Source organism: Micromonospora sp. MH33, assembly GCF_003013775.1.
Taxonomy (GTDB): domain Bacteria; phylum Actinomycetota; class Actinomycetes; order Mycobacteriales; family Micromonosporaceae; genus Micromonospora; species Micromonospora fulviviridis.
The window spans coordinates 1-56,417 of record NZ_MUYZ01000006.1 but is presented as its reverse complement, the minus strand read 5'-3'; the positions used below and the strand labels follow the sequence as shown (position 1 = coordinate 56,417).

The following is a 56,417-nucleotide window of genomic DNA, read 5'->3' as shown; positions in this document are numbered from 1 at the left end:
CGGCAGCGCGGCGTCGATGGCCGGGTCGGCGGGCAGCCGGGCGACGCACTCCCGTACGCCGCGCCCAACGGCGGTGCGGGCGACGGCGCCGAACAGGGCGCGCAGGGCCTCCGGCCGGTCGGGGCGCGCCGCCACCTCGACCACTCGCACGCACCCGGGCGCCCACTGCGCGGCCAGGTAGCCGGCCGTCCGGCCCTGGTGCCGGGCGACCAGCAGCTGGGTGGGTGGGGCGTACCACACCGGCACCCGCAGCCGCCAGTCGTCGGCGTCCCGCACGGTGCTGAGCGGGCGGCGGGCGTTGAACGCCTCGTGCAACGGGGCGAGCTGCGCCCGGTCCACTCCGGCTTCGGCCTGGACGATCCAGTCCGGCGGCAAGGGAGCGACGGCCGCCGCCGGTCGACCGCTCGGGTAGTGCAGGGCGAACGGGCGGTAGCCGCTGGACAGGTACACGCCGGGGGTGCCGGTGAACAGCAACGACCAGGCGCAGCCGTCGGCGGCCATCGCCGTGACGGCCAGGTCGAGCAGGCGGCGGATGTGACCCCGGCCGCGCGCCCGGACCCGGGTGGCCACGTTGGCGACGCCTCCGACCAGGTCGACGCCGCCGGCGGCGTTGCGTACCCGCCGTGGCAGGTAGTAGACGGCGGCGACGACCGTCCCGGCCTCCACCGCGACGAAGGTGCGCGCGAGGCGGCCGGGGTCGTGGGCGTAGAGCTGGGTCACGTGCGCGCTGGTGAACGCCTCGGCCCAGGTGGCCTGGAGCGACGGTACGTCCGCCGGCGTGGCCGGGCGGTAGTCGACGGGGGTGGTCACGCCGGCGCGAGCACGGTGCGCTGGCGGCCGAGCCCGTCAATCTCCATCTCCATCACGTCGCCTGCCGCCAGGTAGGGGAACCGGCCGGAGAGCGCCACCCCCTGCGGGGTGCCGGTGTTGAGGAGGTCGCCCGGTTCCAGCACGGTGAACTGGGACAGATGCCAGATCAGGTACGCCACGTCGAAGATCATGTCGGCGGTGCGGGAGTCCTGCCGTGATTCGCCGTTGATCCAGGAACGCAGCCGAAGCGCCTGCGGGTCGCCCACCTCGTCCGGCGTGACCAGCCACGGGCCGAGCGGGTTGAAGGTCTCGCACGACTTGCCCTTGGACCACTGGCCGCCCGGGTCGGCGAACTGGTAGTCCCGTTCGGACACGTCGTTGGTGACCGCGTAGCCGGCCACGTGAGCGAGCGCGTCGGCCGGGGAGTCGAGGTAGCGGGCGTGCTTGCCGATCACCACGGCCAGCTCGACCTCCCAGTCGGTCTTCGTCGAGCCGCGCGGGATCAGCACCTGGTCGTACGGGCCGACCACCGTGTTCGGCGACTTGTGGAACAGGATCGGCCGCTCGGGCGGGGCGACCCCGGATTCGGCGGCGTGCGCGCTGTAGTTCTGCCCGATGCAGAGCACCGCCCCGGGCCGGGCGATCGGGGCGCCGATCCGCTCCCCGGTCACGTCGAGCCGGGGCAGCGGACCTGCCGCCCGTACCCGCGCCACGGGGTCCGCGGCGAGGAACGCCGCGTCGATGTCGGCGGTGACCCCGGTCAGATCGAAGTAACTGGTGCCGTCGAACAGCACCGGCCGTTCGGCGCCGACCGGGCCGATCCGCATGAACCTCATGATGTCCTCTCCGTGGTGGTGTGGACCCGTCGGCGGGCCCCGGGTCGATCGCGTACGGGTGGGCGGTGTGCGACGGCGGGTCAGCCGGTCCGGGCGAGCATCTCGGGCGTCACCGCGTGGCTGAGGGGCCGGCCGGTCGCGTACCGGACGATCTCGTCGACGACGATCTCGCCCTGCCTCCGGCGGCCCTGCACGGTGCCGGCGGCCTGGTGCGGGGTGAGCAGCACGTTGGGCAGCGCCCGCAGCGGGTGGCCGGTGGGCAGCGGCTCCTCGTCGAAGACGTCCAGCGCGGCGTCGATCCGGCCACGGGACAGCTCCGCGACGAGCGCCGCCTCGTCAACCAGCCAGGACCGGGCGGTGTTGACCAGCCCGGCGCCGTCGGGCAGCAGCGCCAACTCGCGGGCGCCGAGCAGGTGCCGGGTCTCCGGCAGGGTCGGCGCGTGCAGCGCGACGATGCGGCTACCGGCTAACAGCTCGTCGAGGCTGACCAGCCGGGCGCCGAACGCGGCGGCGTTCGCCCTGGTCAGGGTCGGGTCGTACACGCTGGCGTCCGCGCCGAGGGCCCGGACCAGGTCCAGGTACGCCCGGCCGGTGCGGGACGCGCCGACGACGCCGATCGGGCAGCCGAGGATTTCGTGCCGGGGTGGTGCCTGCTCCGCCCGGCTCCAGCCGGCGCCCGCGTGCAACGCGTGGTCGAAGCGGGGCGTCTGGTGCAGCAGGGCCAGGGTGAACGCGAGGGCGACCTCGGCCACCGACCGGGCCATGCCCTGCCCGGCCTGGGTGACCGTGATGCCGCGGGCGAACAGCTCGGGGGTCACGAACGGTTTGACCGAGGCGCCGGTGTGTGCGACCAGTCGTAGTGCCGGGGCCCGGTCCAGCAGCGCCGCGTCGAGCCGTGGGACGCCCCAGGAGGTCACCAGCACCTCGGCCCGGGCCAGCAGCGGCGCCAGGTCGGCCCGGGTGAGTGCCGCATGGTCGTCGACCAGCGTGGCGTCGGTGACCGTGGTCAGCCGGTCGCCGACCCGGTCGGGGAAGAACTGGGCCCGCAGCGGGGCGGACACGGAGACTACAGTGACCGGACGGTGCGCGCCAGGAGGCGGGGTCACGGGCGGGCCGGCCGGGGACCGGGGCACGCCGCCCGGGCCGGCCCCGGGCGGCGGCTCAGCGGAGCCAGTCATCGCGATGCTCCGCGACGAAGTCGTCGTCGGTGAGCCACGGGTAGGCCGTGATCACCCGGGTCAGCTCCTCCGCCTGGCCGGGGGACAGCCCCTCGGCCGGGTCGAGGCACCACGCCCCGTCGAGCAGCCCTTGCCGGCGCAGCACCTCGTGCACCCCGGCGATGCAGCCGTGGAAGCCGTTCGCGGCGTCGAACACCGCCGCGTTCGCGTCGGTGACCGCCGCGGACCGGCCGGTCAGCTCCGCCAGCGCCGCCCCGTCGCCGCCCCGCGCCGCCCGTGCCTGCGCGAACAGGGCGACCGCGGCGCGGGTCCACACCGCCCACTGGCCGAGCAGCCCGCCGACGAACCGGCGGCCGGCGAACTCGCCGAGCAGGTCGCCGACGATGTGGTCGTCGTTGCCGGTGTACAGCGCCACATCCCGGCCCCGGTCGGCGGTGGCCACCCCGCGCACCGCCTCCAGGGTGCGGTACCGGTCGAACGGGGCCAGCTTCACCGCCACCACCGACGGGAGGTCGGCGAACGCCCGCCAGAACGCCGTCGACAGGCGCGGGCCGCCGATGGCCGACTGGAGGTAGAAGCCGATGACCGGCAGCACCTCGCCGACCGCGCGTGCCCGCCGGAGCAGGTACGCCTCGTCGGCGCCGCGCACGACGGGGGAGAGTAGGACGGCGTGGTAGCCCAGCTCGGCGGCGAGTTCCGCCTCGGCGACCGCCTGGGCGGTGTCGCCGCACGCCCCGGCGACCTTCACCACCGGCCGTCCGGCCTCGGCGTCGACGGTCTCGGCGGCCAGGGCGAGCACCGGTCGCAGCAGGCCGGCCTCCCGGATCGTGAACTGGGTGGTGTGTACGCCGACGGCGAGCCCGCCGGCCCCGGCGGCCAGGTAGTAGCGGGTCAGCGCCCGCTGCCGCCGTTCGTCGAGGCGGCGGTCGGCGGTCAGCGCGAGCGGGTGTGCGGGGATGACGGTCCCCTCGCGCAGCAGGTCCAGGGACACGGTCAGAACCTCCCGTCGCGGACGGCGAACTTGGTGGGCTTGCCCGAGGTGGGCAATCCGGCGGCCAGCCAGTCGGCCTGCCAGTCGATCAGGGTGCCCAGCGGGACGTCCGGGTAGCCGAACAGCGCGTGGCAGCGGGTGGCGTCGTTGAGCAGCGCGGTCGGCGCCTCCGTGCCGACGTAGCTGACCGGCCGGCCGAGACGTTCGCCCATGCGGGCGGCGATCCGGCGCACCGGGGCGGTCTCCGGGCCGGTCAGGTTCAGGGTGAACACGTCGGCGCAGGCGTGCCCCAGCGACCGCAGCGCCACCTCGTTGGCGTACCCCTGCCAGACCACGTTGACGTGGCCGGTGGTGACGTCGACCGGCTCTCCGGCGAGCACCGCCTGGCCGATGTCGGCGAGCACGCCGTAGCGCAGGTCGACGGCGTAGTTGAGCCGGAGCACCGCGACCGGGGTGCCCCGAGTGGCGGCGGCGTGCGCGAACACCTGCTCGCGGCCGAGGCAGCTCATCGCGTAGTCGCCGAGCGGGCCGGTCGGGTCGGTCTCCACGCAGCCTCCGGAGGCCACCGGCGCCATCGGGTAGACGTTGCCGGTGGAGAACGCGGCGATCCGGGCGGCGGGGTAGCGCCGGGCCACCGCTGCGGGCAGCACCGCGTTGACCATCCAGGCCAGGTACGGGGCGGTGGCGGTGCCGAACTTCGCGCCCACCATGAAGATCACGTCGCTGGCGTCGGGCAGTCCGGCCAGGTCGCCGTCGCCCAGCAGGTCGAACGCCACCGGCTCCACTCCGTCGGTGGCCAGTGCGTCGGCGGCCGTCCGGTCCGACCAGCGCGACACGGCGTACACCCGGTCGCCGGAGCGGCCGGCGGCGTCGAGCCCCCGGCGGGCCAGCCGGCACAGCGACGGGCCCATCTTGCCTCCGGCGCCGAGGACCACCAGGTCACCGGAGCCGCCGGCCAGGTCGGCGACGAGCGCCACCGAGGGCCGGGCGAGGCGGTCCTCCAGTTCGGACTCACTGTTGAACACTGAACTCATCCTTTGATTCCGGACATGGTGACGCCTTCGGTGAAGTACCGCTGGCCCACGAGGTAGGCGGCGAAGATCGGCACGAACGCGACGACCGAGCCGGCGAGCATGACGTTGAGCGGCACCTGCTCCTGCTGGAGGGAGGCGATGCCGACGGTGAGGGTGCGCATGTCCCCGCTCTGCCCGATGATCAGTGGCCAGAGCAGGTCGTTCCAGTGCCACAGGAAGACGAACACGCCGAGGGTGGCCAGGATCGGCTTGCACAGGGGCAGCACGATCCGCACGAACATCCGCCACTCGGAGGCGCCGTCGATCGTCGCGGCCTCGAAGAGTTCGTCGGGCAGGCCCTGGATGAACTGCCGCATCAGGAACACCGCCTGCGCGTTGGCCAGGGTCGGCAGGATCAGCCCCCAGTACGTGTCGACCCCGCCGACCTTCGCGATCAGGATGAAGGTCGGGATGAGGGTGACGTGGTACGGCACCATCACCATCGCCAGGAACGACCAGAACATGGTCTCCCGGCCGGGGAAGCGCTTCTTCGCGAACGCGTACCCGGCCATCGCGGCGAGCAGCAGCACCGCGACGACGCTGACCACGGAGTAGATGGTGGTGTTGAGCAGCCAGCGCAGGATGTTCCGTGAGTCGAGCACCGTCGCGTACGCGTCGAACTCGATCGGCCAGGGCAGGAGGCTGCCGGGGAACTCGACGGCGGCGGCGGGCTTCAGGCTCAGCACCACCATCGCGTAGAACGGGAAGAGGGTGGCCACGCTGGCCACGGCGAGCAGCACGTACCGCAGCACGGTGCCGCCGGGCCCGGGCTGCAACGCCCGGTACGAGCGCCGCCGGCGCCGCAGCGGGGGCGCCGGGGTGGGCGCGGGGGCGGTGGTCGTGGCGGTCACTTGTCCCTCCCGAGGGTCAGCCGCTGGATCAGCGCGACGACCAGCGTCATCACGAACAGGGCCACCCCGATCGCGCTGGCGTAGCCGAGGTCGAAGTACTTGAAGCCCTGGTCGTACAGGGCCATCACGAGGGTGTAGCTGGCGCGGGCGGGGCCGCCGCCGGTCATCGCGTACACCAGGTCGAAGACCTGGAACGAGGCGGTCGTCTCGATCACCAGCAGGAAGAACAGCACCGGCTTGAGTTGGGGCAGCACGATGAAGCGGAACCGCTGCCACGCGCCCGCGCCGTCGGTGAGGGCGGCCTCCTCCTGCTCTCTGGGCAGGTCCTGGAGGCGGGCCAGGACGATCAGCATGCCGTACCCGAAGTGCGACCACACGCCGATCAGCGCGAGTGCCGGCAGGACCAGCGTGCTGGAGGCCAGCCAGGAGTCGTCGGGCAGGCCGACCCAGCCGAGGATCCGCGACCACGGGCCGCCGGAGGAGAACACCCAGGAGAAGATGGTGGCGACCAGCACCAGGCTGGTGACGACCGGCAGGAAGAACACCGACCGGAAGAAGCCGACGCCGCGGAAGCCGCGCCGGACCAGCAGTGCCAGCCCGACCGACGCGGCAACGGTCAGCGGCACGTACAGCACGGTGTAGCCGGCGGTGACCCGCAGCGCCTGCCAGAAGACCGGGTCGTCGGCCAGCCGCCGGGCGTTCTCCAGCCCGGTCCACTCGGCGTCGCCGCCGATCGTGTAGTCCATGAAGCCGAGCACCAGCCCGGCGATCGCCGGGCCGAAGCGGAACGCCAGGAACAGCAGGAATGCGGGGAGGACGAAGAGCAGACCCCATCGTGCCTCGCGCCGGGCGATCACCCGCCGGGCCCGCCGGGCCGGCAGCTGAGCAGGTACGGCCATCTCGCCATCCTCTTCGCAGGTTCGACATCGGCCGCTGCGGCCGGTGTGGTGGCGCCCGGCCCGCCGCCGCGGTGCGGCGGCGGGCCGGCGGGGTTCAGAGCAGCGCGTCGGCGGCCTTGGCCGCGTCGGCGAGCGCCTGCTCGGGGGTCTTCTTGCCGATCAGCGCGGCCTGGATCTCGGGGGCGAGGACGCCCATCACCTCGCGGCTCTTCTCGTTGAGCGGGCCGACGGTGGTGCTGCCCAGGGTCTTCTCCATCTCGGTGTTCACCGGGTCCTGCGGGTACAGCGACCCGGCGGACGTCTTGGCCGAGAAGTAGCCGCCGGCGACGTCGTACGCGGAGGCGACCGACGGCGCGGTGACGAAGGTGACCCACTGGCCGGCGGCCTTCTTGGCCTTGCTGCCCTTGAGGATGGACAGGCTGCCCACGGTGCCGTAGCCGACGCTCTTGGCGTCGCTCAGCGGCGGGAAGATCTTGATGTTCTCCGTGCCCCAGAACTTCTCGACGTCGGCCGGGACGTGCTGCCAGGTGCAGGCGACCTTGTTCTTGGCCACGTTGGTCTGCTCGAAGGCCGGGATGCTGGTGATCAGGTCCTTCTCGACGTAGCCGCCGTCGACGAGCTGCTTGAGGAAGGTCAGTGCCTTGACGCCCTCGGGGCCGTTGAACGCCACGGACGTGCCGTCGGCGTTGAACACGTCGCCGCCGGCCTGCCAGAGCAGCGGGTAGAAGGACTGGTTGAGCGTGGCGCTCGGGTCGGCGTAGTAGTTGGTGGCGTCGAAGCCCTTGGCCTTCAGCTTCGGCGCGAGGGCCAGCAGGTCGGCCCAGGTCTTCGGGTACTCGGTGATCCCGGCGGCGGTGAACACCTTCGCGTTGCACATCAGCGGGTTGCTGCTGGTCAGGAGCGGTGCGCCGAGCATCCTGCCGTCGAGGGTGACGGCGGCCCGGACGTTCTCCCGGTAGTCGGCCTTCGCGTCGGCGGGCACGTACTCGTCCACCGGCTCGATCATCTTGTTGAACTTGCCCAGCTGGTCGGGGATCAGGTAGACGACGTCCGGGCCCTTGCCGCCGGCGATCGCCGCGGTCAGCGACTCCTCCCGCTTGGCCCACGGGAAGATCTCCACCTTGACGTCGATGTCGGGGTGGTCGGCCTTGAACGCGGCGACCTGCTTGTCCCAGAAGCCGCGGTGGGTGGCCTCGTCGGGGATCACCGGGTAGATCCACATGGTGACGCTCTGCTTGTCGCCGCCGGCGTCGGAGCCGCCGCCGCAGGCGCTGAGCAGACCGGCCACCAGCGCGGCGGCCGCGACCGGTGCGAACCTTCGAAGTCTCATCTGTGCGTTCCTTTCTGAGTGGTTCACTGCGCGGGCACGGTGACGACCGTGCCGGTGTGCCGGGCCGTCTCGGCGGCGAAGACCGCGAGGTGGCTGGCGAGGGTCTCGTCCAGCCCGGACCGGATGTGGTGGCTGTCGCCGGTGGCGACGGCGCGGACGAAGGCGTCCATCAGTCCGGTGTCGCCGCCGCCGTGGTCGTCGGCGGCGGTGGACCCGCCGACCGTGGCGGCGTCGAGGACCTCGATCCGGTCGGTGCGGAAGTCGTGCACCCGGACCCGTTCGCCGTCGCCGGAGAGGGAGCCGTGGGTGCCGAACAGCTGGGTCTGCCGGTGGGTCTGCTCGGTGAAGGCGGCCATGGTGAAGGTGGCGGTGACGCCGCCGGTCAGCTCCATCGCCACGACCTGGTGGTCGACGACGTCGTTGTCGCCGGAGTACACGCACCGCCCGTACGGGCCGGTGCGCAGCGCCTCGATCAGCGCGGCCTCGTCGGTGCCGTCGGTGACCACGCTGACCGGCCAGATCGACCCGCGCTCGCGCAGCACCGGCAGGTACAGCTTCGGCGCCGAGTACGGGCAGCCCGGCTCGGCCGTGCAGTCCAGGCACCGCGCGGCGGCGCCGGCCGGCGCCTGGTCGGGCCGGAAGTGGTGGAGCCCGCCGAAGCTGGCGACCCGCTCGATGCGCCGGCCGGTGACGTAGCCGAGCCAGTCCAGGTCGTGGCTGGACTTGGCGAGCAGCATCGGGGTGGCGAGGTCCTCCCGCCGCCAGGGGCCGCGCACGTAGGAGTGGGCGTAGTGCCACCAGCCGACCGGTTCGAGGTGCTGGACACTGACGATCTCGCCCAGCACCCCGCTGTCCACCACCCGCTTCACCAGGTCGGTGTAGGGGGTGTACCGCAGCACGTGGCAGACGGCGAACAGCACGCCGGTGGCGCGCACCGCGTCGACGATCTCGCGGCACTGGTCGGCCGTCGGCGCGAGCGGCTTCTCCACCAGCAGGTGCCGGCCGGCCTTGGCGAACGCGACGGCCGGCTCGACGTGCATCCGGTCCTGGGTGGCGACGACGACAGCGTCGGCCGGTACGTCCGCCGCCAGCAGGTCTCGCCAGTCGCTGAACTCCGCCGCGCCGGGGTGGGCGGCGGCGACCAGGCCCCGCTGGTGCGGCCGCGGGTCGGCGACCGCGACGATTCGCGCCCGCGCGGGGTTGGCGGCCACCCACCGGGCGTACGTCTGGCCCCGGTTGCCCACGCCCGCCAGCGCGACCCGCACCGGCCGGTCCTGCTGTTCCACCTGGCTCCTCGCTCTCTCTCGCTGCTGCGTGTGGTCAGACCGTCAGGTTCCCGGCGTCGCGGATGCGCGGGCCGGCGGCGGGCAGCTCGCGGGACACGCCCTCCTCGACGCACCCGGTGTGGTGCAGGTACGAGCCCTCACCGAAGCCGGCGTCGGCCAGCCGCAGCTTCCCGCCGGTGAACTGGGTGCCGACGGCGGAGTACCGGTTGGTGCCGGCGTCGACGGTGATGTGCGCGGTGCCGGCGTCGGAGGTGGTGCTGAGGTAGCCGCCCAGCTCCCACCGGACGACGCCGGTGGCCGCGGCGCGGGACAGCAGCGCCTTGGCGGTGTTGGTTCCGCTGAGCACGGCCCCGCCGCCGACGCTGATCCGCTGGTCGGCGGTGCCGGCGAGGCGGATGCCGGCGTTGGTGAAGGTGCCCCCGCAGACGCGCAGGTCGGCGGATTTGACGGTGACCGGCGCGGCGTCGGGGGCGCCGACGAGGGTCACGTCGGTCAGGTGCAGCTGCCCGCTGCCGCTGAAGGTGTGCCCGTCGACGCCGCGGATGGTGGTGCGGACCAGGTGCACCGGCGTGGTGACGTTGGCCTGCACCACGTCGGTGCCGGCGGTGGCGAGGGTGAAGGAACAGCCCTCGATGACGTTCGGCCGCTGCGACCGGGTGGACTGCTGCGAGATGATCAGCGTGTCGTCGGCGGAGCAGCCGCGTAGCTGCACGCCGTCGGCGTTGACCCACAGCATCCCGGAGCCGGCCAGGCCGGCCTTGCGGATGACCTGGACGTCCTCCAGGGTCAGATCGGTGATCTTCACGCGGGCCACGAACCAGGAGCAGACGTGCTTGCGGACGGTGATCCGCTTCGCCGCCGAGCCCCAGGCCGCCCCGGAGTTGGCGAAGGTCATGAGCCCGGAGTTGCCGGTGTAGACGAGGTCGTGCTCGTACTGGCCGTGGGTGACGAAGGGGCCTTGGTCGTCGCCGTCGCCGTGGCAGTTGGTGACGTACCCGTACGCCGAGGCGGTCCAGTCGTTGAGGTGCCGGGCGTTGGAGGTGCGGCAGTCCTCGACGTGCCCGTACAGGCAGTAGATCTGCTGGGTGAGGTAGCCGGCGCCGCCCCAGGTGACCGAGGTCGGGTTCTTCAGGGTGCATCGGGCGGTGTGGAAGTGCGTGCACCAGCGCCGCATGATGACCGGCCAGAAGCTGCCGGTGGCGTCGATGTCGGCGACGTCGCAGTGCACCGCGTACTCGTAGGCGACGGGGTGGGAGCCGGTGTACTGGTCGGCGCCGTTGCCGGTGAACACGAGGTTGCGTACGTGCACCCGGCTGACCGGCTCGATCCGGGTCCAGGTGAGGGTGCGGCCGGCAGCCAGCTCCCAGCCGTTCTTGTAGTTGACCCGGATGTGGGTGCCGTCGACGATCTGGGTGACCTGGACGAGCTTCTGCAGCTCCCGCTCCCAGCTGCCGGCGAGCCGGTTGACCTCGACGGCGTACCACTGGCCGACGGCGAACGCCGAGGAGTCGGCGACCTGGAACGAGTCCCAGCCCTCCCGGACGACCTCGGTCAGGGTGTGGGTGCGTACCTCGTCGGTGACCTTCCCCCGGAAGAACAGCACCGCCGCGAACGGGTCGTCGCGGCCGGCGTCCTCGATGCCGTCGGTGGACATGGTGTGCCCGCCGAAGTCGAGCACCAGGTCACTGCGGGTGAACCGGTGCCGCTTGACGAAGTGCAGGTCGGAGTGGGCCTCGATGCGGTGCACGGTGGGGTCGGTGACCATCGCCTCGAGGGCGGCGTCGGCGGGGGTCTTGGCGTCGAAGATGCCGAAGTGCCGGAACTCGACGGCGCCGTCGTGCAGCTGGAGCCAGCGGCCGGGTCGGTCGTTGGCGGGGGCGAGGACGGTGCCGCCGTTGCCGGCGGCGGTGCTGGCCGCGTTCCAACGGACCAGCCGGGCCCCGCCGTCACCGGCGGTGAGGTGCCCGTCGACGTGTACGACCTGCCCGTCGCGCAGGGTGTTGGGCTTGAGGTTGAGCAGGGCGGCGACGGTGCCCACGTGCAGGACCCCGTTGAGGCCGGGGGCCAGCGGCGTCGTGCTGTCCGGGTCGACGGCGGAGGCGGCGGTGGCGGGGGAGAGGGCGAGGGCGGTGCCGGCGAGGGCGAGCCCGCCGAGCCCGGAGGCGCGCAGCAGGGTGCGGCGGGAGGTCGGTTCGGAGCGGTTCATGGGGGTGTCTCCTCTTCCGGGGGCGATCAGAGGGTGAGGGTGTCGCCGGTGACGACGCGGGCGGACTCGGCGGGCAGCTCGCGGGCGACCCCCTCCTCGACGCACCCGGTGTGCAGCAGGGTGGAGGCGGCGCCGAAGGCCGCGTCGGCGAGCGTCAGCCGGCCGCCGGAGAAGCGGGCGCCGACTGCGCGGTAGCGGTTGACGCCGGCGTCGATGCGCACGTGCGCGGTCTGCGGGTCGGCCGCGGTGCTGCGGTAGTCGCCCAGCTCGATCCGGACGGCCCCGGTGCCGGCGGCCCGGGTCAGCAGGGCTCGCCGCGCGTTGGTGCCGGTGACCACCGCGCCGCGGTCGAGCACGAGGCGCTGGTCGCGCACGGCGGACAGCTCGATGCCGGTGTCGGTCAGCGTGCCGCCGTGTACCACCACCTCGGCCGCGCCGACCAGCAGTGGCACCGCGCCGGGTGTCCCGGTCAGCGTGCAGTCGGTGAAGTGCACCGGACCCGAGCCGCGCAGGATCGCCCCGTCGAGGCCGCGGAAGGTGGTGCGGACGAAGTGCACCGGGTTGCTCACCGGGGTCTGCACGATCACCGTGCCGGCGGGCTGGTCGAAGTCGCAGTCGGCGATGATCGTGGGCCGGCCCGAGCGGGCCGAGCGCTGGGCGATGCTCAGCGTCCGCGCCGAGCAGCCGCGCAGCTGCGCGCCGTCGGCGTTGACCTGGAGTGTGCCGGCCGGGTCGAAGGTCGAGCGCGGGATGACCCGCACGTCCTCCAGGGTCAGGTCGGTGATCTTGGTGCCGGCCACGAACCAGGAGCAGAGGTGCCGGCGGACGGTGATCCGCTTCGCGCTGATGCCCCACTGGCCACCGCTGTTGGCGATGTCCATCAGGCCGGAGTTGCCGGTGAAGACCAGGTCGTGCTCGTACTGTCCGTGGGTGGTGAACGGGTTGCCGCCGGCGTCGTCGCCATCGCCGTGGCAGTTCTCCACCGTGCAGTACGCCGACGCGGTGAGGTCGTTGAGGTGCCGGGCGTTGGCGCTGCGGCAGTCCACGACGTGCCCGTACAGGCAGTAGATCTGCTGGGTCAGGTAGCCGGCGCCGCCGTACATGACGGTCGGCGGGTTCTTCAGGGTGCAGTTGGCGGTGGTGAAGTGGGTGCACCAGCGGCGCATGATCACCGGCCACCAGGTGCCGGTGGCGTCGATGCCGGACACGTCGCAGCGCACGGCGTACTCGTAGGCGACGGGGTGGGAGCCGCTGTACTCGCGGTCGTCGGGCCCGGATCCGGGGTACTCGCCGGTGAAGGCGACGTGGCCGAGGAAGACCATGTTGCGTACGTGCGCCCACCGGACCGGCTCGACCCGTCGCCAGGTGATCCTGCGGCCCGGTTCCAGGGTCCAGCCGTTGAGGTAGCCCACGCGGATGTGGGTGCCGTCGACGATCTGGGTGACCTGGACCATCTTCTGTAGTTCGCGCTCGTCGGCGCCGCTGAGGGCGTTGCTGGTGGCGGTCCACCACTGGCCGACGGTGAACCGCGCCGAGTCCGGGACCTGGAACACGTCGGTCAGCTCGGGGACGGTCTCGGTGAGGGTGTGGGTGATCACCGTGTCGGTCACCGTGCCGCGGAAGTAGAGCACCGCGCCGAACGGGTTGTCGTGGGTGTTGCGCTCGATGCCGTCGGTGTGCACGGTGTGCCCGCCGAAGTCCAGCTCGATGTCGCTGCGGCCGAAGGTGTGCCGCTTGACGAAGCGCAGGTCGGTGTGGGCCTCGACCCGGTGGATCGCCGGGTCCGTGACCATGGCGTCCAGCGCGGCGTCGGCGGGGGTCTCCCGGCCGAAGATGCCGAACCGCCGGAAGTCGCCGACCCCGTCGTGCACGGCCAGCCATCGGCCACGCCGGTCGCTGCCGTTCGGGTACGGGTCGTGCACGGTGCCGCCGTTGCCGGCGGCGGTGCTGGTGGGGTCCCAGCGCAGCGTGCTGCCGCCGCCGTCGCCGGGGGTGTGGTAGCCGGCGACGACCACCAGCGTGCGGGCGGTCAGCGTGGCGGGAGTGAGGGCGGCCAGGTCGGCGACGGTGTCGACGCGCTGAATCTGGTCGTGGGGGGTGGGTGCGGACGTGCCAAGTAGACCCATGGAGAGCCTCAACCTTCGCGGTCCAGCCGGCCGGCGGGACGCCGTACGGCGGTGCTGGGGGGCCTGCGGGCACCACGGGGGAGCCGCAGGGCGGGGGAAGGTCGGGCAAACGCGCGAGGCGCGCAGGCGGCGGAGCTGCTGACCGGAACGCCCGGCGCCGGGGCTGCGGCGCGACGGGAGTCAGCTGTTCGCCCGAGACGGCCGCGACCAGGGGTCGCGACCCGTAACGGCCAGGGCCGTGACGTTGGCGGGAACGTTAAACAGCAGGTGAACCGGCTGTCAAGAGGTCTGTTCCGCCGGGACCTGGCCGAGCCGGACGGAGATGGCCTCGGCGGCCTGGCGTACCTGTCGGCCCAGCTCCTGGTAGCGCCAGCTGGGTAGACCGAGCTTCAGCCCGGTCACGCTGATGGCGCCGCAGCACCGGCCGGTGTGGTCGCGCAGGGCGCTGCCGATGCAGAACACCCCGTCGGCGTCCTCCTCGTCGTCGAGGGCGTACCCGTCCTTGCGGACGTCGTCGAGGTGGGCCAGGAGCGAGTCCAGGTCGGTGATGGTGTGGTCGGTGCGGCGGGGCAGGCCGACGCGGCCGATCAGCTCGGCAACCTGCGGCGGGGTCATCTCGGCCAGCAGGGCCTTGCCCAGCCCGGTGCAGTGCGGCAGTTCGCGGGTGCCCATCCGCAGCTCGATCTGGATGCGCTCGCCGTTGCCGACCTGGTCGATGACGACCGCGTGGGCCCCCTCGGGGACGGCCAACCGGGAGCTGAGCCCGGTGTCGCGGGTCAGCGCGGCCAGCACCGGGCGGGCGATGTCACGCAGCGACAGCTGTTCCTGGGCGCGGACGCCGAGGCGGGCCAGGGCCATGCCGAGCCGGTAGCGACGGTTCATCCCCTCGCCGTCGTCGGCGGCCAGGCCGTGGTGGCACAGCGTGTGCAAGGTGGCGAACGCGGCGCTCTTGGACAGGCCACAGGCGCGAGCGACGTCGGTGACGCTCAGCCCCTCGCCGGGGGTGGCGGCGGACAGTACCTCCAGCACCTCGGCCGCGCGGCTGACGCTGCGCACCAGGTAGCGGGAGCTGTCCCCGTCTTCGGTGGTGGTCATGGTCCTTCTTTCGGTCAGGGAAACCAGATGCTGTTCGCCAAGGCCGAACAGCGTAACAAACCTGTTCGGGAAAGAGTGTCCCTCGGTGTTGACCTTCGCGATTTGGCGTGCCTACTATGCCGAACATCGTTTGGCATAGCCGAACAGCGTTCCGAAACTCGAATGGTTCCTCCCGCGGCGGACAAACCGCGGCGCCGCGACCGGGCTGGGTCGCCGCGCCGCAGCGATGAGGAGAAGGTGTGAATTCACGATCGGCCCCGTCCGGCGTCACCCTCGCCGAGCGGGCACGCCGGGTCATCCCCGGCGGCGTCAACAGCGGGCAGCGCAGCATCCCGGGCCTCACCGAGCTGGTGATCGCCCGCGCCGCCGGCGCCCGCTTCTGGGACACCGACGGACGCCAGTACACCGACTACCACGCGGCCTTCGGCCCGCCCCTGCTCGGCCACAACGACCCCGACGTCAACGCGGCCATCACCGAGGCCGGCAAGCGGCTCGACCTGTGCGGGGTGGCCGTCACCGACGGCGAGATCCAGCTTGCCGAGACCCTCGCCGAACTGATCCCGAGCATCGAGAAGGTGCTGCTGACCAGCACCGGCAGCGAGGCCACCTTCCATGCCCTGCGGGTCGCCCGCGCCGCCACCGGCCGGCGCCTGGTGGTCAAGTTCCAGGGCTGCTACCACGGCTGGCACGACTCGGTCAGCCTCAACGTCATCTCCGCCCCCGACCGGGTCGGCCAGGTCGACCCGATCTCCACCGGCATCCTGCCCGAGGTCCTCGACGCCACCCTCGTGCTGCGCTTCAACGACGTGGCCGCCGTCCGGGCCGCCTTCGCCGCCCACGGCGACGACATCGCCGCCGTCATCGTCGAGCCGGTGCCACACAACGTCGGCTGCCTCCTGCCCGAGCAGGAATTCCTCCAGGCCCTGCGCGACGAGTGCACCCGGGCCGGCAGCGTCCTCGTCTTCGACGAGGTGATCACCGGCTTCCGGCACGACCTCGGCGGCTGGCAGAAGATCAGCGGCGTCACCCCCGACCTGACCACCCTCGGCAAGGCCATCGCCAACGGCTACCCGATCGGCGCCCTGGGCGGCCGCGCCGACCTGATGGACCTGTTCAGCACCCGACCCGGCGCACCCGCCTTCTTCGCCGGCACCTACAACGGCCACCCGGCCGTGGTCGCCGCCGCCCTCGCCGCCCTCGGCAAGCTGCGCGCCGAACCCGTGCACGAGCACGTCTACCGCCTCGGCGAGCGGGCCCGCGCCGGCATCGCCGAGGTCCTCGCCGACCTCGGCGTCCCCGCCGTGGTCACCGGCCACGGCTCGGTGTTCGTGACCTACTTCATGCCCGGCCCGGCACCGAGCAGCTACGACGACCTGCTGCGCAACGATGCCGGCATGTTCATCGGCTACCGTCGGCGGATGCCCGAGCACGGCATCTTCGAGCTGCCGCTGAACCTCAAGCGCAACCACATCTCGTACGCCCACACCGACGCCGACATCGACCACCTGGTCGAGGCCACCCGGGCGGCCGTCCGCGACACCCTCGCCTCCGGCGGGGTGACCGAGCTGGCCGGCACCGCCACCATGGGCGGCGCGGCCGCCGGAGGGGAAGGGCGCTGATGCTCACCGTCGACAAGACCCGGCCGGTCGGGCCGGCGGGGCGGATCAGCCGGGTGGAGACCCTCACCCTCGGCACCGCCTGGCGCGACTTCTCCTACGTGCGGGTGCACACCGACGCCGGGCTGACCGGCGTCGGTGAGATCACCCACCCCTACCGGACGCGGGAGACCTGCCAGCTCGCCGAGGCGATGGCCGGCCGGCACCTGATCGGCGCCGACCCGTTCGACGTCGAGGAGATCTGGCTGCGCATGTACCAGGGCGACTTCCTGCGCGGCGGCGACGTCGGCGGGATCGTCGTCTCCGGCGTCGACCAGGCCCTCTACGACATCATGGGCAAGGCCCTCGGCGTGCCCGCGTACCGGCTGACCGGCGGCGCCTGCCGTGACCGGGTCCGGGTCTACGCCAACGGCTGGTACACCGGCGACCGGGAGCCGGCCGCGTTCGCCGAACGGGCGCGGGCCACCGTCGCCAAGGGGTACACCGCGCTGAAGTTCGACCCGTTCGGCGCCGGCCTCGGCGAGCTGTCCCGCGCCGAGCTGCGCCGCTCGGTCGACATCGTCGCCGCCGTCCGCGACGCCGTCGGGCCCGAGATCGAGCTGTTCGTCGAGGGGCACGCCCGCTTCGCCATGCACACCGCCGCCCGGCTCGTGCGGGACCTGGAGCCGTTCGACCTCGGCTGGTTCGAGGAGCCGCTGCCGTGGACCCACATCGAGCGCTACGCCGAGCTGCGTGCCCGGGCCACGATGCCGATCTCCGGCGGCGAGCACTTCCACAACCGCTACGAGTACGCCCGGCTGTTCGCCACCGACGCCGTCGACATCATCCAGCCCGACCTGTCCATGGCCGGCGGGTTCACCGAGGTGCGCAAGCTCGCCGCCATCGCCGACCAGCACGCCATGGTGGTCGCCCCGCACAACTCCAACTCGCCGCTGTGCACCACGGTTTCCGTGCACGCTGTCCTCGGAATGCCCAATTTCAAGATCCTTGAGACCTTCGACGGGCTGCTGGAGGACTACGTCTTCGACGCGGTGCGGGGTGCCCTGCCGGTGGTCGACGGGCACATCGACCTGCCCACCGGCCCCGGCCTCGGGATCGAACTCGTGGACGAGGTGTTCGCCGAGCACCCGCCGAGCCACGGCTTCTGGAACATGTTCGCCGAGGGCTGGGAGAAGCGGGACCGCAGATGATCGTCGACGTGCACTCGCACCTGTTCGACTGCCCGGACCACGTCGGCGACCCGTTCGCCGCCGAGGCCTCGCGGGCGCACGGCGGTGAGGTCGACCTGACGGTGCGGTGGTCGGAGTACGCGGCCACCGCACCGGCGGACACCCGCACGATCGTCGTCGGAGGCAAGGCCCGCCGGTCCGGGCTGTGGGTGGACGACGCCGCGGTGGCCGCGTACGTGGCCGCCCGGCCGGACCGGCTCATCGGGTACCTCGCCCTGGACCCCACCCAGCCCGGGTGGCGCGACGAACTGGAGCACGGGCACCGCGACCTCGGACTGCGCGGCATCAAGCTGATGCCGATGTACGCCGGCTTCGACCCCGCCGACCCCGCCTACGACGACCTGTACGCCTACGCCGAGCGGCACGGCCTGCCGCTGCTGGTGCACACCGGCACCACCTTCGTCTCCGCCGCGCCGCTGCGCTACGCCCTGCCGGTGCACCTCGACGAGGTCGCCATCCGCCACCCCGAGTTGCGCATGGTGCTGGCCCATCTGGGCCACCCGTACGAGGGGGAGTGCATCGCGGTCATCCGAAAGCACCAGCACGTCTACGCCGACGTCTCCGCGCTGCACTACCGCCCCTTCCAGCTCTGGCACAGCCTGCGGCTCGTCCAGGACTACGGCGTGTGGCACAAACTGATGTTCGGCAGCGACTACCCCTTCACCACCGTCGACGCCTCGATCGAGGGGCTGCGGACGGTGGGCCGGGTGCCCGGCATCCCCGGCCTCGACCCGCTCGACACCGAGCAGGTCGAGCAGCTGATCCACCGCCCGTCACTCGACCTGCTGGGGTTGGCATGACCCGCGTCCCGCCCTCCTTCGACCTGTCCGGCCGGCTCGCCGTGGTGACCGGCGCCGCGCGGGGGCTCGGCGCCGCGTTCGCGGTCGGCCTCGCCTCGGCCGGTGCCGAGCTCGTGGTGGTGGACCGGCCCGGTGTCGACCTCGGCCCGGTAGTGGCCGCGGTGACCGAGCACGGCCGCCACTGCCACCCGTACCCGTTCGACCTGTCCGACACCGCAGCGATCGCCGCCTGGGTCGACGGGCTACGCCGTGACCGCGGCCCGGTGCACATCCTCGTGAACAACGCCGGCGTGGCCCGGTTGGAGCACTTCAACGAGATCACCGTCGCCGCGTGGCGGGAGGTGATGCGGGTGAACGTGGATGCCGTCTTCTTCCTCGCGCAGCGCGTCGCCGAGCACATGATCGCCGACGGGGTGGCCGGCCGCATCGTCAACATCTCCTCGAAGAACGGGCTGATGGCCGAGGCTGGGCTGGCTCACTACAACGCCTCGAAGGGCGCCGTCGAGCTGCTCACCCGATCGCTCGCCGCCGAGCTGGGCCCGCACGGCATCACCGCCAACACGATCGCTCCCGGCATGATCGCCACTCCGATCGACGGCGAGTTCCCCCTGGACCGGCAGGCGTTCGCGGCCGCCTGGCAGGAGCGGATCCCGTTGCGCGGTGGCTATGGCACGCCGGCCGACTGCGTGGGCGCGCTCCTGCTGCTGGCCTCCGACGCCGGCCGCTACATCACCGGCACCCATCTCGTCGTCGACGGGGGCGTGCTCGCCGACCAGATGCCCCGGCTGCGGTTCATGCCGCCGTACCGCAGCACACTCTGACTCTCCCGCCACCGGCGGCGCGGCGCATCGGATCGGCCCGTCGCCGCTACGACGCGAGGGAGCGTGAGCGGGCGGTGCGCAGGAGGGTGAGCGCAGCGTCCTTGGCGAGGCTGGCGGCGTCGGGGTCGCCGTGATGGTCGAGCAGGACCTGCTCGTGGCCGGCTCCAACCGGTACGTCGACCCGGATCGGTGGGATCCGCTCATCATGAAGTTCCTGGAGTTCTACGGCGGCGGCCGCAATCTCCACCCGTCCCGGCTGGCGCAGGGCTGGGGCGTGCCCCGGCGCGCGCCGGTCGCCGAGTCATGACGGCGCCGCCGTACCACGTTGCCATCCTTCAGGTGACCCGTACCGGCGCCGATGCCGACGGGTACTCCGCGACGCTGGCCCGCATGCTCGAGCTCGCCGAGCGCCGACCCGGATACCCTGGGCCGCCGCTCGGCTGTGACGGACGACGGCGACGAGCTGACGATCGTCTTCTTCACCGACGACGAGGCGCTCCGCGCCTGGCACGACGACCCGGAGCACCGCGCCGCCCAGCACCTGGCGCGCGAGCGTTGGTACGAGCGTTACCAGGTGCACGTGGCGAGGGTCGAGCGAACTTACCGGTTCCAGCGGTGACGCACGACCAGCGGCGCATGGTGAGGCCGGTCCTCGACGCCGTGTTCCCGGCCGGGCCGGACACCTGGACGTCGTGCGACGCGCCCCCGCGGCCCGTTGACGCCCCTGATCGAGAAGGCTTGGGACGGGCCATCCTGTACTCAGGTACAGCCGGATTCTGTAGCCAGGTGCAATGACGGCAGCCTCGCGGCGTCGCATCGTGGGGATATCCCATCGATCTTGAAGCGAGGCAGACGTGGTTCGCGGCAGTGTGACACCCCATCAGGTCCGGTCCGAGCCGGCGACAGATCGGTCGGTCCGACGGCAGCGGCCGGTGTGGCCGATGACGACGGTGTTCTTCCTGGTCGCGACGGTCGCGGCGGGGCTTCTCGGTGCTGCTCAGCCGGGGACCGGCATTCCGTCCGAGGTGATCCAGTTGACCCAGTTCGGGCCGTCGCTGGCGGTGGCCGTGCTGGCGCTGTTCTGGCCGGCGCGGACCTGGGCGCTGCTGCGGAGCGCGGTCCGCGGCTCCGGCGGTGGACTGGTTCCCGGCGGAGCGCTGACCATCACCGCGCTGCTGATCATCGCCACCGCCGTCGGGGCGCACCTTCTGGTGACGGGCGACCTGGACTTCACGGCGCCCGGCGCGCTGGGCCATCCGTTCCCGCTCATCGTGGTGGCGCAGTTGATCGGTGCGTGCGGGGAGGAGATCGGCTGGCGCTGCGTCCTGCAGCCGCTGTTGGGTGCACGGTTCGGTGTGGTTGCCGCCGGCGCGCTGGTGGGCATGCTGTGGGGCGTCTGGCATGTCCCGGTGCTCGCTCACGGCCCCTGGTACGCCGGCGCGTTCCTGACGGCGACGGTGTCGATGTCCGTGGTGCTCGGACTGGGTCTGCAGCGGGTTACGTCACACCGGCTGCTGCTGGCCGGGAGCTTCCACACGCTGATCAATCTCGGCATGCTGGTGTTCATGAACGAGGAGTCGGGTGCCGTCCTGCCCATGGCCCTGTTCGGCGCGTCATCACTGGTGGCGGCGTTGGTCTGGATGTCGCTGGGTAGAGCCGGTAGGCCCGTCACCGTGGATCATCCGTGACACTCTTGTCCGACGGACCGGGTCGGGCGCGGCGCTGGCTCGCGCTCGGCCGGTGTCACCTGCTGAGCTGGTTGACGGTGCTCGAGTCACTGGTCGGGATCGCGGCCGTCGGTGCGGTGCTCACGCTGCCGGTCGGCATCGGGTTCGTGCTGGTCACGCCCGCGGCGACCGCGCTGCGGCGGATGTCCGACCGCGCGCGCGGTTGGGCCGGCCGTTGGTCCGGGGTGACCATCGACCCGCCCGATTCGTTGCCGGCGTCCGGAGCGCCGAGCCGGCCGCTGCGGTCCATGGCCATCCTGGGCGCGCAGGGGTTCTGGCGGGACCTCGCGTGGGCGGTGGTGGACCCGCTGGTCGGCGGGTTGCTGGTCGCCGTACCGCTCTGCCTTGTCTGGTACGGCGCGTTCGGCGTGCTCGTGCAGCCGTTCCTGTGGCCGGTCCTCGGCCCGGACAACTGGTACGCGTTCATCCCGGTGGACGGCACCGTGACGATGCTCGCCGCGCTCGTCCTCGGCGCCGCATTTGTGGCCCTCGGTGTCCTGTGCGCGCCGCAGGCCCTGCGGCTGCACGCCCGATGGACCCGCGCGCTTCTGACCGCGCCCGGCACGCCGCACTGACCCGGCGCGTCGCCCATCTCGCCGACACCCGTTCCGAGGCGCTCGACGCCCAGGCCGCCGAGCTGCAACGCATCGAACGTGACCTGCATGACGGTCCCCAAGCGCGGCTCGTGGCCATGGGCATGACGCTGGATCGCGCCGCACGGCTCCTCGACAGCGACCTGGCGGAGGCACGCAGGCTGCTGCTCGACGCCCGCGCCGCGTCCGACCGGGCCCGGCACGAGCTGCGGGACCTCGTCCGGGGCATCAATCCGCCGGTGCTGGCCGACCGGGGCCTCGGCGACGCAGTCCGGGCCCTCGCGCTGGACAGCCTTCTCGACGTGGACGTCCGAGCCGATCTGCGCGGCCGCCTTCCGGCGCCGCTGGAGTCGGCTGTCTACTTCGCCGTTACCGAACTGCTGGCGAACACGGCGAAGCATGCGGGTGCCCGTACCGTCCGGATCGTGCTGGCACACTCCGGCTCGGCGCTCCGGGTCACCGTCACCGACGACGGGCATGGCGGCGCGGACTTCGCGCGCGGCACCGGACTGCGCGGCTTGCAACGCCGCCTGGACAGGTTCGACGGCATTCTCGTCATCCACAGCCCGCCGGGCGGCCCGACCACTGCGACGATGGAGATTCCGTGCGTGTTGTCCTCGCCGAAGACCTCTTCCTCCTCCGTGACGGGCTGAGCCGCACGCTGCGCGAGCACGGGTTCGACGTGGTCGCCGCCGTCGACAACGGCCCGTCGCTGCTGCACGCGTTGCGGCACGAAGAGCCGGACGTAGCGGTCGTCGACGTCCGGCTGCCACCGTCGTTCACCGACGAGGGCCTGCGGATCGCGTTGCAGGCCCGGCGGCAGCGACCCGGCCTGCCCATCCTGGTGCTCTCGCAGTACGTAGAGCAGCTCTACGCCAACGAGCTGCTCGCGGGTGGCCGCGGCGGCATCGGCTACCTGCTCAAGGACCGCGTCACCAACGCCGAGCAGTTCATCGACGCGGTCCGCCGGGTCGCCGCCGGCGGCACCGTCCTCGATCAGCACGTGGTCGTCAAGCTGCTGTCCCGAGGCGCGGCGCGGGGCATGATCAGCAGCCTCACGTCGCGGGAGCGTGAGGTTCTCGAGCTCATGGCGGAAGGGCGGTCCAACGCCGCCGTCGCCACCGGCCTGCACATCACCGAGAGCGCCGTGGCCAAGCACATCGCCAGTATTTTCACCAAGCTCGGGATCGCTCCGGCGGATGACGTCAACCGTCGCGTGCTCGCCGTGCTGACCTACTTGAAACGCCGAGGATCAGCGAGGGACGGGCGGTCGACCGCCGTCGAAGGCGTCACGGTTGCGGACGAGGTCGCCCTGGTGATCTCGTGTCCAGCGCACGACGCCGTCGACGGCCTGCGCGAGGGAGCGGCCGAGCGGCGTCAAGGTGTACTCCACGCGCGGCGGTACCTCCGCGTAGGCCGCCCGGTTGACGAGTCCGTCGCGGGTCAACGCACGCAACGTGTGGCTGAGCATACGCTGTGAGATGCCGGGGACCCGGTCGTGCAGCTCCGTGAACCGCAGTGGCGTCTGCGTCAGGTTCGTGAGGATGAGGACCGTCCACCTGTCGCCGACCCGGGCCAGGATGTCGCGCACCAGCTCGATCGTGTCCACACAGGCGGGAGGCACCTCTCGCGTCGCGAGCTCGGACCGCAGCGCCCTGTTCACGTCCGTATCCTCCCGCGGTCACCCGCGCCAATCGTAATCAGCTCGAACGACACCGCCTGCGACCTGGATCACAAACCGATAGGTCGTGGGTCGCTGACCATATTTCTTACTTCGACGTCGGAAGCGGCGGCGGAAGTGCGTGTGTACGGGGCGAAATGAAGCCCTCCGCGGTGCGGTTCGGACCGATGGCAACCGATCGAGCCGGCCCCGTTGCCGGCTCCCCGCAGACAAGGAATCCGCATGACAAGGATCGCGATCATCGTCGGCAGCACCCGTCCCGGCCGCGTCGGACGCCAGGTCGCCGATTGGGTCGCCGAGCACGGCCGGAAGCGCCAGGACGTCGAGGTCGAAATCGTCGACGTCGCCGACTACGCGCTTCCCGTCTTCGACGAGCCCAACTCGCCGCTGATGGGCTTGTACGAGCACGAGCACACCCGCGCGTGGAGTGCAAAGGTCGCCGAGTTCGACGGGTACGTGTTCGTGACGCCCGAGTACAACCGGTCGATCCCGTCTGCCTTGAAGAACGCGATCGACTATCTCTACAAGGAGTGGAACAACAAGGCGGCCGGGTTCGTCGCCTACGGCAGCACCGTTAGCGGTGCCCGCGCGGTGGAGCATCTCCGGCTCATCGGTGCGGGGTTGCAACTCGCCGGCGTCCGGACCCAGCTGAACCTGTCCCTCGTGACCGACTTCGAGTCCTTCACGACGTTCGTTCCCACCGAGCGCCACGAGGCGACCCTGGCACAACTGTTCACCGAGGTGGTCGCCTGGGCAGAGGCGCTCGCCCCATTGCGCGAGGGACAACAGTGAGCCTTTTCCAAGCTGATCTCGCAGCTCAGAGCAGGTGCGGCGTACCCAGGGATTGACGAGGGCGAGGCCCCAGGACGGCCTCGTCCTGCACAGCGTCAAAACGACCCGCTGTGAAGGATGGAAAACGACTCAGTCAGTCACATTGAGCGCTGCACTATGGTGCGAGGGTGACCCCCCGGGAAGCGGAAGCGCGCATCGGTCCGGTCGGCGCGCTATTCTGCCGACTGGCGTTCCTGGCCATCTGCCTGCCCGGACCGGTCCTGTTCGCCGTCGCCGTGACGCTGGACCCAGTGCGGTCGCCCGCAGACTTCTGGGGCCTTCTTGCTGGTGGCGTACTGGCGACGATCGTCGGTGTCGGCTTCGGCGTCTTCGGCTTGCGGCTGGTCACCCGCTCGCGCCGCGACGCGCGTCGGCTATCCGCCGCCGGTGTCGCCGCGACGGCGGAGATTCTCGCGGTGGCGAACCACCTGGGCGGAGAGGATCCTGGGCTGGAACTCCACCTACGGATCAGCGGGCCGGGGTTCGCCACGTTCGAGGCAGACACGATCCGCGCCGACGACCCGGCCCTCGTGCCCGGCGCGTTGTTGGCCGCCGTCGTGGACCCCGTTGATCGTCTCTTTTCGATCACTTAGGGCTGTGACCGCCGTAGGTTCTTGGTCCACGACGGTTCACCGTAAACACCGTCCCGCTCTACGCCAATCGATAACCGCCCGGGTTGGGATCGGCAACGGTCTCCGGCGACCGGCAAGGCTCCTCCGGTTCCGGCCAATCAGAGTAGCCCGCCGTGACCACCAGCAGCGCGGAACCGGCCACCAACTCCGTCAGGACGCTGTCGTGACGAGCCAGAACGCTGTCGTACTCGGGTCTCGGTGTCCGGGTAGCGCTTGGAACCCACTTCGGGGCCCGGCCACCGCTCATCCCACAACCTCGACAATGGTTCGCGCCGCCGGCGAGGCGGACCGGCTGGGCGGCGCGAGGACCACGGCGCCTGGCAACCGGTCTCCCAGGGAATCTACGACTGCCCCGAGGCTTACCTCTGCAAAGGCCTGTGGGGACCCGGCCGATCACGTCGATGTTGGACGGGTCATTGGTCGGGGTGAAGCTTCAGCAGTCGGTCGACGAGGGTGGCTGGCACCAGACCAGGCAGGCTCGTCTCGCCAGCGCCGCCACGCGTCAAACGCGCCACCACGGTCGGCGCCCAGTACCCGATTGTCGTACGCCCGATACGACAGCAGGCCGGAACCCACCGTCGTCACTGTCAGGACGCCGACCCCGGCAGCCCGCACGAAACTCCGGCGTGACACGTTTGCCCCGGATCGCTCTGCGTCGCCGCTCCGCGCCGCTGACCGCACAGCGCTCGCGCCGGTCGACTTCGCCGCCACTGAGTAGCGCATCGCGTAGTAGGTGCAGGTGTTCAGCATGTTCTGCGACCGGCACGCGGCTACGGCAGACGCGCGAGGTACGCGAGCAGCCCCTCGCGGCTGTCCGGCAGCCCGTACTCGTCAACGAGCATGGCGATGTTGCCGAAGTCCTGCCCGTCGATCAGCCAGGGATCGGATGACCGGCTCAGCACCTCGACGAGTCGTTGTTGTCGTGGCGCCAACGCCGCAGCGGGCATCGCCGCCGGCAGCGGCCCATCCGGAAACGCGAGGCGCAACGCCTCTCCCAACACCGTTAACGACTGATCGCCGCTGACAGTGGGCAGCCGACGGAGCAACGCGTCGAAGGCGCGGTCCGTGTGCTCGGGGGCCGAGCTGCCGCATGGCGAGCCCGGCGTACCCACCCAGATCTCCATTGAGGAACGGCACCCACCCCGCCTCCGCCGGCGGGTTCACCGCGTCGTCGGGCGGGGCGGCTGCCCAGGCCAACAGCTCCTCAACGGTCGCCTCGTCGGCCTCCGCACCCAGTACCCGGGTCCGCCCGATCGCGGCGGCCCAGCGGACCAGCGGATGCGGGTCGGCCAGCAACCGGATGTCTGGCGCGGCGCCAAGCAACCCGGAGGCCACCAGCATGGTGGCCACCGCACCGGGCTCCGGCACGACCGCCGCCCGGTCGGGCTCCAGTCTGGCCGCGGCGGCGTGGGTCAGCGCGGGCAGACTACCGGCGGCCTCCTCCGGGAACCAGGCCAGGGCGTACGCCGCCCCGATTCGCACCCCCGGATCAGCGTGGCCCAGCAAGCTACGGAACAGCGGCACCCCGGCCCGTACCGCGTCGTACACCGCCAGTTCGATGTACGACCACAGCCGGCTCTGCTCCTTGGCGGTCAGGGACTGGACGTACACGTACTCGACGTACTCCTTCTCCGCCTCGTCCTCGCCGGTCCAGGGCGGTGGCTTGGCGGCGAGCAGCTCTCGCCCACCTTCGGCAGCCCGGCGGTAGTCGGTCACCGGGAAGCCGCCCGGCAGGAAGTTCTCGTCGTAGCCGACCGCCAGGGAGGTCAGCAGCGCGAGTATCGCCGCCGGGTCCGCAGTGGCGGGGTCGGCGAGCAGTTCCAGCAGGAACGGCACCGCGTAGGCGCTCGCCTGGTACCGGCCGCCCTGGTGGAAAATGTTGGTGTAAAGGGTCCCGAGAGCGTCGTCTCGTTCAGCCGGATCGGGCGACCGCAGGGCGCGGATCTGGCCGGGCACGTCGTCGGCCGCGCCATAGGCGTGGCCGAGCCGCCGCCACTCGATGTCGTCAAGGCCTTCGAGCATGCCCTATGTTCCCCGTCGCCCATACCGGCGTGCGCGTGGGGGTGTCGCCCCGGCGCCGGGGCAGGCGGGGACGTTCACGGGCGTCGGTCGGGTGGGCGAACCGTGTACGGCGTTGAGCCCATCCATTTCATCAATCCGGCTGCCGGAGGTTAGCGAAGGGTGTGTTCTTCCACGCCTGATCGGGCCGGACTGCTTGATGGCATGAAGGAGCGGGGCCTCGCTCCTCGTGGGTCCCGGGCGGGATGCTCGCCGGTGGGCCGGAAGCTGTCAGCGGCGACGCCGAGCGGATCCGGGCCGGGTGGACCTCTCACGCGCCTCGAACCGTTCCTGAGCGTCAAGAACCGCGTCGGCATACCGGGTGGCCCAGGCACCCATCGCCTCCATCGGCTCCAGCAGCGCGTCGCCCGCTTCCGTGAGCGCGTAGTCCACGCGGGGTGGCACTTGCGGGTACGGCCGGCGCTCCACCAGGCCGTTGTACTCCAGCCGGCGCAACGCGTCGTTGAGTACCTTGGGGCTGATCCCGCCGATCCGGGTAAGGAGCACCGCCGGACGCATCGGCCCGTACGCGGCGATCGTGAAGACCACGACGCTGTCCCAGCGGTTGGCCAGCACCTCGAATGCCACGCGGGCCCGGCAGTCGGAGGTGTAGTCGTCGAGCTGGTCAACGGGATTGCCCATGCGCCCATCCTGCACGACCCATTGCACACCGTTCGGTGTGCATGGACCTGCCTATCGTCCTGAACGGCGGTTGCGTACCGAGCCGCCGCAAAGCGAGAGACGGAGCAGGCGTGAAGATTGGCATACTCGGCACGGGCGGTATGGCGGCGGCGCTCGGCGGTGCGTGGACTGCGGCCGGACACGACGTGGTGATCGGCGGTCGGAATCAGGTGCGGGCGGAGCAGACCGCCGGACGAATCGGCGCCGCCGGGTATGGCAGCCTCGCGGACGCGGCGGGCCACGGCGATGTCATCCTCGTCGCGGTCCCGGCGGCGCAGGCACCGCAACTGGTGGGCGTCCTCGCCGGGAGCCTCGCAGGTCGGACGGTCATCGACTGCACCAACCCCGTCGTACCGACCAGCGACGGGCTGATGCTCGACACCGGTGGCACCACGTCTGTGGCGCGGCAACTGGCCGCCGCCGCGCCCGACGCGCACGTGGTGAAGGCGTTCAACCTCTGCCACGTGAGCATCTGGACGCTTCGTCCGCCCAACTTCGAGGACGTACCGCTGGCCGTGCCCTACTGCGCCGACCACGCCGAGGCGGCCGCCGCCACGGAGACGCTCATCAGCTCGATCGGTTGCACGCCGGCGCCGTGCGGCGGGCTGGCGCGGGCGGCGTACCTGGAGGCGACAGCGGCGCTGGCGATCGGGCTGTGGTGGGCGGGCCAGGAGCCGCGTGCCGCGTTCCCCTCCCTGGCAGAGACGCATCGCTGAGTTTCTCGAGTACGGCGGATTCGGGACGTAGGCCCGTGCTCAGCCGGGTTCGGTATCCGCCAGCGAACACCACACCAGGCGCCGCGCCGAACATCCGCCCATGCCACTGTCCGCGCGAGCCGATCAGCTGCAGCCAGTCTCGCGGCCCCGACATGAGGAAGCAGGTTGGGAGCAACCGGGTGCACTGAACGGCGTTGAACAGCGCCCAACGGCCTCGAACGGCGATCGCCTGCACGATGACCTGCGGTTTCCGTTTCGGCAGCTAAGGCATCTGGCGGTTTCTGCCACTTTACGTTGAGGCACATCTTGATGGACTGCTGCGGCTTCCGGACGATCCCGGGCTTACCGAGGATCTGGTGTCGGTTGACCGGTAGCGGACTGGTCGGCGATGGCGGGTGGCGTCACAGTTCGGCGATGGCTTCGGCGGTGGTGGGCGGTGCGCCAACGGCTTCGATGGGGATACGAGCGGCGGGCTGGGTTGTCACGTGTGCGGCAATGACGCGGTCGAGGCGGAGCCAGCGAATCGCTTGACGAGTGTGGCAGTGCCCGACGAGGTACCAGTGTCCCCGGGTGCGGGCCAGGAGCACGGGATCGAGTTGCCGGGTGGTGGGCGTGCCATGCCGGTCGCGGTAGTTCACGACAAGGACGCGTTGCGCGTGGAGTGCTTGCTCGATCGCGTGTCGAGTCCGGGCATCGCCGGGTGTGTCGGTGTGGTCGATCCAGACACGACCGTTCAACGCGGTGGCATTTTCTCGTGCGCGGGTGTCCATCACGCTGAGCACCTTGACGAGGGCGGCGCGGGCGTGGCTGTCGAAGGGTTGTCCGCGGTGGGCGGCCACGGCGGCGGCGAGGCCGGAGACCTCGGCGTCGGTGAAGTTCACCGGCGGGAGGGTCGCGGCGGCGTCAACGACGTAGCCACCACCGGGTCCGGGTCGAGCCCAGACCGGGAAGCCGCCGTGTTGCAGAGCCGAAATGTCTCGTTTGATCGTGCGGACGCTGACCTCGAAGACCTCGGCGAGTCGTTCCGCCGAGCGCCCGACGGGCCCTGCGCGCCGCAGTTCCTCACGTAAGGCGTAGAGACGGTCGGTGCGGCTCATCCAGTAAATAGTGACATGCCGGTGACATCGCTGGGGGTGACGATGGTGTCATGAGCACTTCACGCGATCCGATCGTGTTCCTCAGTGGCGCGGGGCTTCCCGCCTGGATCTGGGATGACGTCCGCCGCGACCTCGGCGAAGGGCAGCAGACCTGTGTCGCTTCCCGACCGCAGGGCGGCCGAGCCCGGTTGGGCGACTACGCCCAGGCGGTCATCGATTCCGCACCGGCGGGTGGGTACGTGCTCGTCGCGCACTCGGCCGGTGGTGTGATCGGCGCCGAAGTCACCCGGCTCGTGCCCGAACGCGTCAGCGCGTTCCTGGCGATCAGTGCCGTGATCCCGCAGCCGGGAGGATCGTTCATCTCGGCGATGCCGGTGCCGAACCGGTGGGTGCTCAGTGCCGCGATGCGATTCGCCGGGACCCGGCCACCGGACTCGGCGATCAGACGTGGCCTCGCCCATGGTCTGGACGAGGAGGTCACCGATCGCATCATCGCCGACTTCACCCCAGAGTCACCCGCCCTCTACCGAGACCGGACCGCTCACCGGTCGTGGAGCGGGTGGCGCGGTTACCTGCGCACCACCGACGACCATGAGCTGCCGATGGCGCTGCAACAACGATGCGCCCAGCGACTCGGCGCCGCCTGGCAGAACGACCTGAACACGGGGCACCTACCGATGCTCGAAGACCACCAAGCCGTCGCGGCTGCAATCACGCGATTCCTCGATGCGCAGCCCCGCGCGCCGCGTGGCTGTCGTTGATGGCGACGCTGGTCACCCCCGGACGATGGTCGGCTGTCCGCGGTCGTGCTCCTCGAATGCGGCGAAGGCGAGCAGGTCGGCCACCTCGTCGACATGCTCGTGGAGCCGGCTGGTCGCGACGCGGAGGAAAGGCTTGTGCGGGCCGGAAAAATAGCGGCCTCCCGGAACGACCGCCACGCCGTGCGCGGCGAGTGTGACCAGTGCGGACCGTTCATCCTCGACGGGCATCCACAGGCTCAATCCTTCGGTGCCGCCCGTGCGTACGCCGCGGGCGGCCAGCGCCGCGGCGAGTGTTCGCCGCCGCGCTCGATACGTCTCGCCGGTCTCGGTGACAAGCGCGCGGGTGTGCGGGTCGTTGAGCAGGTGGGCGAGGCAGTTCTGCAGGATTCGGCTGGTCCAGCCGCTGCCGAACGTCCGATAGACGCGCGCCCGCTCGATCAGCGCCGCCGCGCCACCGAGGACGGCGAGGCGCAGGTCGGGGCCGTGCGACTTCGAGTACGAGCGGAGGAAGACCACCCGATCGGGAAAGACCGTGCCGAGCGTCTGTACCGGCCCGGGGGCGAGGTCGGCCATGCCGTCGTCCTCGACCACAAGGGTTTCCGAGCCACTTAGTGCGGCAGCGAGTTCCGCGCTACGTGCCGGGTCGACGCTGTGCCCGGTCGGGGAGTGGGCGTGCGGTTGGTAGATGAAGAGCACCGGCTTGCGGCGTACCGCGTCGGCCAGGGCGTCCGGCCGGGGACCGCGCCCGTCGCAGGGGACCGGGATCACCTCGGCGCCGACCGCGTCGAGGATGTCGAGCAGTCGTGGCGCGGTGGGATCCTCGACCGCCACCGTGTCACCGGTGACGACCAGAGCCTGGCAGAGCAGCAGCAGACCGTCGAAACCACCGTTGACGGCCAGCAGGCTCGCGGGCGGAAACGGCCACGTGGGGCGGACCGCGTCGGCGAGGCGCTCGGTGATCGGCACCCGGTGGTATTCGTTCAGCTCCCCGACACGCAGCGCCGCGGAGAGCGCGGCGTCCAGCGGCGGTAGCAGCGCGGTGTCCGGTACGGCGAGGCGGAGATCGTGCAGGAGGCGGTCGCCGTGCCGGCCGACCTCCTCGAAGCGGCGGGGGTGCGGTACGTCGGGTGGGCCGGTGACGACGGTGCCGGCGCGCCCCCGACCGGCGACCGACCGGCGCCGGCGCAGGAGGGACCAGGCCTCGGACACGGTGGCGGGGCTGACGCCGAGCTCCAGCCCGAGGGCGCGCACGGTGGGCAGCCGGGTCCCGGGTGGGATCGCGCCGGCGCGGATCAGCGCGGCGACGGTCGCCGCGATGCCCCGGGCGCTGCGGTCCTCGATCTGCGCGGCCAGCCACTGCGGGTCCACGTCGCTGGTGGAGGTGGCCAGTTGCGGGGGAGTCATGGCAGATAGTTCACCACATCGTGGGAAGAATGAACAGTAACAAAACGTCTATTGTCGGCCAGCCGTCTGAACTTTATCGTTGCCGGCGATGGCTACCTCACTTCACAGCCCGCTCCGCCTCGGCGTCCGGCCCTGGTCGCACCTGGTGCCGCTTGCGCTGGGCGAGGTCGGGGCACCCCCGCTCGACGTGCGCGTCGCGCGCCTCGCGGTGACGCCGGACCTGCTCGACGAGAGCGGCCTCGACGCCGGCGAGACCTCCTTCAGCCGGTACACCCTGGCCCGCGCGGCCGGCAACGACCGGCTCGTGGGCATCCCCGCCTTCGTCATGCGCGGGTTCCGGCACCGCTGCATCCTCGTACGCAAGGACAGCCCCGCCGCCGGCGCCGCCGACCTCGCCGGTGCCCGGATCGGCCTGACCGGCTGGCCGGACTCCGGCAACACCTGGACCCGCGCGGTGCTGCGCCGGGCCGGCGTCGACCTCACCGGCGTCGCGTGGGTGGTCGGGCCGCTCACCCCCGACGCGGCGGGCGGCGACCGCATGGGCGGGATGGCGCCGCCGCCGTGGGTACGGCTCGCCGAGCCGGGGGAGTCCCTCGTCGGAGGGCTCCTCGACGGCACGCTCGACGCGATCATGACGCCGTTCATGCCGCCGGGCTTCCATCGCGACGACACGCCGCTGCGCCCGCTGTACCGCGACTACCGCGCGGCCGAGGTGCGCTACGGCGAGGATGTCGGGTTCATCCCCGGCATCCACCTCATCGCCGTGAAGCGGGAGCACGTCGAGGCGCGGCCGGAGCTGCTCGCCGACCTGATGACGGCGCTGCGGGCATCGCAGCAGGCGTGGTGGGCCAGCTATCGCAAGCACGCCGACTCGACGCCGTGGGCGCTCGCCGAGATCGACGACACCGAGCGGCGCTACGGCCCGGACTGGATGCCGCACGGCCTCGCGGCGAACCGCTCGATGATCAGCGCCTTCTGCGCGGAACTGCACGCCCAGGGCATCGCCGAGTCGCCGATCGACCCGGACGTGCTGTTCCCCGAGTACACCAAGATCGCCATTGAGACGGGAGTGGAGTAGATACGCCTCGCGTTGGGCCAGCTCGCCGCCAGCGAGGACTGGCAGGTCAATCTCACCCAGTGCACGGCCCTGGTGGAGCGGGCCGCCGCCGGCGGGGCCGACCTTTTGGTCCTGCCCGAGGGGGTGCTGGCGCGGTTCACCGACGACTTCACCCGGCTGCGTACCGCCGCCCAGCCGCTGGACGGCCCGTTCGTCACCGGTCTCGCCGCAGCCACCGCCGGAACCGAGGTCACCGTGGTGGCCGGTGTCCACGAGCCGGGACCGGACGGCCGGGCGTACAACACCCTCGTCGTGCTGCGTGACGGGCAGATCATCGCCAACTATCGCAAACTGCACCTGTACGACGCGTTCGGTGCCAAGGAGTCCGACAACGTCATCCCCGCCGACGACCCGCCGGTGACCTTCCCCTGCGCCGGGCACACCGTCGGCCTGATGACCTGCTACGACGTACGCTTTCCCGAGTTGGCGCGGCTGCTCGTGACCGAGGGCGGCGCCGACGTTCTCGTCCTGCCCGCGGCGTGGGTCCGCGGACCGCTCAAGGAGCGGCACTGGGAGCTGATGGTCGCCGCGCGTGCCCTGGAGAACACCGTCTACGTCGCGGCGTGCGGCGAATGCGGCCCGCGCAACATCGGGCACTCGATGGTCGTCGACCCGCTCGGCGTCGTGGTCGGGCGCCTCGCTGAGGAGCCGGACCTGCTCTGGGCCGAGGTGTCGGCCGAGCGGCTTGCCCAGGCCCGGCGGCGGCTGCCCGTGCTCGACAACCGGCGGTTCTCCGTCGACCCCACCCCGACCCGGCCGCTCGCCACCACGACCGGCTGACAACAGCAACCCCTGGGATAAGAGGAACTATCACCATGCGCCGTACCACCATCGCAGTGACCGCCGTGTCCGCGCTGCTGTCGCTGTCGCTCGTCGGCTGCGCCAAGGACCCGTCCGAGACTCAGCCGGGCGGCGGGGGCGAAACCGCCACGCAGCAGCAGAACGCCGCGCTGCACGACAAGCTGCCCGACAAGATCAAGCAGGCCGGCAAGCTGGTGTCGGTCAACAGCGGCTCCTTCCCGCCCTACGAGATCGTCGGCAGCAACCGGGACCTCAGCGGTGCCGCTGCTGACCTGTCCGACGCGCTCGGCCAGGTGCTCGGCGTCAAGGTCGAGCACGTGACCGTCGAGGGTCTCTCCGGCGTGCTGACCGGCATCAAGGCCGGCCGGTACGACTTCGCCCTCGGCCCGATCGGCGACTTCCCCGAGCGCGAGGCCGACAACGACTTCGTCGACTGGGTGCAGGAGTTCGTCGTCTTCGCGGTGCCGAAGGGTAACCCGAAGCAGATCAAGGACCTCGACAGCGCCTGCGGCCTGCGGGTCGCCGTGATGGCCGCCGGCTCGGCCGAAAAGGTGATCAAGAACCAGGCGCAGAAGTGCACCGCAGAGGGCAAGCCGGCGATCGAGGTGCAGTCGTACAAGGACCAGCCGTCGTCGATCCTGTCGGTCAAGTCCGGCCGCGCCGACGCCTTCTTCTCCTCGCAGGCGCCGCTGACCTACTTCGTCGACCAGTCCAAGGGTGAGCTGGAGCTCGCCGCGGTCGGGCAGAAGAACGGCTTCGACGACCTCTTCCAGGGTGCGGTCGTGCCGAAGGACTCGGCGCTGCGTGACGTGCTGCTGGCCGGCCTGCAGGAACTCTTCGACAACGGCACCTACGCCAAGATCATGGCGAAGTGGGGTCTCGACGGCAACAAGCTAGACAAGCCGGGCGTCAATCTGGCCGGCAGCAAGGGGTGAGTACCGTGGCCACGAACGCCCCGGCTACCCGGGACGCCGGCGATGGCGTCGCCGGCATCGCCAAGCCGGTCGACGTCGCACATGCCGTGCCCCAGCGGCATCCGCTGCAGTGGGTGGCGACCGTTGTGGTCGCCGTCCTCGCCGCGCAGCTGATCCACATGCTGGTGACCAATCCCAACTTCGAATGGGACGTGGTCCTCCAGTACTTCAACACGGAGTCGGTCGCCCGCGGCCTGTGGACCACGCTGAAGCTCACCGTCATCGCGATGGCCGTCGGCATCGTGCTCGGTGTGCTACTGGCGGTCTGCCGGCTCTCCACGAACTGGCTGTTGCGGTCCCTCGCCGCGCTCTACATCTGGTTCTTCCGCGGGGTGCCGGCGCTGGTGCAGCTCATCTTCTGGTTCAACATGTCGGCGCTGATGCCGCGGGTGTCGATCGGCATTCCGTTCGGGCCCGAGTTCGCGCACTGGGAGACCAACGCGCTCATCACCCCGCTGCTCGCTGCGATCCTCGGCCTCGGGCTGAACGAGGGCGCCTACATGGCCGAGATCGTCCGGGGCGGCCTTATGTCGGTCGACCAGGGGCAGACCGAGGCGGCGCAGGCGCTGGGCATGAGCCGGACGCGGACCCTCTTCCGGGTCGTCCTGCCACAGGCGATGCGCTTCATCGTGCCCCCCACGGGCAGCCAGGTGATCAACATGCTCAAGGCGACGTCGCTGGTGAGCGTGATCGCGCTCAGCGACCTGCTCTACACCGTGCAGTCCATTTACAACCGCACCTTCCAGACGATTCCGCTCCTGCTCGTGGCGTGCGTCTGGTATCTGGTGATCACGTCGATCCTCTACGTCGGGCAGTCGTTCATCGAGCGGCACTACGCCCGCGGGAGCAACCGCAACGCACCGACCCGGTACCGCGACGTCCTCAAGATCCGTCGTAAGCCGGCTGTGCCGAGGGTGGAGGTGCCGTCATGACAGCTGCCGGCCAGCCGCTGATGTCGGCTCGAGGAGTGCGCAAGCAGTTCGGGCCGCTGGAGGTGCTCAAGGGCGTCGACCTCGACGTGCACCCTGGCGAGGTGGTGGTGATCCTGGGCCCTTCCGGCTCCGGAAAGTCCACCTTCCTCCGCTGCGTCAACCACCTCGAGCGAATCGATGGCGGCTCCGTGACCGTGGATGGCGAGCTCGTCGGGTACGAGCAGCGCGGCGCGCGCATCCACCGGCTGCCCGAGCGGCGCGTCGCCCGGACCCGGCGCCAGATCGGCATGGTGTTCCAGCACTTCAACCTCTTCCCGCACCTGACGGTGCTCGGCAACGTCATCGAGGCGCCCGTCGGGGTGCTGCGCGAGCCCAGGGCGAAGGTGACCGAGCGGGCGCGTGCCCTGCTCGACAAGGTCGGTCTGGCGGACAAGGCGGACTCGTTCCCTCGGCAGCTGTCGGGTGGCCAGCAGCAGCGCGTGGCCATCGCCCGGGCGCTCGCCATGCGCCCCAAGCTGATGCTCTTCGACGAGCCGACCAGCGCGCTGGACCCGGAACTGGTCGGTGAGGTGCTCGCCACGATGCGGGACCTCGCCGCGGACGGGCTGACGATGATCGTGGTGACCCACGAGATCACGTTCGCCCGCGAGGTCGCCGACCGCGTCGTCTTCATGGACGGCGGCACGATCGTCGAGAGCGGTACGCCCGCCGAGGTGCTCGATCGGCCTGCCAACCCGCGTACCCGGGCCTTCCTCTCACGATTCCTCCCGGCTGGACAGTCGGCCGCCTGAGCCCCAGCTCAGTGACCGCCGTCCATCGCCGGGAATCGGTGGGCGGCGGCCTGGGGGAGCAGATTGGGAGCAGCGCGGTGCACTGAACGGCGCTGTACTGCATCGAACGGCGCTCAACTGCGCCCAACGACACCCGTTCCCGCCTGCTGCTTCGCATTTGCGCAGATCAGAGGCGGTGCAGCGTCCTGCTTCACATGGAGTGCTCAGCGGTTTTTCGCAGCAGTGGACGGCAATCTATGTCGCCTGGCAGGGGAGCATGCGCAGGTCACGGCGGTAAGGAGCCGTTCGATGACCTGGCCTTGCAAGTGGGAGCAGGTTGGGTGCTGGTTGGCGAAGCGTCACCGCGCCCGAAGTGCACATCGACACCGGACCGGGGACGAGGGCTGTGACCTGCGGTGATGTGGTCGAGCGGTGCGGCGTGACCTCCCAGAGAACACCGAAGAGGTCACGCTCCGCTGGTCCCGCTTGGCTCGTATCGGTCGCGGGGCCGTCAAGCCAGTGCAGGAAGGATGACCCGTTCCAGCACCGTGAGCGGGGTCCGCCACTGGTCGGGGTCGTCGTAGTTGCCGGCGGTGACGGCCACGGTGAGGTCCAGGTCGGGCAGGACGAACAGGCGCTGGCCGCCGTTGCCCATGCCGGACACCAGCCGATGGCCCTCGATGGATTCGACGTACCACTGGTAGCCGTACTGCGCACCCCAGGTGGTCTGCAGGCGTGGTTGGAGCATCGTACGGATCCAGTCGGAGGGGACGATCCGATGACCGTCCCAGGTTCCCTCGGCCAGCACCAGTTCGCCGAGCCTGGCCAGGTCGCGGGGTGCGAGTCGCAGCCCGGACGCGGCTGAGGCCACGCCGTCCGCGCCGGTCATCCACTCGAAGCTGCCGATGCCCAGCGGCGCGAACAGCACGGCCTGCGCGTACTGCGGCAGCGACTGCCCGGCGCCGTCGGCGATCAGTCGGCCGAGCAGAGCCGTGGCACCGCCGCAGTAGGTCCATCGGGTGCCGGGCGGCTCGAGGATCGGCCGCTCCAGGATGTACCGATACCGGTCCGGCGCCAGCTCCATCGCGATCTCGGCGTTGGCCGGACTGTTGTACGGAAGATCCTCGCGCCATTCCACGCCCAACGACATTGTCAGCGCGTGCTCGACGGTGAGCCGGGCACGCTGGGGGTCGACCGCCAGGTCGGGGTACTGCGGGAACAGCCGCAGGAGCGGCTCCGCCGGCGGCGGAACCAGCCCTTCGCCGAGCGCAACGCCGTACAACAGCACGGTCACGCCCTTGGTGACGGACCGGATGTCGTGCAGCGTCTCGGGCCCGAACTCGACGACGCCCAGCGAGTCGCCCCAGGCGAAGTCCTCGCCGGCTCCGTAGTACTCCAGCAAGGTTTGACCACCGCGAACCGCCACGACGGCGTGCAGACCGCCGACCTGGCCAGCTTGGAGTACTTCGTCGAGACGGTCACGCAACTGCATCGTCATTGGCACTCCGGAGGGGATGGCGGCCAGCGGAACAGCATGCTCGTTATACCGGAATTTCCGCTTTGGGAGCGGCCCGGGTGAGAGAGCCCCGTCCGCCGCAGCCAGAATTCGTTCGTGAGAGACGGCGCTCCGGCTCTAGGACGGCCGGGGCTCCGCCGGCGGGTCACGGTGCGTGGGTGGTCGCGGTAGGCCATCCCGCCTGCCCGCGACCCGGGCCGAGCAGACCACCGCCCAGCGCGCGAAGCGAGTTCAGGCCAAGCAACTCGCAACACAGTGGACCGAGGCCGAGATGCAACGGCAATGGACGACCCGATGCGAATAGCAGGCAGCCTGGCAGCAATACCTCGACCAACGGTGGCAGCAACTGTGCACCAACGCGCCCGAGCGGTTGTCCTGGACACGCTGGAGGAAGCTGTCGAGGACACCGGAGCACCCAGCGCCGCCATCGGCGTCATCGCTGACGCGGTCTCCGTGGTGCTCGCGCCTGACGTGGACCAGGTCGTGCCCAAGGTATGCCCACCACCACCCCGGCAGTGAGGTCTTCTCGGCAGCGTGACGTCGCGGTGTGTGACGGGGTGCGGGTGCCGCTCGTGGCCTAGGTCTGCGGTGCCAGGGTGCGTAGGACGTCGAACTCGTTGCCCTCGGGGTCTGCCATGACCACCCAGTTTCGGTCTGAGCCCTGGCCCACATCCGTCTTGGTGGCGCCGAGGCCGAGTAATCTGGTCACCTCGTCCGCGGTGCTGCCGTCGATTGGGCTGACATCGAGGTGAAGCCGGTTCTTCACCGTCTTGCCCTCAGGTACCTGGACGAACAGCAGGGTGGGCGGCATCTGGCGGGCCCGAACATCCTCGACGGTTGGCACCCACGAGCCGATCTCGACCTTGCCCTCGCTCCGGTCGATCACCTTGAAGTCCAGGACCTCGCACCAGAAGGCCGCGAGTCTCTCCGGATCGTGGCAGTCAACGGTCAACTCGGTGAACCTACTTGTCATGACTCTCCCAGATAGTGCGGACGGGGCTCAGAGTATTGGCCAGACCGCCCGTCCGACAGGTCTGCGAAGATCACGTTCCGGAACCCAGACGCTTGTGCAGGTTGGCGATGCCGGCAGCGGCATCGGTCAATGTGTGGCCGGACAGTTTGGCGGCGGTGAACCGTTGGTAGGCCAGTACGGGTAGGGGTTGCGGGTAGGCGTGGCCGAGTAGGGCTGGCACCTCGTACGCGCCGAGGGTGAACGCGAAGATCAGCACCGACACCGCCAGGATCGGCTTGCGCGCCGACGGCGTGTGGCGGTCGTCGAAGTGGGCGACGGGCAGGTCAGCGATCGGCCAGTCAGCATCGAGGCAGCCCGGCCGGGCATCCTGGCCCGCCCATGGACGGGCGGGCCGGGATTGTCCCGTGCGGATCAGGCATCAGGTGCGGAACGGCCCGGTCACGCAGTAGGTGATGCCGCCGGACGAGGAGCCCGTGGTGCCGCGCTGGGACGAGAAGTAGAGCCGATCGCCGGCGGGGGTGAAGGCGGGGCCGGTGATTTCCGACGAGCTCTGTCCAGTGATCCGCAGGAACACCGAGATCGTGTCGTCCGGGGTGATCATGCAGATCTCCATGTTGCCGCCGTCCTCGGCGACGTAGAGGTCTCCGAACGTCGAGCCGGTGACGTTGTCGACCCCGGTGAGCGGCGCCGGGCCCGGGTTGACCAAGCTGTCGTCGTAGGCCAGTTCGTAGGTGTTGTTGGCGAGGTTGACCTGCCAGACCCGGTTGTCGCCCTTGGTGGTGAACCAGACGGTGTCGTTGGCGTAGTGGCAACCCTCTCCGCCGTTGAAAACCTTGGCGCCGGAGACCTGTCTGCGGGTGACCGTGGGTGATCCGTCCGGGTCGGGAACGGTGGCCCAGGTGAACGTGCCGGACGTCGCGGTACCGGCCACGAGGACCTGCAGGGTGCCGGTGGAGAGGTCGCCCCAGGTGGTCGGGACGAATCGGTAGAACCGGCCGTCGGTTTCGTCCTCGGTCAGGTAGATGACCTTGCGGACCGGGTCGGCGGCGGCGGCTTCGTGCTTGAACCGGCCCATGGCCGGTCGTGCGACGGCCGTACCGCCCAGGGGGTAGGTCTCCCAGACGCGGCCGAGGCTGATCTCTTCGCAGGACAGCCAGGTGTTCCACGGGGTCTTGCCGCCGGCGCAGTTGTTGTTGGTGCCGGACAGGATGCGGGAGGCGCCGGTGATTTGGCCGTTCGAGTTGAACGAAATCATCGATGCGCCACCGCCCGACGTGGCGCTGGTCTCGGCGTTGGAGACGTAGATCCAGCCGGTGCCGTGCGGGATCACGGCGCCACCGTCCGGCGCGCTGTGCCAGACGTACGACGTGCCGGGCACGACCTGACCGGACCGCGCAATGACCTGGCTGGTGAAGCCAGCCGGCACTTGGATGCCGTTGGCATCGGCGGCCTGCAGCGGACCATAGGGGCTGGCGGCGTTCTGCGCCGGTGCCGCGTACGCTGTGGACCACGCCGTGAACGGCAGGACCAAACCACCCGCTCCGGCCACCGTTGCCCTCAGTAGTGTGCGCCGATCCATGAACCCTCCTCGATATCGGGTACAGAGAACATAGGAGTGGTTTGCCAACTAGCGGCGGAGCGTGAGGTGAACGGCGCGCGGCGACCGCTTGGCGATCGGTGGACGGCAATGCGACAGCCGGGCGGGTCAAACCCGGAGACATGCAGCATCGCCGATGCGGGCGAACATCCCGAGCTCGATGCACACGCGAAGCGGCCTGCTCCAGATGCCCTGGAGCAGGCCGTTTCGCGCTTGCGGGCGGCCTGAGCTCAGCGGAAGCGCGGATCGTTCCGGGCCCGGGTGTCCACGGTCAGCGACATCGCCCGCGCGATGTCATCCCAGGAGACGTAGGAAAAGTTCGTGGCGTCGCGCTCGCCGTCCACGTCGGGCCCGGTCTCGGGCTCGTCGTGCGTGACGAGCAGGCCCTGCCGGTAGTCGCCGACGGGGCGGTTCGTCACGGCGAGTCCGTCGGAGCCGTTGATGTCGTCGGCGCCGTCGACACCCGTGACCCGGAAGCTGCCCACCGCTTGGTTCGCGCCTTGGCGCTCGTAGACCGCGAAGGTGTCGTCGCCCTGGCTCGACACGAGCACGTATCCGGTCGAGCCGGGCCCGTAGTAGAGGTCGACGCCTTCGGCGTCAGCCGTGAGGAGGTTTCCGCCGTTGCCCTTGGCGTTCGGGTCGACCGGCTGGCATTCCTCGGTCTCGCTGTCGTAGACAGCGTGGATCCCGAAGTCCTTGACCCGGTCGATGAGCTTCGGCTGGCTGGCCGGTCCGAGCGGCAGTTGCAGCCGCCACAGGCCGACGTCCTCCTGCGCGGCGTAGAGCATGCCCGACGCCTGGTCCACCGCGACGCCCTCGAGCTGCGGCAGTACGCCTGGCTCCTCGCAGGGAACCCAGGTCGTCCCGTCCGGCAGCCGGAAGGTGCTCGGCAGGTCGAGGCGCTGGATGTCGGTGTAGCCAAGCTTGCCGCCGATCTCCACGATCCGGGCGGTCGCGATGGTCGTCCTCCCCTCCTGGGTGACGACGGCGTACGTCTCGCCGGGCCGCGGCTGCCAGACGGCGAGGCCGTACGCGGTGCGCTCCTCGTCCACGGCCTGGCGGTCGAGGTTGAACAGGAACCTCTGGTCGGTGGCGGTAACCTCGGCCAGCGGGGTGCGCGCCGCCGCGCCGGCCGGGTCGATGACGAAGAACCGCAGCTGGTCGTTGTAGCGGTCGGACACGACGGCGACGTCGGCCTGGCGGCCCGCCAAGCTGACGCCATAGGCGATGTCGACGTTGTTGTAGCGGCCCGTGGCGGTGTCGACCCGCGGTGCCTCGGTGGCCGGCAGCGACTGTAGCTCCCGCGAGCGCATGTCGTAGACGCGGAGACCGCCTTCCTTGGCCGTCACGATCACTAGCGAATTTCGGGAATCCGCCGGGTGGACCCAGATAGCCGGATCGTCACCGGAGGCATTCCCGCCAGCCTCGTCGTCGTACAGGACCGGGGTTTCGCTGTCGGTGGTCACGACCGCGGGTTGTGTGGTGGCGGCACTGGCGTGGGGCGGCGCGAGCAGCGCGGCGACGACGGCACCCACCGCGACCATGGCGTTCAACGTGTACGTCACGGCAGCCATTTTTCGGAACGGAGATTGCCGCCGATGGGAGCAGCGGTTGCCGTGGATGAAACTCGGCGCATACCCAGGTTTCGGCGGCCCCTCCGCCCACCATTCAATCGAGGCCTTTCCGTATGTGGTGCGGGCTGGAAGTGCTGTCGGCGATTACTGTGGAGTGTGAAGGAGCGGGTGAGGTTGATTTCGGGTCCGAGCCAGCGACGCAGCCGAGTCGCTCGTCTTCCGAGATCATCACCACCGGCTCCGCGGCGCACAGGTCGGGAGAGCGCATTGGTCGTTCCGGTCGGGTAGCTTCGCCGGGTGGTTGATCGAGCGGTCCGACCCGGCGATGTCGCCGCGATGCGGTTGTCAGACGGTGGATTTGGGGCATGCCAGGTCACCGGGGTCGAAGGCCGTGTGGCCTCGGCGTACGCGCTGCGATGGCACTCGGTAGATCGGCCGAGCCTGGACGAGCTGCGCGGCGTTGAGCCGCTGGCGCTTGACCATCATGCCCATGACGGGCGGCTTGCTCACTTGTCGATTGGCAGCTGGCATGCGGTGCCGCCGGGGTTCCCCTGGAGGCAGTGAAGTCCGCCTACCGCGCGGCCGCCACTCGCGGTCAGGCCGACGTCGACTTCGGCGCCGGGGCGGCGACGCTCGGCGCGGCCACGTCTCGACTGGACCTGAGCGGTGAGGGGCCGATGCGGGTGCCTACGCCCGGGCCGGTGCGGTGGTCCGCTCTCGATCAGCTGCCCGGCGCCCGGCCCGGCTGGGCGGCGTCCAGACCGACGTGGGGGCGTCGGCCAGGCCGTTCGATCCTCGCTGAGTACCTACCCCGGTCGTCGCGGCGGCCGTCAGCGATCCTGGCCGGTCGTTTCCTCGGTGCCGATGGCGCGTTGACCAACTTGGGGGACTGTCCACCATGAGGATCTCCTGATGGTTCGTCCGATGACCCCGATGCCGGCCGTCGCGTCACCGCCCCCGTGTAGCGGCGCGCTGGGTTGGAGCAGTGAGGCCGTGCTTGGACGTCTGCTGGATGGCCGCTACAAGACTGAAGGGCTGCTGGGCAGCGGCGGCATGGGTGAGGTATGGCGGGGTCGCGACCTGCGCCTGGACCGCCCGGTGGCGATCAAGGTGCTCGCCGCGGCCGGTCTGAAGGAGCCGATGGCCGCGGAACGCTTCGACCGCGAGGCCCGTGCGGCGGCCGGGCTGACCCATCCGCATATCGTCGCTGTCTACGATTTCGGCACCGAGGACAACGACTCCTATCTGATCATGGAATTGGTGGAGGGGCGGACCGTGTCCGCACTGCTCGCCGACGGCCCGCTCCCCGTCCTGCAGGCGTTGTCGATCGCCGCGCAGGCCTGCGACGGGATCGCCGCCGCACACCTGGCCGGGGTGGTGCACCGTGACGTGAAGCCGGGCAACTTGATCGTCACCGCCACCGGCACAGTGAAGATCTGCGACTTCGGCATCGCCCGCCTTCCTTGGGCAGAGGGGGAGAACACCCTCACCGAGCCGGCGACCAAGCTTGGCACCAGCTCCTACATGTCTCCCGAGCAGGCCCTCGGCCAGCCGGCGGACCACCGCAGCGACCTGTACGGGCTGGGCTGCACCCTCTACGCCATGCTCGCCGGCGGTCCGCCGTTCGCCGGCGAGCCGCTCAGTGTGCTGCATCAGCACGTCAACGAGCCACCCCCGCCGCTGCGCGAGCGCCGGCCCGACGTACCCGTCGAGATGGACGCCCTGGTCGCCGAACTGCTGGCCAAAGATCCCGCCGACCGGCCGCAGGACGCGGCCGAAGTCCGGGACCGCCTCGCAGCCCTGCTGCCTCGGGCCGGCACGCCGGTTTCCCTCGTGTCGGTCACGCCAGCTGACCGGGGCCGGCCGGTACGGTCCACGCCGGTGACCGCTTCTCCACCCAGGCCGGACGCAGGCGGCCCGGCACGCCCCAGGCCGGGCCCGGCACTGCATCGGCGCGAGATGCTGCTGATGGCGGCCCTGCTCGGCGTCGCGCTGCTCGCCTTGACCGGCGTTACGCTGCTCGACCGCGGCGACCACAGCTCTGCCGCGGGGCCGACCACGCCGCCGGCATCGGCCACCACCGTCGTGGCGCCCCGCGTGCCGGCCGTGCCGCTCACCGTCGCGCCCGCCACGCCCACGCTGCGCACCGTCGCGTCCGCCACCCGCAAACCGGCCGGCCCGACACCGAGCCCTCGGGCCACCTCGCGTAAGCCGAGCCCCACTCCACCCGCTGACCCGATAGCCGGCATGCGCCAGTCGATCCGGGAGCAGGTGGACGCCGGCCGGTTGAACCCCGATGCCGCGAAGGACCTACACACCAAGGTCGACGCGATCGCGAAGGAGATCGCCCAGAGCGACCCGGACCAGGCCGAGGACCAGCTCAAGAAGCTGCGTGACAAGCTCGGTGACCTGCGACGCGATGGCAAGCTCACCGCCGACGGCTACGACGCCCTGACCATCGACGCCGACCAGATCGCCGCCGACCTGCGGTAAAGATGTGAGGTAGCTCCTGCTGCCACGGGCCGACGACTTGGCCTGGTCGTGACCGGTCGGCGCTTTCCGCTTGCGGTGGCGGCAGGTAGTCGACGGGATGCTCCGGGGGGAAGCCCGGGCCGGCCATGCCCCGAACCAAGATTGAGCCCCCTGGGAAGCTAACTGGCTGCGCTCGCAAGGCTCGGTGCACGGCCATGATTAAGGCCTGCCGAGTACGAACAATTGTCACTATGGGGCGCCGGCCGGGGTCGCAAGAATCGTCATTCTGCGACCCGCCGCGCCTCAGTCCCCGATGGCAGCCGGTGGGGGAGTGCCGCCGTCCTGCGCCCGCCACTGACCGGCGCTGTCGGCGCGCAGCAGACGATCAACCATCTGCTCGGCGTCCGGCTCCGTATCGAACTCCCAGCGCAGAACCTTGCCCGTCTCGGTGTCGCCGGCGCGGGCGATCACCGTCCAGCGCGTTTCGCGGACCAGCCACACGTCGCGCCGGGTCAGCCGCCCCCAGTGAGGTCGGGCCGAAGCGCGGTGCCGGGCTTTCGTCCGGTCCGTTTCTTCGGCCCGCCTCCCGAACCGGACGTGCAACTCTCGCTGCATCCGGCTCTCCACGGACTCACGTCGGCTGGGTCAGGCGATGTGTCGGGGGCGTCCAGGGGTTGGGGATCACGCTGCGGCGTCGGTACCGGGTGACGGTGACCGAGGCCGGGTTGAACAGGGTGAGCTGTCCGTCGGTGATCGTCCATCCGCCGGCCATGAAGCGCCGTCGGAGTTGCTTCCACGTCAGGCCCTTGTGTCGTTTGCGGATCCAGATCGCTGTCCGGCGCCAGGTGAAGGCGCCGAGGTAGCTGAAGGTCCGTTTGGACACGCCGTGCTTGAAGTAGTTGCTCCACCCGCGTAGTACGCCGTTGACGCGTTCCAGCAGGGCGGTCAGGTCGGCTTGTGCTGAGCTGTGGGTGAGCGTGCGGACCTTGTCCTTGATCGCGGTGACCGCTTTCTTGGACGGGTATGTGTATACGCAGCGTCTACCCGTGCCTCGTTTCCGGTGCCGCTGGATGCGGAACCCGAGGAAGTCGAAGCCCTCGTCGATGTGGACCACCCACGCCACCATCAGGAACGCGGGATCGGTGACAAGGTTGAACAGATCATCAAACCGGCGAGACCGATCCTCGCCTGCCCAACGATGCAGCTTGGTCTGAATCTCCAGTACCCGCCGCCACGCCTCGTCGAGGCTCGGCCACGGCGCGCCGGTGTTCACCAGCGACCTCCTGGCATGACAGTCCCTCCCTGCGAACCCGCTGCCCGCCTTCGCCATGCAGACGGCTCTCCCGCCCTCGGACTACTACGCGGACTCCGCCCCATCGAGGTGCCCCGGCAGGACAACATGCCCTCCCATCTCCGCCACGCTGGCCGCGTCGCGGTGGATCCGCACCCAGACGGTTCCCACGTTCACCACCGATCGATCGACGGAGGAGGTGCCCAACTTTGCCCCTGCGGCCCGTTGCGGGTACGCCGTAGACCTTCTCCGCAACCACCACGACGAGGGGATCAACCCCGTCGTGGAGCCCACCCGGACGGCGCTAGCCCGGATGATTCGTCCGCGATCCCGGCCCATATCCGCGGAATTTGAGCCGGTGGTGGAATTAAGAGGCGTTACACGTCGGTTCCTCACGTACACCTTTCCGTCTCGCTTGCCGAACCTGGGCCGTCTGGCAGTACCAACCCACCCCGGCGTCGTCGAGGCCGCTTCCCACCCTCCCGCGCGTTCCCGCGGTCAGGCTGCCTCCAGCTTCACGCCCACTGCTACGACAGCAGACGGGTGAAGGTCTCCCACCTCCACTCGACCGATAGCGCCTCGTGGCGCACGACACCGTTCCACCACCGCCGTACTACCTCCTGCACCCCCGCGATCGTACATACGTTCGATCTGGTGGGAAGCTCGGGTGGCGAGCGTGTCTCGCGCGCCCGTAGTGGCGGGTCAATCGCAGCGATCCTCGGCGCCTCGGCCGTAGGGCTCGCAACAGTCCGGGCGGTGTCGGTACACCCGAAGATCACGCCCGTCCCGGTGGGCGAACTCCGGCGTGATCTCGTACAAGCAGGCCTGCCAAACGACGGTCTCTCCGCCGCCGGACACCTGCTGGCCGTCACCCGGCCCGCCGCGCAGCAGCACCTCCACCCTCCGACCGTAGGTGATCGGCGGGGGCCGGGCCCGAACTCAACCGATCACCCCCGAGGATTTCCGGGCCCAGGTCGAGACGAACTTGTTCGGTCCGCTGAACGTCACCCGGGCGGTTCTGTCGGTCATGCGTGCCCAGCGGTCGGGGCTGGTCGTTTCGATCTCGTCGGTGGCCGGGTTCGTCGGCGCGGAGTTCACCTCGGCGTACGCGGCGGCGAAGTTCGGCCTCGAAGGCTGGATGGAGTCGCTGACGCAAGGAGGTCGCCGTTCGGGATCCGAACCATGATCGTCGAGCCCGGCTTCTTCCGCACCGACCTGCTCATCCCGGAGTCGACTGGCTACACCGAGTCGAGCATCGACGACTACGCCGAGCACCAAGCAGACCGTGGACGCATGGAAAGGCATGAACGGCCTGCAGGGCGGCGACCCCGCAAAGCTCGCGGCGGCGCGGGTCCAGCTCGTCGGCTCCGCTGAGCCGCCGGTGCGCTGGGCCGCCGGCTCTGACGCGGTCGCTGCGCTGGAGTAGAAGGCGAAGACCCTGCTCGACCAGGCCGGCGCGCGACCTGTCCTCGTCGCTCGCGTACGACAACGCCTGAACGGCTACCTGCACACCGATCCGGAGGACATCGCCGGCGTCGCCACGCAACTGCGGCTGTACGACCTCACCCGGCGGCGCACCGGGGCGGTGGCCGACGGGGTGGGGCTGGTGTTCTGCCGGGGCGACGTGCTCTGGTGGTCCACCGGCGGGCGTACGGTGACCGCCTGGCAGACCCTGGACCTACCCTGACCTGAGCCGGGCGGTGCCCCCGGCCGGTCAGACGTTCACGTGGAAGTGCACCGCGAAGTAGCCGGTGTTCGCCGTGGAGTTGGACGCCTCCACGCCGACCCACCCGTGGAACGTCCCAGTGTCGCCGATCACCTGGAGCTGCGGCTTGCGGTGCGAACCACCGGTGTAGCAGGTGCTCGACGTCAGGCAGGTGCACCAGTGCTCGTAGAAGTTCCGCCGGCCCGCTCCCGCGAGGTAGTAGCGGATCGGGGAGGACGTCGCGCCATTCGGGCAGGACGAACAGGTGGCGGTCGGGGGGCTGAGCCAGCTCAGGCAGTTCCCGTTGCATCGGGCGAACGACCGGAGGTCCATCCCGCTGGGGCCGGCGGCACCGGTGCTTCCGCTGTAGCCGGCGTACCGGCCGGTGTACTGGGTCAGCGGGATGTTGCTGACCGGCGTGTACGCGTCGTTCGAGGCGGAACTGCCGAAGCCCCAGCCGACGGTGACCCCGTAGTTGGAGCTGACGAAGTCGAGCCGGGCCAGGTCGCTGGCGGGCTGGCTGACCGCCCAGGTTTCCTGGACGCCCTCGCTCCAGGTGATGGTGATGCTGTCACCGGAGTTGGTGTACGTGCCGCTCAGGGACTTTACGACACCACCGGGCTGGAACCCGGCGGCCGTCCGCACCTCGCAGTCGTGGCCGGTGCAGCCGGTCGTCCGGATGCCCGTGCCGGCGGCCCCGACGACGGTGGCCCGGTTCCAGTACCAGAAGCTCTCGGTCACCGTGCCGTCGCCGAAGAAGTAGTAGGTCGCCAGCCGGACCCAGACCGGACTGGTGGCGGGCGCGCCGGCGGCGGGCATGGCCCCGAGCGCGACGCTGTAGATGCGCCGCCCACCGGGGTAGTCCACCGCCTGCGCGGGCGCCGGCAGGACGACCGCTCCCATCGTCAGCGCCAGCAGCGCGGCGGCGAGATACCGCCAGGTGATCCTCCGTCGACGACCCATACGTCACTCCCCCTATGACCGACCGTTGGCATATCGTATCTGATCGATACCGACCGGATGGTCCCGCGGCGCGGGACGCCCAGGACAGCCGCGCCGGGTCAGGGGCCGAACGGGTCGGGCCGACGTTCCAGGAGTTCGTGCAGGGTCTGCCGGATGGTCTCCCGGACCTGGTCGGCGAGGTTGAACACGACCGGTGGAGCGTCGGCCGTGTCAGTCAGGTGCGCGGTGGGGATCGGCGGGCAGAATTCGACCAGCCACTTGCTCGGCAGCGTCACCAGGCCCAGCGGCCCGATATCGAGCTGCACCGCTCGTCGAATCGAGCTGGGCGCGCTTGTTGCGGATGTGTCGCAGGCTCTCCTCGAGCGCGGCGAACTCGCCGAGCCACTGGCATCCGGGGGCCTCGGTGAGTCGATCTTTCGTGTTGCTTGGTGAACGTGTAGGTCTGTGAGGACAAGCGGGCCAGTTGGGCGTGCAGGGTGGGCTGGTTGCCTCTGATGGTGAGGGGCCCGTGAGCGCCGCGTTCGGTTCGGCGAGGTAGGCGACATGCTCGCGCTGCCAGCGCAGCGTATCGGGCGATCACCACGGTGTCGCTCAGGTCGCTGAGCTAGGCCCACGTTTCAGAAGTCGATCACGCTTGCGGCGGACGGTCTAGGTCCCGTCTGGAGTTGTGATCACGGTGGTGTGGAGGTCGGCCGGTCGGCCGCTCCATCCTTGTAGAACGGTGGCGTGACGCGCCGGGCGCTGAGTGACGACGAGGGGGCGTTGGTTGAACCCCCGTTCCTGCCGATCGGGGCCTACGGTCCGCGGCGGTCGCGGGACCAGTTCGAGGGCGTGATCTGGCGGTTTCGTACCGGGCAGCCAATGGCGGGAAATGCCGGTTGGCTGGAGCCAGGCTGTGTCTGGTTTCATCCCGTGTCGCGCTGCTAGAGCACGCGGTCGGGCGTGAGGATGTGGGCATGAGTTCATCGCAGCCCGTCGCCGGCCCCGGGCCCGAGCCGGGCACGACCGCGGGCGGGCCGGTGAATGCTGCTGGCGCGCGGTCCAGGCCCCCATCGCCGGATGCGCCCGAGTCTTCCCCGGATCACCGCTACCTGCTCGACAACGCCCGGGTGGAGGCGGGCGAGCGGTTCACCTGGCTGGCCGAGCTGTTCGACGGTGTCACGCGTGGGCACTTCGACAGGCTAGGAGTGAGGGCGGGCTGGCGCTGCTGGGAAGTTGGTGCCGGAGGCCCCAGCATTCCCGAGGCACTCGCCACGGCCGTCGGACCAACCGGTCACGTGCTGGCCACGGACATCAATCCGGCCTGGCTGGACCCGCACGGCGGGTACGAGGTGCTCCGGCACGACATCGTCGGGGACCCGCCGCCGCAGCCAGGCACGTTTGACCTGGTACACGCGCGGCTCGTGCTCGTTCACGTGCCCGACGTGCCCGGCGTTGGCTACGATGGTGGCGGCGCTGCGGCCCGGCGGTTGGCTATTGGTGGAGGATGCCGACACCGAGCTGCAGCCGCTGGCCTGCCTCGATGAGATTGGCCCGGCGCAGCGGCGCGCCAACCGGCTGCGGCGCGCCGTCCGGGAGTTGATGACCCGCCGCGGCGCCGATCTGCGCTACGGCCGTACGCTGCCGCGGGCGTTGCGTGCGGCGGGCCTGGTCGATGTCACGGCGGCCGGCTGCTTCCCGGTCGGCGGGGTAGCCTGCGACCGGCTGGAGACCGCGACGGTGCGCATGGTCCGCGGCGAGTTGCTCGCCGCAGGGCTGGCCAACGACGTCGAGATCGACGCGCACCTGGCCGCCGTCGATGCCGGCGAGCTCGACCTCACCCTCGCGCCGCTGATCTCGGCATGGGGACGCCGCCCAGGCTAAGCCTGAATCCGTGGGATCGGGTCGACGTGCGGGGCGTGGGACGACGTCCGCGAATCCCTACGCAGCTTCGCCTCCAACTCCGCGACCCGCTGCGTCAACACCTCAATCCGCGCGTCCCGCTCGGCCAGAGCCTGCTCCAACCGGGCAAGCCGCTCCAGCAGCCTCACAACCACCAGCGAGTCGGACACGACGGTCAGGATGACTCAAACCACCACCAAGATTAAGCCAGGCCGCCAAAACAGTTACGTCTTGTGAGCAACTCCGAGGGCGGTGTACGGTGACAGCCAACACAAAGGACCAAGGAGTTTATCCATGATGGACGGCGACCAGATGCGTTGTTGCGCAGCTTTCGCTGACCCTCAAGTCGCTCGTTACTGTCTGCTTATCGGTGCTGTTGGCGGCTAGTCACCACCTCGGTGGTGCTTGGTTTGTGGTCTTTCTTCCAATGTGACTGCCGGAATTAGAACTCGCCTTTGTCTCGGGATTCTTCCTCTCATCGCGATTGAATGCACTGCCGTTCCGCCCGACGAAACGCGTCCTTCCGTGGGGGAGGTCGCGGCTCGTGTGTCAACTACTGCCCCTGGCCCGACTAATGCCTGGTTCAACAAGCTGGGCCCCGAGGCGCTGTACGACATCCGTGGACGGCGCGGCGGCGGCCCCGAGGGTCATCGGCGCGCCGCGTGCGAAAAAGCCGCAAGTGCGATATTCGAAAGGGGGAGGGGTGCGGACCAGCAGGTGCCGTGCTCCGGACTGAAAATGACAGTAATGAATGAATCGAATCTGACTCCCCTGCCGTTGCTGCAGCTGAGTAGTGGTTTCTCGAGCTTCAAGACCTTCGCCGCCGCAGTGGAGTTGAGTCTGTTCACCCGGCTCGCCGACGGTCGGACGATGAGCGTGTCGGAGGCGGCTGCCGAGTTCGGACTACCGCATCGTCCGGCGGATCTGCTGCTCACCGCTTGCGCCTCGCTGGGATTGCTGGAGAGACGCGGTGACGGGTACGGGAACACCGCACTCGCCGAGAAGTTCCTGGTCGAAGGACGCCCCTACTATTTCGGTGGGTTGGTACGGTTCTACGACAAGCGCGAGTACCCGGCGTGGGATCGTGTTCTCGATGCGCTTCGGACGGACAAGCCGACCGCCTGGGACCCGGAGGTCCAAGACTCTCCGTTCGTGGCCGAGGACTCGCAGATGCTGCAGTTGTTCTGGGACGCGATGCACTGCATCTCGACATTCACCGCCCGTGCACTCGGTGAGGTCTACGACTTCGGCAGGCACTCCCGTCTGCTGGATGTGGGGGGCGGCTCCGGAGCGTTCCCGATCGAGCTGTGCCGCCATTACGCGCACCTGTCGGCGACGGTGTACGACCTGCCCCACGTGTGCCCGATCGCTGATTCGAAGATCGCCGATGCTGGACTGAGTGGACGGATCACCACGGTTACCGGGGACTTCCTGCGCGACGCCGCGCTGCCTGCGGGCTACGACGTGATCCTGTACAGCATGATCATGCACGACTGGGGTGAGGACACCGACCGGGAACTGCTGCGACGCGCCTACGAGGCACTGGCACCCGGCGGTGTGGTCATCATCAGCGAACTGATGCTCAATGCCGACCGCACCGGCCCCGCCGAGGCCGCCCTGATGGGTATGAACATGCTCATCGAGACCACGGCCGGCAAGAACTACTCCGAAACCGAGTACATGAACTGGCTACAGGATGCCAAGTTCTCCGACATCCGTACCCTGCCGTTCGTCGCGGCCGGCGCGAACGGGGTCGTCATCGGCGTCAAGGACTGACCGGACCGTGACGACAGTCGGGGTGGCGGGTGGCAACGGGTCGCCTGGTGCAACGCCGCCGCCTGTTCCGTCTCGACGTCACCGGCTGAGCCGCCGCGCCTCCGAAGGTGGCCTGACGTGGCAGCGAGTGTGATCGAGTGGCGTGCCGCATGGTCAGCTGGGGGATCCAACCGCACGTTGTGAGCGACGAGGAAATCGACGCGGACATGGTCGCCACGACACGCGGGGTCGCCGATCAGGCTTTGCGAGGGCCCCTTCCCTGGGCCGGGAAGGGGCCCTCGTGCGTGTCCTGTGTGGGCCACTTGGTCCAGAGTTCGGCGACCAGGTCGGCGGCCTACTTCTCCCACTGGGCGTAGTGGTCGGGGTACGCCGACACCTGCACCGCCTGGGCGGAGCGCGTCAGCGGCATGTCCTGCCAGCCGTCGACCTGCTTCAGGCCCTTCAGGAACGAGGTGGTGGCGTACTCGGGGTCGGTGATCTGCTCGACCGTGCCCACGTGCTGAAAACTCTGCCGGTCAACGAGAGCGGAGTGTGCAGAACGGCGGCGAGGTCAGCGGTCCTGAACAAGCTCCGCTCCTTCATCCTCCCCGGCGGGACCCCGGTCGCCGCACAGCTGCACGGTGGCCCGCCGCGCCGAGCGCTCCACCTGCTCGGCGCTGGACGAGCACGGCGACAGCGTCAACCCGCTGACCGTGAAGTATCTCAACCGTACGGGGACACAGGCGACATCCTGTGGCTGTCCGGTGGGAGCGCGGCGAGCGCGACTTCCCGGGAGGTGACGGTGCTGCCGCTCGAGCCCGACAACCGTAAGAGGAAGTGATGACCGACGAGACGGCTGGCTGGGCCGACGGCGTCGGACCCCACCCCTATCCTCGGCGACATGACGATTCAGCGCATGGACAACGTCGGCATCGTCGTCGACGACCTCGACGCCGCCGTCGCTTTCTTCACCGCACTCGGCATGGAGCTCGAAGGCAGGATGCCGATCGAAGGAAGCTGGGCGGGAAATGTCGTCGGGCTCGACGACATGCGAAGCGAGATCGCGATGATGCGGATCCCGGACGCCCCGGGCCGGCTCGAACTGGCGAAGTACCACACCCCGAAGGCGATCACCCCCAAGCCTGAGATCACCCCGCCGAACACGCTGGGCCTGCACCGCGTCATGTTCACCGTCGACGACATCGAGGACACCCTCGCCCGCCTCCGTCCGCACGGCGCCGAACTCGTTGGCGAAGTGACGCGCTACGAGGACAGCTACCTGCTCTGCTATCTCCGCGGGCCGAGCGGAATCATCCTCGCGCTGGCCGAGCAGCTGAGCTGAGGAAAGAGGTCCGCTCACACGGGCGCCGAACTAAAGGAACTGGGCGGGCTGCAGCCCGGTGAACGGAAAGATCCACTCCGGGTGAGCCGCCGAGATCACCTGCAGCGCGCGATCCACGATGGATGCACGACTCGGTGACGAGACGTCGCTTAGATTTACTTCATGTACTCGACCCAGGTATCCCAACTCGTCAAGGCACCGCGCTCAGCCGTCTATCGGGCACTGCTCGATCCGGCCGCGGTCGCCAAGTGGCGGGTGCCCACCGGCATGAGCGGACACGTGCACGAGTTCGACGCGCGCGAGGGCGGCTCGTTACGCGTCTCGCTCACGTACGAGGCACCAGACAATACCGGCAAGTCGACGGCGCATACCGACACCTACCACGGCCACTTCGTCAAGATCGTGCCCGACCGGCAGGTGGTCGAGGTCGTCGAGTTCGAGACCGACGATCCCGCGCTGCGTGGCGCCATGACCATGACCACGACGCTCGCCGACGTGGACGGCGGCACCGAAGTCGTCGTTGTTCATGACGGCATTCCGGACGCGATCCCGGCCGAAGACAACGAGACGGGTACGCGCATCGCCCTGGCGAACCTCGCCAGACTCGTCGAATTGGGCTAGCGCGGCCCTTGTCATAGCCGCTGGCCGGGCGTTGGCTGCTCGGCCGGTGAGGCGCATCCGACCATGCCGATGAGCGGATGCCTTGCTCGGTTTCTGATGACGGGCTACCGGGCGATCGGCAAGGGCAAGCTCGGCCTTGCTCCCGGCTGAGCTGCAGGGTCGTGGCTGTGGCTGTGGCTGCGGCTGCCACCTCGGGCCCGACTGTCGAGGTGTCGAAGCGCCCGTATCTGGTGCGGTAGGCGGCATTGATGTCCGCGCGCAGGGACCCGATCCGGCGGCAACGTCCTCGACGGCGACGTCGGCCTGCATGCCCGGAATGCGGATGCTGGCCCGGCGGGAGTCCAGCACGTGAGCGAACCAACCGGTGTTCGTCGGTACCAGGTTCGCACATTCACCTGCTCACTGGCGCACACGACCCAGATCGGCAACCGGCGCCACAGGGCCTCGTCGATACGTTTGGCGGCGACCTGCAGTTTCGTCGGTAGAACCGATTCGTCGTATATCGTCCGGAGCCCGGATAGCAGCCGTGATGCGGAGTTCCTCCTCATTCGTTCGCGTCCGTTGCGCAACACCCCAGATGAGGTCTTTGACAGCCTGGAGATCTCGTGGGCATCGCAACGGTGGGTGAGCAAGGAGGGGCTCGTCACCAGGGCACATTCCCGGCGTCATCGAACAGCCCTCCGGTCGGGCCGTCGTCGGGCAGCGTGGCGAGCCGAATGGCGATCTTGGCGCCTTCTGCGGGCGTACTGGTTCCGTGGAAGCCGTTGAGATCGGTAGCGACGTAGCCGGGGCAGGCGTTGTTGATTTTGATATTGGTGTCACTCAGTTCCTTGGCGTACTGGATGGTGACCGCGTTGAGGAACGTCTTCGACGGTGAGTACGCCCCGCTGATTCCGCCGAGGTCGACACCAGGCTTGGTCTGCAAGGTCAGAGAAGCGACGTGGCTGGACTGGTTGACGATCCGCGGGCGCTCGGAGCGGCGCAGTAGCGGCAGCATCGCGTTGATGACCCGGACGACGCCGATCACGTTGGTCTCCACTACCGCCCGCATACTCTCCGGTGTAACGGTCGAGGGCTCCTGCGGCCATACCCCGGCGATGCCGGCATTGTTGACCAGCACGTCAAGCCGCCCGGCACGCTCCTCGATCAGTGCAGCGGCGGCCACAACGCTCGCGTCGTCGGTCACATCGAGAAGCACACCGAACGCATCGACGCCGGCCGCACGCAGCTTCGCCACGGCGTCATCCCGGCGCTGCTCGTCCCGGGTCCCGATTCCGACGCTCCAGCCCAGCGCGCCGAGCCCGGCCGCGATCTCGTATCCGATTCCCTTGTTCGCGCCGGTGATCAGCGCAATCGTCTGTTCGCTCATGCCATTGATCGTGACCGGACAGCGGCGGGGCACCAACACCGTCTGAGTCACGCAACGATACCCAGCTGATATTGATCCGACGGTAGTCTGAACGGGGTGGAGACGCGGGAGTTGCGGTACTTCGTTGCGGTCGCCGAGGAGTTGCACTTCGGCCGGGCCGCCCGGCGCCTGGGTATCGCCCAGCCGCCGCTGTCGCGGACGATCACTCAGCTCGAGCAACGACTCGGAGTCGCGTTGCTGGAACGCACCAGCCGCAAAGTCACCCTCACCGAAGCCGGATCAGTGCTGCTGGCCGAAGGCCGGGCGATCCTCGGCGCGCTGGCCGCAGCCGAGCGGCGCACCCAACGTGCCGCGACGAGTCAGCCCTCGCTCGTCCTGGCCACCAAGGCCGGCGCCTCCGGCGAACTGCTGGCAAAGTTGCTCGACGCGTACGCCGCCGAGCCGAGTGCCGTCGCCGTCGACCTGCTGCTCTGCGAATCCCAGCCCCAGCAAATGCTGCATGATGGCCAGGCCGACGTGGCACTGCTGCATCAACCCTTCGACTCGACGGCCGAACTCGACACCGAAATTCTGAACACCGAGGGACAGGTCGCCATCCTTCCTGCCTCGCATCCGCTCGCCGGCAGGTCCCACGTCCGGACGGCGGATGTCAGTTCACTGCCGGACCTCCCGCTTGCCCGCTGGCCCGGCCCCGGCGGCGCCTATCCCGAAGGCCCCGGAGCGGAAGTACGCAACCAGACACAGCTCTTCCAGCTGATCGCGCTTGGCCGCACCACCGTGGTCCTGCCCGAATCCTGCCGCGCCAACCTGCTCGAAGGCCTGGCCGCCGTGCCGGTTCTCGACGCGCCGACCGTGACGACCGTTATCGCCTGGCCGCCACACAGCCGTTCCCGAGCACTCGCCGACCTCGTCCGCGTAGCCACACGCCTCTGAGCCTCTTCAGGAGGCACGACATGGGGGCAAGACCGGTGGCCCGGAAAGCACGCGATCGGGTGCGAACATCTGCCGCTGTCCGCGCCGGCCGCACGACCGAAAGCGGTCACACTCGGTGACTGGCCCCCTGGTACCGGCAGCATCCTGAACCGGCCGATGTAAGGATGCCGACAGATTGGGACGGAGGGACACGCCCAGGGGGTCGGCAGCAGACTGATTCCCCTAGCCAATCTGCCGCCGATCCCTTGACCGACCTGGTCAGCGGCCCGACTGGGCAAACTGTCCTCGCCGGGTTCCGCGCTGGAGGCAGGCCGCCGTCATCTGCTGAGTCGTGGCGGCATAGTGTCCCGCACCGGGTTTGATGGAGACATCGAAACCTGGGAGGAACACCAGCGATGCCGGCACCGAAGAAGTACAACGATGAGTTGCGTGAGCGTGCGACTCGGTTGGCGGTCGAGGCCCGCCGGGATCCGGCGTCCGCGGTCGGGGCGATCCGTCGGATC

Annotated in this window: 55 protein-coding genes and 4 pseudogenes (1 of these 59 running past the window's edge); 28 read left to right on the top strand and 31 right to left on the bottom strand. The window is 70.1% G+C overall.

From position 1 onward, the window contains the following. The 12 genes from B0E53_RS02605 to B0E53_RS02555 all read right to left on the bottom strand — a co-directional run. A protein-coding gene (locus tag B0E53_RS02605; protein ID WP_107074465.1) for a GNAT family N-acetyltransferase crosses the window boundary here: on the bottom strand, nt 1–810 show its 5' portion. The gene continues 132 nt to the left of window position 1, outside the view; the window shows 810 of its 942 coding nt (coding positions 1–810); it begins with the start codon at nt 808–810; its stop codon lies beyond the left edge, outside the window. Next, on the bottom strand, nt 807–1,646 hold the full coding sequence (locus tag B0E53_RS02600) for a fumarylacetoacetate hydrolase family protein (protein WP_107074464.1): 840 nt from the start codon (nt 1,644–1,646) through the stop codon (nt 807–809). Before B0E53_RS02600 ends, B0E53_RS02605 begins: the two co-directional genes overlap by 4 nt. An 80-nt stretch (nt 1,647–1,726) precedes the next feature. Continuing rightward, entirely contained in the window at nt 1,727–2,707 is a 981-nt protein-coding gene (locus B0E53_RS02595; RefSeq protein ID WP_210405888.1) for a hydroxyacid dehydrogenase, read from the bottom strand. Nucleotides 2,708–2,807: 100 nt separating this feature from the next. Beyond that, nucleotides 2,808–3,815 carry a hypothetical protein gene (locus B0E53_RS02590; RefSeq protein ID WP_210405887.1) on the bottom strand — a complete coding sequence of 336 codons (1,008 nt, stop codon included), beginning with the start codon at nt 3,813–3,815 and terminating at the stop codon, nt 2,808–2,810. A gap of 2 nt (nt 3,816–3,817) precedes the next feature. After that, a complete protein-coding gene (locus tag B0E53_RS02585) occupies nt 3,818–4,840 on the bottom strand; it encodes an NAD-dependent epimerase/dehydratase family protein (protein WP_210405886.1) in 1,023 nt (340 codons plus the stop codon). Between the two features lie 5 nt (nt 4,841–4,845). Beyond that, nucleotides 4,846–5,739: a carbohydrate ABC transporter permease gene (locus B0E53_RS38435; protein ID WP_210405885.1), complete on the bottom strand. Its 894-nt coding sequence runs from the start codon at nt 5,737–5,739 to the stop codon at nt 4,846–4,848. Further along, nucleotides 5,736–6,638: a sugar ABC transporter permease gene (locus B0E53_RS38430; protein WP_210405884.1), complete on the bottom strand. Its 903-nt coding sequence runs from the start codon at nt 6,636–6,638 to the stop codon at nt 5,736–5,738. Before B0E53_RS38430 ends, B0E53_RS38435 begins: the two co-directional genes overlap by 4 nt. 94 nt (nt 6,639–6,732) lie before the next feature. Next, a complete protein-coding gene (locus B0E53_RS02575; RefSeq protein ID WP_107074461.1) occupies nt 6,733–7,968 on the bottom strand; it encodes a sugar ABC transporter substrate-binding protein in 1,236 nt (411 codons plus the stop codon). 23 nt (nt 7,969–7,991) lie between these two features. Continuing rightward, entirely contained in the window at nt 7,992–9,254 is a 1,263-nt protein-coding gene (locus tag B0E53_RS02570) for a Gfo/Idh/MocA family oxidoreductase (RefSeq protein ID WP_246835190.1), read from the bottom strand. Nucleotides 9,255–9,288: 34 nt separating this feature from the next. Further along, nucleotides 9,289–11,460 (bottom strand): hypothetical protein, encoded by a 2,172-nt coding sequence (locus B0E53_RS02565; protein ID WP_210405883.1) that lies wholly within the window; start codon nt 11,458–11,460, stop codon nt 9,289–9,291. 26 nt (nt 11,461–11,486) lie between these two features. Continuing rightward, nucleotides 11,487–13,586 (bottom strand): hypothetical protein, encoded by a 2,100-nt coding sequence (locus B0E53_RS02560; RefSeq protein ID WP_210405882.1) that lies wholly within the window; start codon nt 13,584–13,586, stop codon nt 11,487–11,489. A gap of 279 nt (nt 13,587–13,865) precedes the next feature. After that, a complete protein-coding gene (locus tag B0E53_RS02555) occupies nt 13,866–14,681 on the bottom strand; it encodes an IclR family transcriptional regulator (RefSeq protein WP_107074460.1) in 816 nt (271 codons plus the stop codon). Between the two features lie 239 nt (nt 14,682–14,920). Between B0E53_RS02555 and B0E53_RS02550 the strand changes: the two genes are divergently transcribed. From B0E53_RS02550 to B0E53_RS02510, 10 genes and pseudogenes are all read left to right on the top strand, one after another. Beyond that, nucleotides 14,921–16,300 (top strand): aspartate aminotransferase family protein, encoded by a 1,380-nt coding sequence (locus B0E53_RS02550; protein ID WP_107074459.1) that lies wholly within the window; start codon nt 14,921–14,923, stop codon nt 16,298–16,300. Beyond that, nucleotides 16,300–17,487 carry a mandelate racemase/muconate lactonizing enzyme family protein gene (locus tag B0E53_RS02545; protein WP_107074458.1) on the top strand — a complete coding sequence of 396 codons (1,188 nt, stop codon included), beginning with the start codon at nt 16,300–16,302 and terminating at the stop codon, nt 17,485–17,487. The genes B0E53_RS02550 and B0E53_RS02545 overlap by 1 nt, the downstream gene beginning before the upstream one ends. Beyond that, a complete protein-coding gene (locus B0E53_RS02540; protein WP_107074457.1) occupies nt 17,484–18,326 on the top strand; it encodes an amidohydrolase family protein in 843 nt (280 codons plus the stop codon). Before B0E53_RS02545 ends, B0E53_RS02540 begins: the two co-directional genes overlap by 4 nt. Beyond that, nucleotides 18,323–19,147, top strand: coding sequence for an SDR family oxidoreductase (locus B0E53_RS02535; protein WP_107074456.1), 825 nt, complete (start codon nt 18,323–18,325; stop codon nt 19,145–19,147). The genes B0E53_RS02540 and B0E53_RS02535 overlap by 4 nt, the downstream gene beginning before the upstream one ends. 133 nt (nt 19,148–19,280) lie before the next feature. Next, nucleotides 19,281–19,454: a hypothetical protein gene (locus B0E53_RS02530; protein WP_210405881.1), complete on the top strand. Its 174-nt coding sequence runs from the start codon at nt 19,281–19,283 to the stop codon at nt 19,452–19,454. Nucleotides 19,455–19,589: 135 nt separating this feature from the next. After that, the gene (locus tag B0E53_RS38425) at nt 19,590–19,766 is read left to right on the top strand and encodes a hypothetical protein (RefSeq protein ID WP_210405880.1); all 177 of its coding nucleotides are present in this window, start codon (nt 19,590–19,592) and stop codon (nt 19,764–19,766) included. Between the two features lie 322 nt (nt 19,767–20,088). Next, nucleotides 20,089–20,835, top strand: a complete 747-nt coding sequence (locus tag B0E53_RS02520; protein WP_107074455.1) for a type II CAAX endopeptidase family protein — start codon at nt 20,089–20,091, stop codon at nt 20,833–20,835. Then, entirely contained in the window at nt 20,832–21,449 is a 618-nt protein-coding gene (locus B0E53_RS38420) for a sensor domain-containing protein (RefSeq protein WP_210405879.1), read from the top strand. Before B0E53_RS02520 ends, B0E53_RS38420 begins: the two co-directional genes overlap by 4 nt. Beyond that, entirely contained in the window at nt 21,407–22,120 is a 714-nt protein-coding gene (locus B0E53_RS38415; RefSeq protein WP_210405878.1) for a histidine kinase, read from the top strand. The genes B0E53_RS38420 and B0E53_RS38415 overlap by 43 nt, the downstream gene beginning before the upstream one ends. Further along, nucleotides 22,072–22,707: pseudogene (locus B0E53_RS02510) on the top strand (response regulator transcription factor); the annotation flags it as partial. The gene B0E53_RS38415 and the pseudogene B0E53_RS02510, both read left to right, overlap by 49 nt. Nucleotides 22,708–22,719: 12 nt before the next feature. Here the strand turns inward: B0E53_RS02510 and B0E53_RS02505 are convergent. Beyond that, nucleotides 22,720–23,058, bottom strand: a complete 339-nt coding sequence (locus B0E53_RS02505; RefSeq protein WP_246835192.1) for a helix-turn-helix domain-containing protein — start codon at nt 23,056–23,058, stop codon at nt 22,720–22,722. A 312-nt stretch (nt 23,059–23,370) separates the two neighbouring features. Between B0E53_RS02505 and B0E53_RS02500 the strand changes: the two genes are divergently transcribed. Continuing rightward, entirely contained in the window at nt 23,371–23,940 is a 570-nt protein-coding gene (locus tag B0E53_RS02500) for an NAD(P)H-dependent oxidoreductase (protein ID WP_107074453.1), read from the top strand. Nucleotides 23,941–24,107: 167 nt separating this feature from the next. Beyond that, nucleotides 24,108–24,572, top strand: coding sequence for a hypothetical protein (locus B0E53_RS02495; RefSeq protein WP_107074452.1), 465 nt, complete (start codon nt 24,108–24,110; stop codon nt 24,570–24,572). Between the two features lie 870 nt (nt 24,573–25,442). Here the strand turns inward: B0E53_RS02495 and B0E53_RS02490 are convergent. Together B0E53_RS02490 and B0E53_RS02485 are read right to left on the bottom strand one after the other, a co-directional pair. Next, on the bottom strand, nt 25,443–26,633 hold the full coding sequence (locus B0E53_RS02490) for a PBS lyase (protein ID WP_107074451.1): 1,191 nt from the start codon (nt 26,631–26,633) through the stop codon (nt 25,443–25,445). Between the two features lie 267 nt (nt 26,634–26,900). Then, nucleotides 26,901–27,311 (bottom strand): helix-turn-helix domain-containing protein, encoded by a 411-nt coding sequence (locus B0E53_RS02485; protein ID WP_107074450.1) that lies wholly within the window; start codon nt 27,309–27,311, stop codon nt 26,901–26,903. 41 nt (nt 27,312–27,352) lie between these two features. Between B0E53_RS02485 and B0E53_RS02480 the strand changes: the two genes are divergently transcribed. Then, a complete protein-coding gene (locus B0E53_RS02480) occupies nt 27,353–28,066 on the top strand; it encodes an NAD(P)-binding domain-containing protein (RefSeq protein WP_246835189.1) in 714 nt (237 codons plus the stop codon). Nucleotides 28,067–28,467: 401 nt separating this feature from the next. On the opposite strand, the gene B0E53_RS02475 is transcribed toward B0E53_RS02480, so the two are convergent. Further along, nucleotides 28,468–29,163, bottom strand: coding sequence for a WYL domain-containing protein (locus B0E53_RS02475; RefSeq protein ID WP_107074448.1), 696 nt, complete (start codon nt 29,161–29,163; stop codon nt 28,468–28,470). A gap of 50 nt (nt 29,164–29,213) precedes the next feature. Here B0E53_RS02475 and B0E53_RS02470 point away from each other — a divergent pair, with 50 nt between their 5' ends. Then, complete coding sequence (locus B0E53_RS02470) at nt 29,214–29,924, top strand: alpha/beta hydrolase (RefSeq protein WP_107074447.1); 711 nt, start codon at nt 29,214–29,216, stop codon at nt 29,922–29,924. A gap of 12 nt (nt 29,925–29,936) precedes the next feature. Here B0E53_RS02470 and B0E53_RS02465 read toward each other — a convergent pair whose 3' ends face one another. Further along, on the bottom strand, nt 29,937–31,328 hold the full coding sequence (locus B0E53_RS02465) for a PLP-dependent aminotransferase family protein (protein ID WP_107074446.1): 1,392 nt from the start codon (nt 31,326–31,328) through the stop codon (nt 29,937–29,939). A gap of 88 nt (nt 31,329–31,416) precedes the next feature. On the opposite strand from B0E53_RS02465, the gene B0E53_RS02460 reads away from it, so the two are divergent. From B0E53_RS02460 to B0E53_RS02440, 5 genes are read left to right on the top strand one after another with little or no spacing between them, the layout of a single operon-like run. Next, nucleotides 31,417–32,406 carry a hypothetical protein gene (locus B0E53_RS02460; protein WP_107074445.1) on the top strand — a complete coding sequence of 330 codons (990 nt, stop codon included), beginning with the start codon at nt 31,417–31,419 and terminating at the stop codon, nt 32,404–32,406. 12 nt (nt 32,407–32,418) lie between these two features. After that, a complete protein-coding gene (locus tag B0E53_RS02455) occupies nt 32,419–33,225 on the top strand; it encodes a deaminated glutathione amidase (RefSeq protein ID WP_210405877.1) in 807 nt (268 codons plus the stop codon). A 35-nt stretch (nt 33,226–33,260) separates the two neighbouring features. Continuing rightward, complete coding sequence (locus tag B0E53_RS02450) at nt 33,261–34,181, top strand: ABC transporter substrate-binding protein (RefSeq protein ID WP_107074443.1); 921 nt, start codon at nt 33,261–33,263, stop codon at nt 34,179–34,181. A 5-nt stretch (nt 34,182–34,186) separates the two neighbouring features. Beyond that, a complete protein-coding gene (locus B0E53_RS02445; protein ID WP_107074442.1) occupies nt 34,187–35,152 on the top strand; it encodes an amino acid ABC transporter permease in 966 nt (321 codons plus the stop codon). Beyond that, complete coding sequence (locus B0E53_RS02440) at nt 35,149–35,943, top strand: amino acid ABC transporter ATP-binding protein (protein ID WP_107074441.1); 795 nt, start codon at nt 35,149–35,151, stop codon at nt 35,941–35,943. The genes B0E53_RS02445 and B0E53_RS02440 overlap by 4 nt, the downstream gene beginning before the upstream one ends. A gap of 490 nt (nt 35,944–36,433) precedes the next feature. Here the strand turns inward: B0E53_RS02440 and B0E53_RS02435 are convergent, their stop codons facing one another. After that, entirely contained in the window at nt 36,434–37,420 is a 987-nt protein-coding gene (locus tag B0E53_RS02435; RefSeq protein ID WP_107074440.1) for a serine hydrolase, read from the bottom strand. A gap of 354 nt (nt 37,421–37,774) precedes the next feature. Between B0E53_RS02435 and B0E53_RS36850 the strand changes: the two genes are divergently transcribed. Beyond that, nucleotides 37,775–37,957 (top strand): hypothetical protein, encoded by a 183-nt coding sequence (locus tag B0E53_RS36850; protein WP_146167564.1) that lies wholly within the window; start codon nt 37,775–37,777, stop codon nt 37,955–37,957. A 58-nt stretch (nt 37,958–38,015) separates the two neighbouring features. Here B0E53_RS36850 and B0E53_RS02430 read toward each other — a convergent pair whose 3' ends face one another. The 4 genes and pseudogenes from B0E53_RS02430 to B0E53_RS02415 form a co-directional block, all read right to left on the bottom strand. After that, nucleotides 38,016–38,411: a VOC family protein gene (locus tag B0E53_RS02430; protein ID WP_107074439.1), complete on the bottom strand. Its 396-nt coding sequence runs from the start codon at nt 38,409–38,411 to the stop codon at nt 38,016–38,018. 136 nt (nt 38,412–38,547) lie between these two features. Further along, nucleotides 38,548–38,682: pseudogene (locus tag B0E53_RS02425) on the bottom strand (sugar ABC transporter permease); the annotation flags it as partial. Between the two features lie 147 nt (nt 38,683–38,829). Continuing rightward, the gene (locus B0E53_RS02420; RefSeq protein WP_107074438.1) at nt 38,830–39,990 is read right to left on the bottom strand and encodes an alkaline phosphatase PhoX; all 1,161 of its coding nucleotides are present in this window, start codon (nt 39,988–39,990) and stop codon (nt 38,830–38,832) included. A gap of 248 nt (nt 39,991–40,238) precedes the next feature. Then, nucleotides 40,239–41,552, bottom strand: coding sequence for a phytase (locus B0E53_RS02415; RefSeq protein WP_107074437.1), 1,314 nt, complete (start codon nt 41,550–41,552; stop codon nt 40,239–40,241). Between the two features lie 1,023 nt (nt 41,553–42,575). Between B0E53_RS02415 and B0E53_RS02410 the strand changes: the two genes are divergently transcribed. Continuing rightward, nucleotides 42,576–44,075, top strand: a complete 1,500-nt coding sequence (locus tag B0E53_RS02410) for a protein kinase (protein ID WP_168215193.1) — start codon at nt 42,576–42,578, stop codon at nt 44,073–44,075. A 282-nt stretch (nt 44,076–44,357) separates the two neighbouring features. On the opposite strand, the gene B0E53_RS39000 is transcribed toward B0E53_RS02410, so the two are convergent. The 4 genes from B0E53_RS39000 to B0E53_RS38995 form a co-directional block, all read right to left on the bottom strand. Next, entirely contained in the window at nt 44,358–44,681 is a 324-nt protein-coding gene (locus B0E53_RS39000) for a hypothetical protein (protein ID WP_246835188.1), read from the bottom strand. A gap of 4 nt (nt 44,682–44,685) precedes the next feature. Next, nucleotides 44,686–45,327: a group II intron maturase-specific domain-containing protein gene (locus B0E53_RS02400; protein ID WP_210405876.1), complete on the bottom strand. Its 642-nt coding sequence runs from the start codon at nt 45,325–45,327 to the stop codon at nt 44,686–44,688. A 720-nt stretch (nt 45,328–46,047) separates the two neighbouring features. Beyond that, the gene (locus B0E53_RS02395; protein WP_107074434.1) at nt 46,048–46,245 is read right to left on the bottom strand and encodes a hypothetical protein; all 198 of its coding nucleotides are present in this window, start codon (nt 46,243–46,245) and stop codon (nt 46,048–46,050) included. A 39-nt stretch (nt 46,246–46,284) separates the two neighbouring features. Continuing rightward, nucleotides 46,285–46,620, bottom strand: a complete 336-nt coding sequence (locus B0E53_RS38995) for a hypothetical protein (protein ID WP_246835187.1) — start codon at nt 46,618–46,620, stop codon at nt 46,285–46,287. Between the two features lie 10 nt (nt 46,621–46,630). Here B0E53_RS38995 and B0E53_RS38405 point away from each other — a divergent pair, with 10 nt between their 5' ends. Further along, complete coding sequence (locus B0E53_RS38405; protein ID WP_210405874.1) at nt 46,631–46,771, top strand: hypothetical protein; 141 nt, start codon at nt 46,631–46,633, stop codon at nt 46,769–46,771. 288 nt (nt 46,772–47,059) lie between these two features. Here the strand turns inward: B0E53_RS38405 and B0E53_RS02385 are convergent, their stop codons facing one another. Together B0E53_RS02385 and B0E53_RS02380 are read right to left on the bottom strand one after the other, a co-directional pair. After that, nucleotides 47,060–48,013 carry a hypothetical protein gene (locus B0E53_RS02385; RefSeq protein WP_107074433.1) on the bottom strand — a complete coding sequence of 318 codons (954 nt, stop codon included), beginning with the start codon at nt 48,011–48,013 and terminating at the stop codon, nt 47,060–47,062. A gap of 98 nt (nt 48,014–48,111) precedes the next feature. Next, a pseudogene (locus tag B0E53_RS02380) lies at nt 48,112–48,306 on the bottom strand (hypothetical protein); the annotation flags it as partial. A gap of 433 nt (nt 48,307–48,739) precedes the next feature. On the opposite strand from B0E53_RS02380, the pseudogene B0E53_RS38990 reads away from it, so the two are divergent. Together B0E53_RS38990 and B0E53_RS38985 are read left to right on the top strand one after the other, a co-directional pair. After that, nucleotides 48,740–48,890, top strand: a pseudogene (locus B0E53_RS38990) (IS5/IS1182 family transposase); the annotation flags it as partial. Between the two features lie 566 nt (nt 48,891–49,456). After that, a complete protein-coding gene (locus tag B0E53_RS38985; protein ID WP_246835186.1) occupies nt 49,457–49,876 on the top strand; it encodes a hypothetical protein in 420 nt (139 codons plus the stop codon). Here the strand turns inward: B0E53_RS38985 and B0E53_RS02365 are convergent. Beyond that, nucleotides 49,873–50,064: a DUF6444 domain-containing protein gene (locus B0E53_RS02365; protein ID WP_107074431.1), complete on the bottom strand. Its 192-nt coding sequence runs from the start codon at nt 50,062–50,064 to the stop codon at nt 49,873–49,875. The two genes, B0E53_RS38985 and B0E53_RS02365, sit on opposite strands and share 4 nt — an antisense overlap. Nucleotides 50,065–50,641: 577 nt before the next feature. Between B0E53_RS02365 and B0E53_RS02360 the strand changes: the two genes are divergently transcribed. Then, the gene (locus B0E53_RS02360; protein WP_210405873.1) at nt 50,642–51,670 is read left to right on the top strand and encodes a methyltransferase; all 1,029 of its coding nucleotides are present in this window, start codon (nt 50,642–50,644) and stop codon (nt 51,668–51,670) included. A 334-nt stretch (nt 51,671–52,004) separates the two neighbouring features. On the opposite strand, the gene B0E53_RS37295 is transcribed toward B0E53_RS02360, so the two are convergent. After that, the gene (locus tag B0E53_RS37295; RefSeq protein ID WP_168215192.1) at nt 52,005–52,166 is read right to left on the bottom strand and encodes a hypothetical protein; all 162 of its coding nucleotides are present in this window, start codon (nt 52,164–52,166) and stop codon (nt 52,005–52,007) included. 384 nt (nt 52,167–52,550) lie between these two features. On the opposite strand from B0E53_RS37295, the gene B0E53_RS02345 reads away from it, so the two are divergent. Together B0E53_RS02345 and B0E53_RS02340 are read left to right on the top strand one after the other, a co-directional pair. Then, nucleotides 52,551–52,991, top strand: coding sequence for a VOC family protein (locus B0E53_RS02345; RefSeq protein ID WP_107074428.1), 441 nt, complete (start codon nt 52,551–52,553; stop codon nt 52,989–52,991). 162 nt (nt 52,992–53,153) lie between these two features. Further along, nucleotides 53,154–53,612, top strand: a complete 459-nt coding sequence (locus tag B0E53_RS02340; RefSeq protein WP_107074427.1) for an SRPBCC family protein — start codon at nt 53,154–53,156, stop codon at nt 53,610–53,612. 643 nt (nt 53,613–54,255) lie between these two features. On the opposite strand, the gene B0E53_RS02335 is transcribed toward B0E53_RS02340, so the two are convergent. Continuing rightward, the gene (locus B0E53_RS02335; RefSeq protein WP_107074426.1) at nt 54,256–54,981 is read right to left on the bottom strand and encodes an SDR family NAD(P)-dependent oxidoreductase; all 726 of its coding nucleotides are present in this window, start codon (nt 54,979–54,981) and stop codon (nt 54,256–54,258) included. A 96-nt stretch (nt 54,982–55,077) separates the two neighbouring features. On the opposite strand from B0E53_RS02335, the gene B0E53_RS02330 reads away from it, so the two are divergent. Further along, on the top strand, nt 55,078–55,914 hold the full coding sequence (locus tag B0E53_RS02330) for a LysR family transcriptional regulator (protein WP_107074425.1): 837 nt from the start codon (nt 55,078–55,080) through the stop codon (nt 55,912–55,914). The last annotated feature ends 503 nt before the right edge of the window (nt 55,915–56,417 follow it).

Bases quoted from the DNA above. Each gene is read 5' to 3' on its own strand.
- B0E53_RS02560 (WP_210405882.1), bottom strand. From the start codon at position 13,586: ATGGGTCTACTTGGCACGTCCGCACCCACCCCCCACGACCAGATTCAG.
- B0E53_RS02415 (WP_107074437.1), bottom strand. From the start codon at position 41,552: ATGGTCGCGGTGGGTGCCGTCGTCGCCGCGCTGCTCGCGCCGCCCCAC.
- B0E53_RS02555 (WP_107074460.1), bottom strand. From the start codon at position 14,681: ATGACCACCACCGAAGACGGGGACAGCTCCCGCTACCTGGTGCGCAGC.
- B0E53_RS02450 (WP_107074443.1), top strand. From the start codon at position 33,261: ATGCGCCGTACCACCATCGCAGTGACCGCCGTGTCCGCGCTGCTGTCG.
- B0E53_RS02540 (WP_107074457.1), top strand. From the start codon at position 17,484: ATGATCGTCGACGTGCACTCGCACCTGTTCGACTGCCCGGACCACGTC.
- B0E53_RS02430 (WP_107074439.1), bottom strand. From the start codon at position 38,411: ATGACAAGTAGGTTCACCGAGTTGACCGTTGACTGCCACGATCCGGAG.
- B0E53_RS02460 (WP_107074445.1), top strand. From the start codon at position 31,417: ATGGCTACCTCACTTCACAGCCCGCTCCGCCTCGGCGTCCGGCCCTGG.
- B0E53_RS02345 (WP_107074428.1), top strand. From the start codon at position 52,551: ATGACGATTCAGCGCATGGACAACGTCGGCATCGTCGTCGACGACCTC.
- B0E53_RS02360 (WP_210405873.1), top strand. From the start codon at position 50,642: ATGAATGAATCGAATCTGACTCCCCTGCCGTTGCTGCAGCTGAGTAGT.
- B0E53_RS02470 (WP_107074447.1), top strand. From the start codon at position 29,214: ATGAGCACTTCACGCGATCCGATCGTGTTCCTCAGTGGCGCGGGGCTT.
- B0E53_RS02340 (WP_107074427.1), top strand. From the start codon at position 53,154: ATGTACTCGACCCAGGTATCCCAACTCGTCAAGGCACCGCGCTCAGCC.
- B0E53_RS02435 (WP_107074440.1), bottom strand. From the start codon at position 37,420: ATGACGATGCAGTTGCGTGACCGTCTCGACGAAGTACTCCAAGCTGGC.
- B0E53_RS02485 (WP_107074450.1), bottom strand. From the start codon at position 27,311: ATGGGCAATCCCGTTGACCAGCTCGACGACTACACCTCCGACTGCCGG.
- B0E53_RS02420 (WP_107074438.1), bottom strand. From the start codon at position 39,990: ATGGATCGGCGCACACTACTGAGGGCAACGGTGGCCGGAGCGGGTGGT.
- B0E53_RS02475 (WP_107074448.1), bottom strand. From the start codon at position 29,163: ATGAGCCGCACCGACCGTCTCTACGCCTTACGTGAGGAACTGCGGCGC.
- B0E53_RS02530 (WP_210405881.1), top strand. From the start codon at position 19,281: ATGGTCGAGCAGGACCTGCTCGTGGCCGGCTCCAACCGGTACGTCGAC.
- B0E53_RS02535 (WP_107074456.1), top strand. From the start codon at position 18,323: ATGACCCGCGTCCCGCCCTCCTTCGACCTGTCCGGCCGGCTCGCCGTG.
- B0E53_RS02385 (WP_107074433.1), bottom strand. From the start codon at position 48,013: ATGGGTCGTCGACGGAGGATCACCTGGCGGTATCTCGCCGCCGCGCTG.
- B0E53_RS02600 (WP_107074464.1), bottom strand. From the start codon at position 1,646: ATGAGGTTCATGCGGATCGGCCCGGTCGGCGCCGAACGGCCGGTGCTG.
- B0E53_RS02335 (WP_107074426.1), bottom strand. From the start codon at position 54,981: ATGAGCGAACAGACGATTGCGCTGATCACCGGCGCGAACAAGGGAATC.
- B0E53_RS38415 (WP_210405878.1), top strand. From the start codon at position 21,407: ATGGACCCGCGCGCTTCTGACCGCGCCCGGCACGCCGCACTGACCCGG.
- B0E53_RS02520 (WP_107074455.1), top strand. From the start codon at position 20,089: ATGACGACGGTGTTCTTCCTGGTCGCGACGGTCGCGGCGGGGCTTCTC.
- B0E53_RS02490 (WP_107074451.1), bottom strand. From the start codon at position 26,633: ATGCTCGAAGGCCTTGACGACATCGAGTGGCGGCGGCTCGGCCACGCC.
- B0E53_RS38985 (WP_246835186.1), top strand. From the start codon at position 49,457: ATGGTGGCGGCGCTGCGGCCCGGCGGTTGGCTATTGGTGGAGGATGCC.
- B0E53_RS02480 (WP_246835189.1), top strand. From the start codon at position 27,353: ATGGACCTGCCTATCGTCCTGAACGGCGGTTGCGTACCGAGCCGCCGC.
- B0E53_RS02565 (WP_210405883.1), bottom strand. From the start codon at position 11,460: ATGAACCGCTCCGAACCGACCTCCCGCCGCACCCTGCTGCGCGCCTCC.
- B0E53_RS02500 (WP_107074453.1), top strand. From the start codon at position 23,371: ATGACAAGGATCGCGATCATCGTCGGCAGCACCCGTCCCGGCCGCGTC.
- B0E53_RS38430 (WP_210405884.1), bottom strand. From the start codon at position 6,638: ATGGCCGTACCTGCTCAGCTGCCGGCCCGGCGGGCCCGGCGGGTGATC.
- B0E53_RS02465 (WP_107074446.1), bottom strand. From the start codon at position 31,328: ATGACTCCCCCGCAACTGGCCACCTCCACCAGCGACGTGGACCCGCAG.
- B0E53_RS02440 (WP_107074441.1), top strand. From the start codon at position 35,149: ATGACAGCTGCCGGCCAGCCGCTGATGTCGGCTCGAGGAGTGCGCAAG.
- B0E53_RS02545 (WP_107074458.1), top strand. From the start codon at position 16,300: ATGCTCACCGTCGACAAGACCCGGCCGGTCGGGCCGGCGGGGCGGATC.
- B0E53_RS02575 (WP_107074461.1), bottom strand. From the start codon at position 7,968: ATGAGACTTCGAAGGTTCGCACCGGTCGCGGCCGCCGCGCTGGTGGCC.